Origin of the sequence: Saccharopolyspora thermophila, from assembly GCF_014646075.1 — a bacterium.
GTDB classification, from domain to species: domain Bacteria; phylum Actinomycetota; class Actinomycetes; order Mycobacteriales; family Pseudonocardiaceae; genus Saccharopolyspora; species Saccharopolyspora thermophila.
On record NZ_BMMT01000014.1, the window covers coordinates 56,624 to 113,292 of the forward strand.

Genomic DNA, 56,669 nt, shown 5'->3' on the forward strand with positions numbered 1-56,669 from the left:
AGGAACAGCACCGGACGCACCACGCCGTCGGCGAGGGCGTCGGAGTAACCGTAGGAGTGGTCCGGGCGGCTGCGCAGCGCGCCGTCGGCGTCGGGTTCGTAGTTGATGAACGGAATGGGCGAGTCGTCGCTGCGGAACGGCGTACCGGTCAGCGCCAGCCGCCGCACCGCCGGGGTGAACGCCTCGCGGATCGCGTCCCCCCAGGACTTCGTGTCACCCGCGTGGTGCACCTCGTCGAGGATCACCAGCGTCTTGCGTCGCTCGGTGCGCACCCGGTGCAGCGCCGGGTGCGCGGCCACCTGCGCGTAGGTCACCACGACGCCGCGGTAGTCGCTGGAGGTGATGCCGTCGCTGTTGCGGAAGTTCGAGTCCAGCGGGATGCCCGCGCCACCGGCGGCCAGTGCCCACTGGTGCTTGAGGTGCTCGGTCGGCGCGACCACCGTCACCGCCTCGACGGTGCGGTCGGCCAGTAGTTCGGCCGCCACCCGCAGGCCGAAGGTGGTCTTGCCCGCGCCGGGCGTCGCGACCGCCAGGAAGTCCTGCGGCTTCGTCGACAGGTACTTGGTGAGGGCTCGCCGCTGCCAGGCGCGCAGTGGTCGGGAAGGGGCCTGTGAGGGGTCGCTGAGCACGGAAACGGACTGGTCGAGTTGCGCTTCGGACACGCCGGCTCGCCGCTCCTTCCTCTGTCTCCCCTACCGGACGATGAGGGCGCCCCATTGCACAGCCCTGTGACTGCCCGCGCGCACATGTCGATCGACTCGGCTGCGGGCCGCCGTGCAGCTTACCTCCGCGCCGCAATCAATCCGGGTTCGGCCGGAGCAGAGCCGACCGACACTCCGGTTTTCCCGGGCCGACGCTCACCGGAGCAGCCGATGCAGCATCCTTATGGGTGTCATGGGTTCGCCGAGTCCGCCAGAACGCCGGGGGCACAGTGCAACCGCCGCACCACGGGACGCACCGGTGCGACGAGGACCACTGCGCCTGATCCTGCGCACGCTGGACAAGGCATGGTGGGACAACATTTTTTCGGAGTCGGCCGCGGCCGCGTTCTGGCAGACGCTGTCCATGCCGCCGCTGCTGCTCGGGCTGCTGGGCAGCGTGGGCTTCCTCGGCGACTGGTTCGGTCCCGAGGTCGTCGACGCGGTGCACGACAAGATCCTGGCGTTCTCGCGGACCGTGTTCACCGCCAACGTGGTGGACCAGATCATCGGGCCGACCGTGGCCGACATCCTCACCAGGGGGCGCAGCGAGATCGTCTCGCTCGGTTTCCTGCTGTCGCTGTGGGCGGGCTCGTCGGCGCTGGCGTCGCTGGTGGACTCGATCACCCTGGCCTACAACCAGTACCTGGTGCGCAACAGCGTGTGGCAGCGGATCTTCGCACTGCTGCTGTACCTGGTGTGTCTGGTGCTCGCGGTGGTCGGGCTGCCGATCATCGCAATCGGCCCGGACTGGCTGGTTTCGTTCTTCCCGCGGGACTACCAGGACGACATCGCCTGGCTGATCCAGGCGTTCTACTACCCGGCGGCGGCGATCGGGCTGGTGCTGGCGCTGGCCACGCTGTACAAGGTGTCGCTGCCGCGGAAGCTGCCATGGCACCGTGGCCTACCCGGGGCGCTGCTGGCGATGGTGATCTTCCTGTGCGCCAGCATCGGCCTGCGCGTCTACCTGACGTGGGTGACCAGCACCGGCTACACCTACGGCGCGCTGGCCACGCCGATCTGGTTCCTGCTGTTTGCGTTCTTCATCGGGCTGGCGATCATCATGGGGGCGCAGTTCAACAACGCCATCCAGGAGATGTACCCGGCCAAGATGACCCGCCGGGAGCGGCGCCGGTGGCGACGGCTGGAGATGAAGCGCCTGGCCCAGCGGATGCACACCGAGGAGGGCTACCGGGCGTGGCGCAACGGCCAGGTCCAGGACACGCCGAAGGAGGCCCCCCGTGCACCGAACGGCACGCCGCTACCGGAGCGGGTGGACGAACAAGCCGAACAGCGCGGAAGCTGAGCTCCCGCGCTGGTGCGTCGCCGGTCGTCAGTCCTGGCCGGGCGGCAGGGAGTCGAAGATCTCCTTGCACTCCGGGCACACCGGGGAGCCGGGCTTCGGCGCCCTGGTGACGGGGAACACCTCACCGCACAGGGCCACCACGTACGTTCCCATGACCGCGCTCTCGGCGACCTTGTCCTTCTGCACGTAGTGGAACAGCTCCGGACGGTTGTCACTGGTCTGGTCAGTGGTCTCGTTCCGGGTGTCGGTCTCCGGCAGCGTCATCGTGCTCATGCCCCCATGATGCCGCACCACTCATGCGCACGTCCGCAACCGTCGACGTGCCAACCGCGGGCCTCGGATTCAGGCACCCTCGATGACCTGGTGGTTGCGGGCTTCCAGGGCCCGGTGCGACCGGCGGAACCAGTGCACCTTCTCGCGCTTGCGGGCGGGGCGGTCGTTCGCGATGAGCACGGCCATCCAGGGCAGCGGGATGGAGATCGCCAGAATGACCAGTGACAACCACCACAACTGCCACACCTGGAACACCACCGCCGCAGCCACCAGGCACGGGACCCGGCTGGCCATCATGATCGCGTACCTGCGGCGACGCATCGCCTGCTGATCGTCCAATGACGGCTGGGCCTCGGTGATCAGAACCGGGGTGTCGTCACGATGTGAGCTGTCCACGACGCTACCTCCACCTGCCATGCTCCCACCCGGACGGCGTCGGCGACACCCTGGGCCCGGGTCGCCGCACCCGGGGCGACCCGGTCGACGCGAAGGAACCACAGGGGTGACCGCCGGGACGCACGCGCGAAACGCGGCCGGGTTAGATTCGTCCGGGATCGACGGTTCGGGAGGGTGAATGCTGTACCAGGTGAGCAAACGGGTCGTGGGGGCGCTGGCTCGGACCGTCTACCGGCCGACCGTGGTCGGGGCCGAGAAGGTGCCGGCGACCGGTCCGGTGATCCTGGCCCCGAACCACCTCGCGGTGCTCGACAGCTTCATCGTCCCGCTGGTACTGCCGCGGCCGGTGGCCTTCCTCGCCAAGGCCGAGTACTTCCAGGGCACCGGGGCCAAGGGCGCGTTCACCAGGTGGCTGTTCGGCTCGCTCGGTGCGATCCCGGTGGAGCGCGGGCGCGGGCGCGCCGCGAAGGAGGCGCTGGACAGCGCCGAGAAGGTGCTGCGCGAAGGCGGCGCCTTCGGCATCCACCCCGAGGGCACCCGCTCCCCCGACGGCCGGTTGTACCGGGGCCGCACCGGCGTCGCGCGGCTGGCGCTGAGCACCGGTGCGCCCGTGGTGCCGGTGGGCCTGATCGGCACCGACAAGCTGCAGCCGCGTGGTACGAAGATCCCCCGACTGCACCCGGTGACGGTGCGCTTCGGCGATCCCCTGGACTTTTCCCGCTACGCGGGGATGGAAAGTTCGCTGCCGGTGCTGCGGTCGATCACCGACGAGATCATGTACGCCATCGCCGAGCTGTCCAACCAGGAGTACGTCGACCGCTACCAGAGCCCCGGCGCCGCCGCCGCGGCCTGAGACCATCCGCTTCCCGGTGAAGGGCGCGGTCGTGTGGCGGTGCTCTCGTGTTCAGCTCCTCTCTTGGAAGCGGCCGGGCTGGCGTGTCGGGGGGCACACCAGCCCGGCCGCACGACTCGATGCCGGGTATTGCGGCAAGAGGGGCTCCGGCATCGAGCCGGGTCTGCATCACCGTCCGGGGATACCGCACACAGCAGATGAATTTGTCTGTCCTGGACCACTGGAACCCGATGAATCCTGCTTTCCCAGAGCAGTCGGCAATCTGGGTGAGGCTCCACCAGGCTGCCATCAGGCCACCGATGCTGAAGTTCAGGCATTCCGTGCCTTGAGAGTCTCGTTACATTCGAGACAGTTGGATACGTGATCCACTCTGTCTCGCTGCGTCGGACAGTTTCACTGGTTTTCCGCAGACCGAGGTGTGGTCCGGCAAGCCGTCCCATCTGCGCCCGTCAAACGCGTGTCGAATTCCTGTGCTCTCGTACGGGATCCGGTTGGCCGCCAGTAGTGCCGCTGTCTCGTTTCTGTTTCCATAAGTCTACGCTGGCGATATGCGGCTACAGGATGACGCGACGGTTGGTGAACGCATCGCGTACTACCGCCGAAGGCGGGGCTATAGCCAAGCAGTCCTGTCGGGGCTGCTTGGCAAGAGCGAGGAATGGCTGTCTCAGATCGAGCGCGGGTCGAGAGACCTCGATCGGCTCTCCACGATCATCGAAGTCGCTGACGCTCTGCGGATCGAGCCGCAGCGCCTCCTGCCAGGGCCGTTCCAGCAGCATCAAGCGGGACCTGCGAACTCTTTCGGACTTCGTAGGCGTTGCCGGATGACCTCTGACCTGCCAGGGAAACAACCCGCAACGTGTCTTTAGGACGAAGCGATTGAAGCCGAGGTGGCCGAAAACGCCGCCGCCTTAGACGTGTCGCTCCACCTGCGCATCAGCCGGTTCCTCGACGCCGATTTGCGGCGTCAGGCAGCCGCCGAGCACATTCCCACCTCCGCACTCGTTCGACGGCTTCTCACTCAGGCGGTGCACAGGAATGACTCCAGGAGCATCACGCCGGCTGAGGTCGAAGAAATCGCCCGCCGCGTGGCTCGCGAGGAACTACAACGCAGCTGAGCCCCGCACCGAGAATGACGTCTACGTTGAGCACCGCGCCGTGGACAGGGCGGAGGGTTCCGTGCGCTGCCGTGCGCCCTGAGGTGCGGTCCGCGGGCGCTGCTCGAACAGCGGTCTGTGAGGATCGGAGGTGTGATTCCAGATCTGTCCCATGACCGCATCGACCGACTTCGCGAGGCGTTCGAGGCCGCCGGGTACGACGCCGACGGCGTCGTCGACCTGCTCGGCCCCGCGGCGCATGGCGCGCTCGGGCGCGGCGAGCCCGTCCCGGCGCTGCGCGCGACCGCCGACGCGGGCGCCCTCGGCACTCTCGTCCGGCTGTTCCTGCTGGGTCTGACCGAGCCGCGCAGCGCCGTCGAAGCCGCGCTGGCTCCCCTGCCGCTGGCCGAGGCACTCGACGCCGGGCTGGTCGTGCCCGATGGTGACCAGCTGCGCGCCGGGCTCGACGTGCGTCCGCACGGTGTGGGGGACCAGTCGTGGTGGGTGGTCTCCGACCTGGACTCGGAGTTGCGCGGCGGGCGCCCGGTCGCCACCGACCACGTGCTCGGCGTCGGCCACGCCTCGCTGAGCCTCGTCCGGGCAACCTCGCGGCGCCCGGTGGGTTCGGTGCTCGACCTGGGCACCGGATGCGGTGTGCAGGCCCTGCACGCAAGCACCCACGCGCAACGCATCACCGCGACCGACGTCTCCAAGCGCGCGCTGGCCCTGGCCGAGGCGACGTTCCGGCTCAACCGCGTGGACGTGGAGCTGGCCGAGGGCGAGTGGTTCGATCCGGTGCGGGGCCGCCGGTTCGACCTGGTGGTGTGCAACCCGCCGTTCGTGGTCGGCCCGCCCCGCACCGACTTCGTGTACCGCGACTCCGGCCTGGCCGGGGACGACGCCAGCGCGCTCGTCGTGCGCCAGCTGCCCGCGTTCCTCAATGATGGCGGCACCGGCCAGCTGCTGGCCTCCTGGGTGCACCGTGACGGCGAGGACTGGCAGGACCGGGTCAGCGGGTGGTTGCCGCCGGGCGTGGGCGTCGACGCCTGGTTCGTGCAGCGCGACGTGGCCGACCCCGAGCTCTACGTGGGTACCTGGCTGCGCGACGCCGGCTACGACCCGCGGTCCGAGATCGGAATGCGCAAGGCCACCGAGTGGTTGGACTGGTTCGAGGCCAACGACGTGATCGGTATCGGCTTCGGGTTCGTCACGTTGCGCCGCACCGACGCCCGTGGCGAAGTGGTCTGCGAGGACCTGCGGCACGCCTACGATGACCCGCTGGGACCGGAGTCCGACCAGTGGCTGCGCCGGGTGGACTGGCTGCGCGCGCACGGCTCCGCCGAGGCGCTGCTGCGCGCCCGCCTTGTGACGGCCGACAGCACGGTACTGGAGGAGGTCTCCGCCCCCGGGGACGAGGGCTGGAGCCCGGTGGTGCACCGGCTGCACCGCACCGACGGGCCCGGCTGGCAGCACGAGGTCGACGAGCTCGGCGTCCGCCTACTCGCCGGGTTCCGGGGCGCGCTGCCGCTGGGCGAACTCCTGGAACTGCTCGCCGTGGGGTACGGGGAAAACGTCGAGGAGTTGTCCGCGGCCGCCATCCCGGTGGTGCGCGAACTGATCCGGCACGGAATGGTCGTTCCGGCGGAATGGACCGGTGAGGCCCGATGAGAGCAATCGTCACCAGGGTCACTCGGGCCTCAGTAACTGTCGACGGCGTCGTGGTCGGCAAGATCGAAGAGCCCGGCCTGTTGGTGCTGTTGGGTGTGACGCATTCCGACGGTCCGGCCGAAGTCGCCAAAATGGCCCGGAAACTTCACGAGATCCGGGCGCTTCGCGACGAGGAGTCCTGCGCCACCACGGGGGCTCCGCTGCTGGTGGTCAGTCAGTTCACGCTCTACGGCTCGACCCGCAAGGGCCGCCGCCCGTCGTTTACCGAGGCGGCCCGCCCCGAGCAGGCGGAACCGCTGGTCGACGCGGTGGTGGACGCGCTGCGTGAGCGCGGCGCGCGGGTGGCCACCGGGGTCTTCGGCGCGATGATGGCGGTGGAGAGCGTCAACGACGGACCATTCACACTTTTGGTGGAGGTTTGAATGTAACGGGTGCTCTCAGCGAATTCTCAGGCTTGGCGGCGCAACAGGTGTGACGGCCGCGACGTCTCCCATCGAGAAACCCGGGAACGAATTCGGCGCGCCGGTCGTTTTCCGGGTAACGAAGCTTCGACAGGCATGCCGACAGCGGCCGTGACCCCCGAGTCGCGGCGGTGGCGACATCGCCCAAGGAGTCGGCGACGTGCCGCTCGTACCACCGAGCGTACGCGTCCTGCACACCACGCAACGGCGCGCAGTGTGAATTCGCGCCCGCCAAGCCAGCCCGCCAGGGAGGGAGCTCAATGACCGTCCCGCAGACCACCAAGCCAGACGCCCCCATCGCCGAGGAGCTCGACACCCAGGGCCCATCGGCGGACCTGGTTCGCGTCTATCTCAACGGCATCGGGCGCACCGCGCTGCTCACCGCTCAGGAGGAGGTCGACCTCGCCAAACGCATCGAGGCCGGGGTCTTCGCCAAGCACCTGCTGGAGACCAGCGAGGACCTCTCCCCGGAGCGGCGCGCGGACCTCAACGCCGTGGTCCGGGACGGCCGCGAGGCCAAAAACCACCTGATGGAGGCCAACCTTCGCCTGGTGGTCAGCCTCGCCAAGCGCTACACCGGCCGCGGCATGCCGCTGCTGGACCTCATCCAGGAGGGCAACCTCGGCCTGATCCGCGCGGTGGAGAAGTTCGACTACACCAAGGGCTTCAAGTTCTCCACTTACGCCACCTGGTGGATCCGCCAGGCCATCACCCGCGGCATGGCCGACCAGAGCCGGACCATCCGCCTGCCCGTCCACCTCGTCGAGCAGGTCAACAAGCTGGCCCGGATCAAGCGTGACCTGCACCAGAAGCTGGGCCGGGAGGCCACCGACGAGGAGCTGTCCGAGGAGGCCGGCATCCCGGTGGAGAAGATCCTCGACCTGATGGACCACTCCCGCGACCCGGTCAGCCTGGACATGCCGGTCGGCGCCGAGGAGGACGCCCCGCTCGGCGACTTCATCGAGGACGCCGAATCCGCCGACGCCGAGAACGCGGTGATCTCCGGGTTCCTGCAGGACGACCTGCGCCGGGTGCTGGCCACCCTCGAGGAGCGGGAGCAGGCGGTGATCCGCATGCGCTACGGCCTCGACGACGGCCAGCCGCGCACGCTGGACCAGATCGGTAAGGCGTTCGGCCTGTCCCGCGAGCGGGTTCGGCAGATCGAGCGCGAGGTCATGTCCAAGCTCCGGCACGGCGATCGCGCCGACCGCCTGCGCGCCTACGCGAGCTGAGCGGGCGGCTGCGCGGGTCGATGGTTTTCCACCCGGTTGGCTCGTTGACCCTGCGCGCTGCTGGAGTCAGCCTTTCTGGTCCCGGGGTTGGTGCTTCGCGGTGTTCGCACCGCGTTCTCCGGGAGGCCGGGGTCGTCGTCCGGACGGGTCCGGCCTCTCGACCCAGCTCGGTGTTCCAGCCGACCCGGTAGATCCCATCAGGGTTCTTCGGTGAACCTCCGGCGCCAGCGGGTCAGCTCGTCCTCCGTCACGCCATGGGCCCGCAGCCAGCCCGCCGCTCCGCCCTCGTGGGCCTCGAAGGTGCTCAGGACGCTTTCGATCGCTTCCGTGGGCGTGGACATGAGCCCCTCCACCATGTCCTCGTCCACGCCCGGCGGGAGAGCCGGGGCCACTTCCAGGCGCTGCAGCACCCGGTACATGTTGCGGTCCGTGCGAACGTAGTCCGCCACGATCGCGTCCCGGCACACCCCGACCGCACCCAGCAGCAGCGCCGACGTCACCCCGGTGCGGTCCTTGCCGGCCGCGCAGTGGATGAGCACCGGCCCGTCCGCGTCCAGCACCAGCCGGAACACCTCGACCAGCTTCTTCGGTGCGCCCTGCAGGATCGACTGGTAGAGCTGGGTCAGCTCGTGCGCGTCCTCGTCGACGTCCAGGTCGGCCTGGTCGATGTCCTCCAGCAGCGGCACCCGCTGCACCTCCGTGACCGTCGCCAGGGGATGCTCCTGGTCACCGACCTCCGCCGTGTCACGCAGGTCCACCACGAGCCTCGGTGGCCACTGCGGCACGCCGTCCGGGGACCGGTCGCCAGCACGCGGCGCATCGCTGCGGTATACCACGCCCGCCCTGGTCCACGCGCCGTCTCCGGTGGGCTGGCCGCCCAGGTCGCGAAGGTTGGCCAGGCGGCCCAGCGCCTTGCTGCGATCTGCCATCGCCACGGTGACCTCCGTCACTCGGCTCCTCGGGTGTCGGTTCGCCAGCCTCGCAGGTGCGGCTCCGCTCGGCCAGCACCTGCCCGGATCGGTGCTCGTCACATCTGGCCCACCCCCATGAACGTGCTGATCCACCACGCGGTTTCATGGGGCATCGCGTACCCGAACGCGCGCAAAGGAGCCGCGACGTGACCACCACGTTCGATTTCACCGAGGTGCTCCCCCTCGGCCCCGACAACACCGACTACCGCCTGGTGACCACCGAAGGAATCCGGGTCATCGAGGCAGCCGGGCGGAGATTCCTCGAAGTCGAGCCGACCACGCTGACCGCACTGGCCACCGAGGCGATCAAGGACATTCAGCACCTGCTGCGGCCGTCCCACCTGGCGCAGCTGCGCGCGATCATCGACGACCCGGAGGCCAGCCCGAACGACCGGTTCGTGGCCACCGATCTGTTGCGCAACGCGTGCGTGTCCGCCGGCGGTGTGCTGCCGATGTGCCAGGACACCGGCACCGCGATCATCATCGGCAAGCGCACCGAAACGGTGCTCACCGGAGGCCGCGACGAGGAGGCGCTGGCGCGTGGTGTGTTCGACGCATACCAGGAACTCAACCTGCGGTACTCGCAGATGGCGCCGCTGACCTTCTGGGACGAGCGCAACACCGGCACCAACCTCCCGGCGCAGATCGAGCTCTACAACAAGGCCGGCACCGATCCGCACTACGAGTTCCTGTTCCTGGCCAAGGGCGGCGGCAGCGCCAACAAGACCTTCCTGTACCAGGAGACCAAGGCGCTGCTGAACCCGACGCGGCTCGCGCGGTTCCTGGAGGAGAAGCTGCGGTCGCTGGGCACCGCGGCCTGCCCGCCCTACCACCTGGCGATCGTGGTCGGTGGCATGTCCGCCGAGTTCAACCTCAAGGTCGCCAAGCTGGCCTCCGCCCGCTACCTCGACGAGCTGCCGCGCGCGGGCTCACCGTCCGGGCACGCGCTGCGTGATGTCGAGATGGAGCAGCAGGTGCTGGCGATGACCCGCCAGTTCGGCATCGGCGCGCAGTTCGGCGGCAAGTACTTCTGCCACGACGTGCGGGTGATCCGGCTGCCACGGCACGGCGCGTCGCTCCCGGTCGGGGTCGCGGTGTCCTGCTCCGCCGACCGGCAGGCCAAGGCCAAGATCACCCCGGAGGGCGTGTTCCTGGAGCAGCTGGAGCGCGACCCGGCCCGCTACCTGCCGGACGTGGTCGACGAGCAGCTCTCCGACGAGGTCGTCAAGATCGACCTGAACCAGCCGATGGACGAGATCCGCGCCGAGCTGTCCAAGCTGCCGGTCAAGACCCGGGTGTCGCTGACCGGCCCGCTGGTGGTGGCGCGCGACATCGCGCACGCCAAGATCGCCGAGCGGCTCGACGCCGGCGAACCGATGCCCGACTACCTGCGCAACCACCCGGTGTACTACGCGGGGCCGGCCAAGACCCCGGAGGGCTACGCCTCCGGATCCTTCGGCCCCACCACCGCCGGCCGCATGGACGCCTACGTCGAGCAGTTCCAGGCCGCAGGCGGCTCGCTGGTCATGCTGGCCAAGGGCAACCGCTCCGCCAAGGTGACCGAGTCGTGCCGCACCCACGGCGGGTTCTACCTCGGTTCCATCGGCGGGCCCGCCGCCCGGCTGGCCCAGGACTGCATCCGCAAGGTCGAGGTGCTGGAGTACCCCGAGCTGGGCATGGAGGCCGTCTGGCGCATCGAGGTCGAGGACTTCCCGGCCTTCGTCGTCGTCGACGACAAGGGCAACGACTTCTTCGCCGACGCCACCAAACCCACGCTGCAGATCACGTTCGCCCGGTGACATGCCTGAACTCCCGCAGGAGCCCCACCTCCTGCGGGAGCACGGCGTGGTGACGCATCCGCGGACCCGTCGGGTCCGCGCGACGCGATTGTCGGCGGTATCGACAACAGCTCGTGGTTACCGGGTTTCCTCAGCGATCAGCAGTGCCGCGGTGCGCACTCAGCGCGGAACCTTGACGTCCCGCTGTTCCAGCACGACCTTGCGCGCGTCCAGCGGCGCGTCGAGCCGCACGGCCACCGGCGGGTAGCGCAGGTCCATGGTGCAGATGCCCGGCGGCTCCGGGGTTTCCTCGACGAACACGACCTTGACGTGGTCGACGGTCTGCTCGGCCACCTCGGCGCGAACCTTGCTGCAGCCTCCTTCCTGGCCGGTGGCCACGACGACGGTGCCGCCGTCCTGCGTCCAGACCTTCTTTGGATAGCCCTTCGGCAGTCGCGACGTGTCCAGCGCCGACTCGGCGACCGGGGTGCGTTCCTGTTCGGGTTTCGGTTGGACCGGTCCCGGGGGTGCGGGGGGCTGGCCACCGAAACCGACGTCATCACTGGCTGGCTGGGCGCAGGCGGACAGGGCGAGGAGCAGAGCCGCTGCGCCCACTGTGGTGTGTAGGCGTCTCATGCCCTCTGGACGGAGCTGCCGCGCTGAGTGGTTGCGCAGAACCCGCCGCCGAAGCATCCACACCTTTCCCACAATTCGGAACCGCTGGCGACCTGCGCGGGTTGCGTGGTTCGTCGGGCTGCTGCCCCGTGCGATGGAGTTGCCGAGGAATGTCGACAACCGTCCCGTCCACACCGCAGACCACGGCCGTCCCGGACGCACCGCAGGGCCGGCCGCAGTGGGTGCCGCTCGCCGTCGGCGAGTGCGCGCGCACCTGCTGATGCTCGCCGCGCGGATCGGCGCTGCCCTGCATCTTCCAATGTGGACGGCGAACGCGATGACGCTCGGTTCCTTCTCCCTCGTTGGGGACACCGGCCTCGGCTACTTCGGCGCGCTGGTCGTCCAGCTGGCGGCGTTGGGCGCGATCGCGGCGATCCAGTCCCGGATCCAGCGGGACAGCTCGCCGCCGTTGCGCACCCAGCTGAAGTGCCCGAGGCTGGCCGCCCCGGCAGCCGACCGGGAGTAGTGCCGGGCGGTCCGCGGCGCGAGTTCCGCCTTGCCCGCCAGGTGATCCACTGAGGACCGCGGGGCCAGCTTGTCGCCGGAGACGCTGACGGTCAGCAGCGGCTGCCGCACCGTCCGCAGCGCGGCCTCGTAGTCGGTCGCCGATCCGTTCAACCGGTAGCGACCGGTGCGGGCCTGGCGGGCCCAGTCCTGCATCAGGTCGACGGCCTGGCGGCCGCCGAAGCCGAGCCGGTGTCCCGGCCAGTAGCCGAACAGCGTGGACAGCGCGGCCACCAGTTGCGTGCCGAGCAGTATCCGCAGCCGGTGCACACCGGTGAAGCTGCGGAACCACACCGAACCGGATGCCACCAGGACGATGCCCTGCACCCGCCCCGGGTGGCTGGCCGCGTGCAGCAGCGCGATCTGCCCGCCGAGGCTGTGGCCGAGCAGGAAGCGCGGCGCCTGCGGGTGCAACGACGCCACGAGGTCGAGGACGGCGTCCACGTCGTCGATGAGGCTCTGGTAGCCGTACCGCACGCCCCGCGCCGCCGGTGGGGTGCTCTCGCCCTGGCCGCGCATGTCGAAGGTCACCACCGACAACCCCTGCGCGTGCAGGTCGGCGACGAACGGGCGGTAGTAACGGGCGGGCACGCCCATCGCCGGGAGCAGGACGACCACCGGGCTGGCCGGGTCTTCTTGCGCCGCGGCGCGCACCTTGATGCGGTGCGGTCCCGCGGCCACCAGGCCGAGGACGGTCGAGCGCGGCTCGGTTGCGGGTCGGTCGGCTGCGTCGTGGGCCACGGCGCAAGATTAACGAAACGATGCAGTTTCAGGACAGCCCGAGGTCAACGCAACCGGCGTGGCCCCGCGTCCAGCGCCGCCGGGGACGCCCCGATCGCCACCCTGGCACCGGTGACGCTGGCGCCCGTCGGCGAGGCGAGCACCGGCTGCAGCGCGAGCTCGCGCACCTCCGGCAGGTCCTCGGCCAGCGTCGCCACCCGCAGCACCAAGTCCTCCAGGGCAGCGAGGTTCGCCGGCTCCGCACCGCGGTACCCGGTCAGCAGCGGCGCGGCCCGCGGCGCGCGCACCAGCGCCGACACGTCCACATCGGACAGCGGCAGTGCCCGGTATGCCTTGTCCCCCAGCAGTTCGCTCGCCACCCCGGACAGCCCGAACGAGACCAGCGTGCCGAACGACGGGTCGTCGGTCAGGTCGATGACGCACGAGGTGCCCGGCGGAGCCATGCGCTGCACGTAGACCGCATCGAGCCCGGAGACACGACGCATGTCGGCGTACGCCGCCCGCACCGCGTCCTCGGTGCCCAGCCCCAGCCGGACGCCCACCAGGTCGCTGCGGTGCCGCAACGTGTCGCTCACCGCCTTCAACGCCACCGGGTAGCCCAGCTCCACGGCCGCGGCCACGGCCTGCTCCACCCCGTCGACCTGCCGGAACGGCACCACCGAGATGCCGTAGCAGCCGAGCAGCTCCACGGCCTGGTCGTCGGTGAGCCCGGTGACGTCCGCCGCCAGCCAGTTTTCGACCAGGGACCTCGCGCGATCCGCGTCGACCCCCTGCGGGCGCACGAAGTGGCCCTTCGGCGCGGCACGCCACTGTGCGTACCGGGTCACGCGGGCCAGCGCCAGCACCGCCCGCTCGGGGCTCGGGTACGACGGCACCGAGCCCTTGCCTGCGGTGCCGTCCGGACCGGGCACCACGAGCTCGTCGGGCACGCCTTCCGCGGCCAGGAACGTGGTCACCACCGGCTTCGAGCGGGCGACGTCGGCCTCCTGCAGGGCTTCGCGCATCGCACGCGCGTACGCGGCGCCGGGAACGGCAACCGGGGGCGCGAACACGGTCACCAGCGCGTCGACGTCCTCGCGCAGCGCCGCGTCGCGCACTGCGGCCGCGAACTCCTCCGGCCCCGCGGACGCCCCCACGTCCACCGGGTCACCGGCCAGCTTGAGCGACTGCGCCTGCGCGACGTCCGCGGCGATCATGCCCAGTGCCGAGGAGTTGCCCACGATCGCCACCCGTTCGCCCGGTGGCAGCGGCTGGTGCGCCAGCAGCAACGCGGTGTCGAACATCTGCGCCACCGACTCGACGCGGATCACGCCGGACTGTTCGAACAAAGCCTGCACGCTGGTTTCGTCGATCTGGACCGACGTCGCCGCCAGGCCGGGCCGCACCGCGTTGCGGCCCGACTTCACCACCACGATCGGCTTCGTGCGGGCCAGCCGCCGGGCCAGCCGTGCGAACTTGCGCGGGTTGCCGAACGACTCCAGGTACAGCAGCACCACGTCGGTGGCCGGGTCGGTCTGCCAGTACTGCAGCAGGTCGTTGCCGGACACATCGGCCCGGTTGCCCGCCGAGACGAACGTCGACAGCCCCAGCCCCCGCTGGGTGGCGGTCTCCAGGATCGCCACACCCAGCGCACCGGACTGGCAGAAGAACCCGGTGCGGCCCCGGCCGGGCAGGTGCGGCGCGAGGCTGGCGTTGAGCCGGAACTCCGGGTCGGTGTTGACCACGCCGAGCGCGTTCGGACCGACCACGCGCATCCCGTGCGCCCGCGCCGCCCGGACCATCTCGCGCTCCACCTCGCGGCCCGCCGGCCCGGTCTCGCTGAACCCGGAGCTGACGATCACCAGCGTCTTGACGCCCTTGGCCAGGCACGCGTCGAGCACCTCGGTCACCCCGGCGGCGGGGATGGCCACCACCGCCAGGTCGACCTCGTCCGGGATGTCCAGCACGGAGGCGTAGGCTCGCACGCCGCGCACCGAGCGGTGCTCCGGGTTGACCGGGTAGACGGGGCCGGTGAAGTCGGCGGTGAGCAGGTTCGTCAGCACCGCGTGGCCGATCTTCGCGCGGTCCGTGGACGCGCCGATCACCGCCACCGAACGCGGCCGCAGCAGGTTGTACACGCTGCGGGCCTCGGCGGCCTGCTCCCGGGCACGGGCCACCGCCACCGACTCCTCGGTGGGGTCGATGTCGAACTCCAGGTGCACGACGCCTTCCTCCATGGCCCGGCTCACCTGGTAGCCGGCGTCCAGGAACACCCGCACCATCTTCGAGTTCTCGGCCAGCACCTCCGCCACGAACCGCCGCAGCCCGCGCTCCCGCGCCGCGGCCGCCAGGTGCTCCAGCAGGATCGAGCCCAGGCCCCTGCCCTGGTGCTGGTCCTCCACCACGAACGCGACCTCGGCCGACTTCTGCTCGCCCAGCCGGTCATAGCGGCCCACCGCCACGATGTCGTCGCCGAGCAGTGCGACCAGCGCCACGCGGTTGACGTAGTCGACGTGCGTGAAGCGGTCCACGTCGCGTTTCGGCATCCGCGGGTACGGACCGAAGTAGCGGTAGTACCGGGTCCGGTCGCTGAGCCTGCCGTGGAAGGCGACCAGCTTCTCGGCGTCGTCGGGCGTGATCGGCCGCAGGTGCATGGTGCCCCCGTCGGAGAGCACCACGTCGGCCTCCCACTGCCGCGGGTAGTCCGCCTGCGCCTGCTCCGGCTCCTGCGCAATACCGTCCACTTCGGACTCCTCAGTCGCGGGCGTCGACCGGGTCGAGACCGTGTAACGGGAACACGGCGTGCCGTGCTTTGCGAATCGACGTGTCCACCTCGGCGGTGGTCACCCCGGCCCACTGCTCGAACGCCGGGTCGGCACCGTCGGTCATCGAGGTCGGCAGCGGCACGTTGTGCGCGACCCGCACGGCGTGCGACATCCACTCCTGCGGGATGGTCGTCGCCGGGTCGATGTCGCGGTCCAGCACCGTGCCCAGCAGGTGCGTCCACGCCCGCGGCACGACGCGGAACAGCGAGTAGCCACCGCCGCCCAGGGCCAGCCACTTGCCACCCGCGCACCGCTCCGCCAGCTCCCGCAGGTCCTGGTACGTGGCGCGCTGCCCGTCGACGGTCATCGACAGGTCGGCCAGCGGGTCCTCCCGGTGGGCGTCCGCCCCGCACTGGGTCACCAACACCTGCGGCCGGAACGACTCCAGCACCGAGGGCACCACCGCGTGGAAGGCGCGCCGCCACCCGGCGTCCCCGGTGCCCGGCGGCAGCGGGATGTTGACCGCGGTGCCGTCCGCACCGTCGGCGCCGACCTCGGTGGCGTAGCCGGTCCCCGGCCACAGCGTGAGCGGGTGCTGGTGCAGCGAGATGGTCAGCACGCGCGGGTCGTCGTAGAACGCCGCCTGTACCCCGTCGCCGTGGTGCACGTCGACGTCGAGGTAGGCGATGCGCTCCACCCCCTGCGCCAGCATCCACGCGATGGCCACCGCGCAGTCGTTGTAGATGCAGAACCCGGCCGCGTGGTCGGCCATGGCGTGGTGCAGGCCGCCTGCGATGTTGACCGCCCGGTCGACCCGGCCCGACACGATCTGCTCCGCCGCCTGGATCGACGCCCCCGCGATGAGCGCGGCCGCTTCGTGCATCCGGTCGAAGATCGGGTTGTCGTCGGTGCCCAGGCCGTGGCCGACCTCCGACCCCGCCAGCGGGGCGGAACGCACCGCCGCCAGGTATTCGGGACGGTGCACCCGCTCCAGGTCCGCGTCGGAGGCTGGCTCGGGTGCGAGGACCTCAACCCCATCGAGGACACCGAGCGAGCGGGCCAACCGCATGGTCAGCTCCAGGCGGACGGGATGCAGCGGATGGTTACCGCCGAGGTCGTAGTCGAGCACCGACTCGTCCCACACCACAGCGCACTGAGAACCCATGCCCCGGACGCTACCTGGCCTGTGTCCCCGAACACAGTGCCTGGAGCACGTGCCTGGTCGGCGTCACCTCCTCATCCGGCCTCCGGTCCGGTCGCGGCCGGCCGGTCCGGGTCCGCCGACCAGTTCGACCACGACCCGGCGTAGAGCGCTGCCGGGCGGTCCGGCCCGGTCAGCCCGGCGTGCTCCAACGCCAGCAGCACCGAACAGGCGGTGACCCCTGAGCCGCAGTAAGCGCCGACCGGTCCCGAGCCGCCCACCCCGAGGTCGGCGAAGTGCCTCGCCAGGTCCTCCGGCGAGCGCCACCGGCCGTCGGCCGCCACGTGCGCGGCGAACGGGGCGTTCACCGCGCCCGGGATGTGCCCAGCCCGCGGGTCAAGGGGTTCGACGTCGCCCCGGTAGCGCTCCGGCGCGCGGGCGTCCAGCAGCGTGCCCTCCCGGGCCAGCCGCGCGGCCTCGTCCGCGTCGATCACCGGCATCGAGCCCGGGCGGACCCGGAAGTCGCCCTCCCGCGGTGTCGGCTGCTCGGTCGTGGTGGGCCGCCCCTCGGCGGTCCAGGCCGCGTAGCCGCCGTCGAGGACGGCCACCGACTCGTGCCCGGCCCAGCGCAGCAACCACCAGGCGCGGGCGGCGGCCGAACCGTTGTCGGCGTCGTAGACCACCACGGGCCGACCGCGGTCCACGCCGGCCCGCCGCAGGACACCCTCCAGGGCCGCCGGATCCGGCAGCGGATGCCGCCCCGCCGGTCCCGGTGGGGCGGCCAGTTCGGCGTCGAGGTCCACGAACACCGCTCCCGGCAGGTGGCCCGCCTCGTAGTCCTGCCGACCCGGCGGTCCGAGCAGCGACCAACGGATGTCGAGCAGCGTCGGGTGCGGCTCCTGGCGCAGTGCGGCCATGAGATCATCAGCACTGATCAAAGGATGCATGACGGCCTTTCGTAGCCCGGCGACGAGGTCTGTCGGAAATCCTGGAAGTCAACTCCCCGACCACTGACTGCTGTCGCCGGGGACGACTAGCATCGTGGTTGGGACTGAATGGGGAGCCGACGTGAACGATCTCATCGATACCACTGAGATGTACCTCCGCACCATCTACGACCTTGAAGAAGAGGGCGTAGTGCCGCTCCGGGCCCGGATCGCCGAGCGTCTGGAGCAAAGCGGCCCCACGGTGAGCCAGACCGTCGCGCGCATGGAACGCGACGGGCTGCTGACCGTCGCCGAAGATCGCCACCTCGAACTCACCAAGGCCGGCCGTGCCCGCGCCATCAGCGTGATGCGCAAGCACCGCCTCGCCGAGCGGCTTCTCGTCGACGTGATCGGTCTCGAATGGGAGCACGTCCACAATGAAGCGTGCCGCTGGGAGCACGTGATGAGCGAAGCCGTCGAGCGCAAGCTCGTCAAGCTGCTCGGTGGCCCCACCACCTCGCCCTACGGCAACCCGATCCCGGGTCTGGACGAACTCGGCGTGGACCACGTCGAGCCGCCGGCCGACGGCGACCTGCAGCGGGTCGACGAGATCGCCCGCAACGGCGGTGGGCGCGCGATCATCTGCCGCATCGCCGAGCACGTCCAGCTCGACCCCGACCTGATGTGTGAGCTCAAGGACGTCGGTGTCGTGCCGGGCGCCGAGGTGGAGATCGTCTCGGTAGTGGGACCGAACAAGCCGATCGAGGTTCGCGGCGCCAACGGCAGCACCGAGCTGCCGGTCGGCATCGCGCACGCGGTCATGGTGCGCCCGAAGTGACTCCGGCGGACCGCGCGGCGGCACTGTTCGCCGAGGAACACGGCTGCGCGCCGAGCGCAGTCTGGTCCGCCCCCGGGCGGGTCAATCTGATCGGTGAGCACACCGACTACAACGACGGGTTCGTGCTCCCCTTCGCACTCCCGCAGCGCACCGCCGTCGCCGTCCGCCCCCGCGACGACGGGCGGTTGTCCGTCGCCACGCTCGGCAACGACGGGCAACTGCACCGCGGCACCGTCGCCTCCGTCCACGAGCTGCGGCCAGGTGACCCGACCGGCTGGCTCGCCTACCCCGCGGGCGTCGCGTGGGCGCTCCGCGACGCGGGGTATCCGGTTGGCGGCGCAGATCTGATGATCGTCGGCGAGGTGCCGACGGGCGCCGGGCTGTCGTCCTCGCACGCCCTGGAATGCGCGGTGGCGCTGGCACTGCTGGACACGGTGCAGCGCGCTCCGGGCACGCCGGCCGCTCCGGGCCTGGAGGAGATCGCGCGGCTGGTGCAGCGGGCGGAGAACGACTTCGCCGGTGCCCCCACCGGTCTGCTCGACCAGACCGCGTCCCTGTCCTGCACCGCGGCGCACGTGCTGTTCTTCGACGTGCGCTCCGGTGCGGGCGAGCAGATCCCCTTCGACCCCCGCCGCGCCGGCCTCGAGGTGCTGGTGATCAACACCCGCGCGAAGCACTCGCACAACGAATCGGGCTACGGAGAACGGCGGCGGGGCTGCGAGCGCGCGGCGGAGCTGCTGGAGGTCAAGGCGCTGCGCGACGTGGCGGGGCAGGAACTGTCGGCGGCGCTGCCGAAGCTTCCGGAAGAACTCCGTCCGCTCGTCCGGCACGTGGTCACCGAAAACGACCGGGTTCTGACCACAGTGGACGAGTTGCGGCGCGGCCGCTACGCCGAGATCGGCCCCCTGCTCACGGCCTCGCACGTCAGCCTCCGCGACGACTACCGGGTCTCTTGCCGGGAACTGGATCTCGCGGTGGACAGCGCGCTGGCGGCTGGTGCGCTCGGCGCCCGGATGATCGGCGGCGGTTTCGGCGGTTCCGCGATCGCCCTGGTCCCGACCGCGCAGCGGCCCGAGATCGAGCGCGCCGTCCAGGCCGCGTTCGCCCGGGAGCACCTCGCGGCGCCCCGGCTGTTCACGGCGGTACCCTCCGCGGGTGCGGGGCGGGACCGGTGACCACCGGTTGACCGCCGCCGCTCGCCGGGGCACGGCGACTGAAGCAGATCTCCCACGGAAGGCAGTACGCAGGTGAAGCTCCTCGTCACAGGCGGTGCAGGCTACGTCGGCAGCGTGTGTGCGGCACGCCTGGTGGAAGCTGGCCACGAGGTCGTCGTGGTCGACGACCTGTCCACCGGGCACGCCGACGCTGTGCCGGACGGCTGCAAGTTCGTCGAGGCCGACATCGCGACCGCGGCGAGCAGCCTGCTGGCGGAGTCGTTCGACGGCGTGTTGCACTTCGCGGCCAAGTCGCTGGTCGGCGAATCCATGGAGAACCCGCAGAAGTACTGGCACGGCAACGTGGTCACGTCGCTGCGATTGCTGGACGCGATGCGCGAGCACGGCACCCCGCGGCTGGTGTTCTCCTCCACCGCGGCCACCTACGGCGAGCCGGAGGTCACGCCAATCACCGAGGACCTCGCCACCCGTCCGACCAATACCTACGGTGCCACCAAGCTGGCCATCGACCACGCGATCACCTCCTACGCCACCGCGTACGGCATCGGTGCGGTGAGCCTGCGGTACTTCAACGTCGCCGGCGCCCACGGCGCCTTCGGCGAACGGCACGCGGTCGAGACGCACCTCATCCCGATCGTGCTCCAGGTCGCGCTGGGCCAGCGGGCGAAGGTGCAGATCTTCGGCGAGGACTGGCCCACCGCGGACGGGACCTGCATCCGCGACTACATCCACGTCACCGACCTGGCCGACGCCCATCTGCTCGCTCTGGAGCACGCCACCGCCGGCCAACACCGGATCTACAACCTGGGCAACGGCACCGGTTTCTCGGTGAAGCAGGTGATCGACACCTGCCGCGAGGTCACCGGTCACCCGATCCCGGCGGAGGTCGCGCCGCGCCGCGCCGGTGACCCGGCGACGCTCGTGGCGTCGAGCCAGCGCGCGCGGGACGAGCTGGGCTGGCGGCCGGAGCGGACCGATCTCACCGTGATCGTCCGGGACGCCTGGGAGTTCACCCGCGCCAGCCAGGGCGCGTGAGCACCACCGCGCCACCGCGGTCGGTGTGTTGAGCCGCATCACCACGCACCGTCCTCTTCGATCATGAGTTGGGCGTCCTCGGCCGCGTCGCGGGCGATCACCGCGAGCTCCGCGGGTGGGATGCCGACGTCCAGGGCTCGCCGGAGCAGGGTGCCGAGCCGGTGGTCGGGGCTGGTCCGCTCGATGCGTTCCAGCGCGACACCGGCCAGGGCTCCGTCTCCACGCAGGTAGGCGGAAAAGGCCAGCAGCGCCGCAACCTCGGCCAGTTCGGGTTCGGGCGCCTTGCGGACCAGGGTCAGCCACAGCTCCTCAGCGGCGCGGGCTGCGCCGCCGAGCGTGCTGCCCAGCACGAGGTCGCGCACCCTGGTGTCGGACACCGCGAGCAGCACGCGCACGTGGTCGTCCTCGGTCAGCGCGGCTCCGCTGGCGGTGCGCTCGATCGCCCCGAGTACGGTCCGCAGGCTCTCGGCCACCCGCTGCTGGTCGGACCCCTCGATGAGGTCCTCGGTCAGCGCGTCGAGCTTGGCGGAGACGCGCGCCACCGCCTCGGGCGACTCCGGGGCGACGAGCGCCCGCAGTTCGTCCCGGCTGTCGAAGGTCACCGCACCGGCGGCGGCCATCGCCGCCGCGAGCGCCGAGCTGCGCGGGTCGGGGATCGCACCGGTGCATTCCGGGTCGTGGTAGCAGCACCATTCCGCACCGGCCCGGATCTCCGGCGTCCACAGGGCATGCGCGAGTCCGATGCCGTCCCGCCGGAAGGTCTCCCGAATCTCCTCCACGAGCCCGGCGTACGGCGGTCCTCCACCGGAGAGCGGTTCCACAGCGGATGGTTCCGGTGCCGGTGAGCATGTTCCCGCGCAGACATCGCCGCACGTCTCGACGTGCGGCCGGTGCCCCACCACGACGAGCAGCGCCGCCTCGAGGCGTGTTCGCCGTAGCGGTCCGGTGAGCAGGCGCTCGCCGAAGCCCCGGATGTGTTGCGGGCACGGCAGGTCGATGCGCAACGTCGCGCCGAGGCGGGACACGGCCTGCAGACCCCGCAGCGTGACGACCACGAGCGAGTCGGTCGGGTGGAAACCCAGCAGGTGCGGCACCGCGGCCAGCAGTTCGGCGGGATCGGTCAGCGAAATCGTGGTGTTGAGTCGCGTCGTCATGCGGCACACGATCGACCCTCCACCACCGACCAGGAAAGGGCCTTTTTCGATTCTGTGGACTAACGGGTCCCCTGTGGACAACTCAACGGGAAAACGCAGAAAACGCCACGTTTGAGCGACATTCGTCCGCGTAATACCGATCCCCCGATAGGAGATCACGCTGGTTTCCCACCCCCGAACGGCAAATCCGTCGCGATCTTCCGCCGACCCGGTTAACCGACCGACCCGACCACCGGCAGATGGATCCGGGTGCGCGCGAGGTCCAGCGCGAGCCCGGTGCCCGGCTTCGGCCGCAACGTGAAGTCGTGGTCGCTGGAGAGTACGACGATCCCGAGCCGGTGCCCTGCCGCGAACACGTAGTCGTCGGGCTGCATCGTCACGGTGATCGAGTAGTTCTTGCCCGGCTCGATCGGCGAGGTGCGGTCGAGCGCGTTCCGGTTCTGCGGGTCCGCCCAGCCGCGGGTGACGACCGAGACGGAGCCGTCCGGGGCCTGGTCCACCAGCAGCGCGGTGACATTGGCGGCCGGCTTGTCGAAGGTCAACGCCAACTCGGCGCGCACCGCACCGCTGACGCGGGCGGAACCGGGCAGCGGATTGGTCAGGTAGACCAGCCGGTTCGGGGAACTCGGTGCCGCGGCAAGGTCTTCCGCGAGCTGCCCGGCGTCGTCGCGCAGTTCCTCGACGGCACGGACCGAAACGCGCTGCGCGGTCAGCCCGCCCCGCCCGGTGCCACCCGGCGTGGGCTGCAGGGTGACCTCGCGCGCCCCCAACGCGGGCCACTCCGGTTCCTCCACCCAGCTGCCGTCCTCGCGCTGCACGGTGGCCCGCGGCTCGTACTCGACACCGTTGGGCACGTCGTAGAGGTAGCGCGTGAACCAGCGGTTCACCGTGCGCAGCCACTCCTCCCTGCGGAGCTGGATCGGGTCGGTGTGCCCGGACTGGTGCCACCAGATCTTGTGCGGCACGCCGCGGTCCCGCAGGGCGGCGTACCACTGCGCCGCCTGCCGGGTCTTGACATTCCAGTCGTTGAGCCCGTGCACCGCCAGCACCGCGGCCCGCACCCGGTCGACGTTGTTGAGGTAGTTGCGCTCGTCCCAGAACGGGCTGTAGTCACCGGTGATCCGGTCCTGGTTGGCGGTGAGCTCGTCAATCACCACGCGGCAGGGCTCGCGGTCGACGCGGGTGTGCACGTACTTCGCCAGCACGTCCGCGTCCTCGCCCTGGTACCCACCGGGTGCCACGACCGCGCCGTCGGCGCGGTAGTAGTCGTACCAGTTCGAGATCGCGCCGATCGGCACGATCGCCTCCAGCCCTGCCACGCCGGTGCTCGCCACCGCATTGGGCAGCGTTCCGTTGTAGGAGACGCCCATCATGGCGACCTTCCCGGTCGCCCACGACGCCTCGACCGGCGCCCCTGCGGTGTCGTGGCCCGGGGCACGGGAGTTGAGCCAGTCGACGACCGACTTCGCGCCGATGGTCTCGTTCACCGCACCCGTGGTGGGGCAGCCGGTCGACTGCCCGGTGCCGAGCGACTCCGCGTAGACCACGGCGAAACCCCTGGCCAGCAGGTACTGCTCGTAGGCCCAGGTGATGTCACCGGCTGCCGCCATCCGCTCGTCACCGGCGGCGCTGAGCATCCGCGCGCCGGGGCGATCGGGCACGTACAGCTCGGTGTCCACGTTGTGGTTCGCGACGTCGTTCCCACCGGAGAAGTACGGGCTCACCTGGTAGACGACGGGGACCCGCAGGCCCTGCGCGGTTTCGGCCGGGCGGACGACCTGGACGTGCACGCGGTCGTGCTGCCCGTCGCGGTCGCTGTCGACCGGGGCCGTCACGAACAGGTCCTCGCGGATGGCCCGGGCCGGGTCGAACACCGGCTGCGCCTCCCCGTCCTGGAAGACCGGTCTCCGTGGGGGATCGGCCACCGCAGGTGATCCGATGAGCGGTAGCGCCAGCACCGTCGCCAGCAAAGCCGTCCGAACGCACCGCATGCAGTCCTCCGGGCAGGAGTGGATTCCGACACCGGCACCCTTCTTAGCGCGCGACGCCGAGTCAAACACCGGTCCGGCGGGTTTGCGCCAGAACCACCCCGCCGGGGCCGCAGTAGAGTCGGTCCAGGACCTCGAGGATCCAAGGAGAAGGCATGAGTATCCCGTCCAGCCTGCTGACCTCGGCCGGACTGATCGGTGGTTTCGCGGTCGCCCGCGCCACCAGCCACCGGCACTGGGGCGGAGTGGTGGCCGCCGGCGCGGGGCTCGGCGCTATGGAGGCGTGCCGCCGGCGGGCCGGTGTGGTACCGGCACTCGTTCTGGGCGCCACCTACGCCGCCGCGCTGACTGGTTCGCACCCGCTGGCCAAGAAGATCGGGGCCTGGCCGTCGGTATTCACCGCCACCGCGGTGACGGCCGCCGCGGCCCACCTGCTGGCCCGGCCGCGGCACGGCTGATCGGCAGCGGCACGGCCGGGATCTCGAGGTCACGACGACCCAGCCCTGATCTGAACAGTCCCCGCATCCGTCACCGCCCGGCCAGGAACTCGTCGAAGGTAATCCGGCCCACCGCCCGGCCCGGGATGAGGTGACCGCCACTGCGGTAGCCGGCGAAGGTCGCGCCGGGCAGGCGCAGCGGCAGCAGCAGGCGGCGGCGTCCGGTGGCGCGCAGGACGGCCCGCGCCAGGTCACGGTGGCTGCGAATCTCGGGGCCGCCCATGTCCGGTACGCGGCCCGCTGGTGCGCCGAGCGCCAGTTCGGCCAACCGGTCGGCGACCTCGCGGACGTCGATCGGCTGGAAGCTCACCCCGGCCAGCACCGCGATCACGGGCGAGAAGCGCTGCACCTCGGTCATCTTCGCGACCAGGTCGTGGAACTGCGTGGTGCGCAGGATCGTCCAGGGCAGGCCCGAGTCCACCACGACCCGCTCGGCTTCGAGCTTGCTGCGGTAGTAGGGCAGCGGCACCTGTTCGATGCCCGCGATGGAGATGTAGACCAGGTGCGGGGTTCCGTGCCGGAGAGCCGCCTCAGCGAGGCGTCGGGTCACCACCACGTCCTTGCGTCCCAACGTGGTGGCGCAGTGCACGATGGTGTCCACTCCGGACACTGCTGCGTCGGTGCCCGCGCCCGTGCGCAGGTCCCCCGTCACCCATTCGTGCGGTAGGTGTGACGCCGGTCGCGGGCGGCGACTCAACACCCGCACCTCTCGTCCTGCATCGAGCAACCGCTGGACCACGACCCTGCCCAGGGTGCCCGTCCCGCCGGTCACCAAGATCGTCTTTCGCACTGATCCGCTCCTTCCGCGACTGCGATCAACCCCGATCTGTCCACCGGGGTGACGGGATGGGGCGGCTAGACGTGACAGCCGATCCCCGGCGCGAGCCGCCACAGGGATGTGATCTCTGACGCACGTGCCGAGTGCGGCGGGTCGGAGCTGTCCGCGATCCGCGGGTGCCGTGGCCGGATGTCCGACCGGTCGAGAACGGTGAGCCCGGCGCGGTCGATCGCGTCGAGCAGTTCGGCTCGGGTGCGCAGGCCGAGCCGCTCGGCGAGGTCGGACAGCACGAGCCAGGTCTCGCCCGCTGGTCGCAGGTGCTGCGCCACGCCGGCGAGGAACGCCCCGAGCATCCGGCCGCCGGGGTCGTAGACGGCGTGGTCCAGCAGCGAGTGGGGCTCGGCGGGCAACCACGGCGGATTGCACACGACCAGATCCGCTCGCCCCTTCGGGAACAGATCGGTGTGCAACACCTCGACACGTCCGGCCAGCCCCAGCCGTCGCATGGTGTCCTGCGCGCAGCGAACGGCTCGTGCGACGTTGTCGGTGGCGACGATCCGCTCGACGCCGCGCCGTGCCAGGACGGCAGCCAGCACACCCGTTCCGGTTCCGATGTCGAAGGCCAGTCCGGTGCCCGGCAGCGGTGCTGCCGCGACCAGGTCGACGTACTCGCTCCGGGTCGGCGCGAAAACCCCGTAGTGCGGGTGGATCCGCGCCCCGAGCGCGGGAACCCAGACACCTTTCCGGCGCCATTCGGCCGCACTGATGACGCCGAGCAGTTCCCGCAGGGAAAGCACGCCAGGGGTGACGAGGGGGCCGTAAACGTCCTGGCACGCGTGCCGGACGTCGGGCGCGCGGCGCAGCGGCACCACGTGGCCGGGGTCAATCGGTACGAGGACCAGCGCGAGGACGCGTGCCTGCCGCGACTGGTCGTGCCGCTGCCGCCGGAACTCCTGGACCGGTGTCCTGGCCGGTCGTCGCCTGCTTCGCACCCGGCGGGAGACCGCGTTGAGAAGTTGGCGCGCGTTGTGGAAATCCCCGCGCCACAACAAACCCGTACCGCTCTTGGCCAACCGCAATGCCTCGTTCGCGGTCACCCGGTCGTCGACTTCGACCACGTGGGCTGGTGCTGGGGAACCGCTGGCCGACAGCCAGCGGTAGGACTGTGCCGACACCACGAGCTGGCCGGCGAAATCGATCTCGGGACGAACCATGTGCTCCGCTCCTGCTGGTGCGGCCTGGCGCGGAGCGCCGCGCGGGCCGGAGGACGGTGATGAACTGCGCGGCCCCGACGCCCGGCGCGGACCGCCGTGGCGGCACAGCGGTGCGGCCGGTCGCTGAACAGGGGCTGGAGCTCGGAACTAACCGACTACGGCAGCATGAGCGGGTACCGTCACGTCAAGCAGCTTAGCGGCCCGGACACGCCGATCCCCCACTGCAGGCAGTGATGATGTGGGTGGTGATCGTTCGGGGCGGTAGCCGCCGAGGGCCAGGAGGGCGAGGGATGAGCCCGAGAACAGCGGGGTGGGCACCAGCTACCGAGCCGGTGCCCACCCCTGACGTGCGCGTCTTTCACTATTCGAGCTGGATCACGCTCAGCGCCCGCAGTCAGCTGCAGCCGGAGGTCGAGCCGCAGCCCTCGCAGACGTAGCAGGAACCCGACGGTCGCATCTTCGTGCCGCAGGTCATGCAGAGCGGGGCGTCCGCCGCCTTGCCCAGCCGCAGCTCCAGCAGCTCCGTGGAGCTGCCCACGCGCCGTTCCTCTTCCCGCGGATCAGACTTCGGGTAGTCCACGGTGGAGCGCAGGGTGTCCAGGTCCACGTCGCTGTCCTGCGGCGGCGCCGAATCCGTGCCGTTGACCTGGGCTTCCCGCTCCTCGGCCGTGAAGATGCCCAGCTGGGCGCGCTTCTCGTAGGGCAGGTAGTCCAGCGCGAGGCGGCGGAACAGGTAGTCCAGCACGCTGCTGGCCATCCGGATGTCCGGGTCGTCGGTCATACCGGCCGGCTCGAAGCGCAGGTTCTGGAACTTCGAGACGTAGAACTCCAGCGGGATGCCGTACTGCAGACCCACCGAGATCGACATCGAGAAGGCGTCCATCACGCCGGCCAGCGTGGACCCCTGCTTGCCGAGCTTGACGAAGATCTCGCCCAGCCCGTCGTCCGGGTACGAACCGGCGTGCAGGTAGCCCTCGGCACCGCCGACGGTGAACGACACCGTCTGGCTCGGGCGCTTCTTCGGCAGGCGCTTGCGAACCGGGCGGTACTCGATCTGCTTCTCGACCTGCTGCTTCTGGCCCTTGTCACCCTTGCCCGCCGACAACGGCTGACCCACCTTGCAGTTGTCGCGGTAGATCGCCAGCGCCTTCAGGCCCATCTTCCAGCCCTCGAAGTAGAGCTGCTCGACGTCCTCGACGGTCGCCGACTCCGGCATGTTGACCGTCTTGGAGATCGCGCCGGACAGGAACGGCTGCACCGCGGCCATCATCCGCACGTGGCCCATCGGGGCGATCGAGCGCTCGCCCATCGCGCAGTCGAAGACCTCGTAGTGCTCCGGTCGCAGACCCGGCGCGTCGACCACGTGGCCGTGCTCGGCGATGTACTCGACGATGGCCTCGATCTGCTCTTCCTGGTAGCCCAGCGCCTGCAGCGCGCGCGGCACCGTCTGGTTGACGATCTGCATCGAGCCGCCGCCGACCAGCTTCTTGAACTTCACGAGCGCCAGATCCGGCTCGATGCCGGTGGTGTCGCAGTCCATCATCAGGCCGATGGTCCCGGTCGGGGCCAGCACCGATGCCTGCGCGTTGCGCCAGCCGTTGCGGGCACCGATCTCCAGGCACTCCTGCCACACCTTGGTGGCCAGCTTGTGCACCGCGGCGTCGTTGTGGTGGTAGGTACGCACCAGGTCGTTGGCCGCCGCGTGCTTGCGCATCACCCGCTGGTGGGCCTCGGCGTTGCGGGCGTAGCCCTCGTACGGGCCGACCACACCGGCCAGCTCGGCCGACCGCTTGTAGGCGGTACCGGTCATCAGCGAGGTGATCGCCGCCGCCAGCGCCCGCCCGCCGTCGGAGTCGTAGGCGTGGCCGGTGGCCATCAGCAGCGCGCCGAGGTTGGCGTAGCCGATGCCCAGCTGGCGGAACTTGCGGGTGGTGTCGCCGATCGCCTCGGTCGGGAAGTCCGCGAAGCAGATCGAGATGTCCATCGCGGTGATGACGAACTCGACCGTCTTCTCGAACAGTTCGGCGTCGAAGGTCAGGTCCTCACGCAGAAACTTCAGCAGGTTCAGCGACGCCAGGTTGCAGCTGGAGTTGTCCAGGTGCATGTACTCCGAACACGGGTTGGAGGCGGTGATACGGCCCGACTCCGGCGAGGTGTGCCAGTCGTTGATCGTGTCGTCGTACTGGATGCCCGGGTCGGCGCACTCCCAGGCCGCCTGCGCCATCTTGCGGAACAGGTCCCGGGCCTTGACGGTCTCCAGCACCTCACCGGTGGTGCGGGCGCGCAGGCCGAACTGGCCGTCGTTCTCCACGGCGCGCATGAACTCGTCGGAGACCCGCACCGAGTTGTTGGCGTTCTGGTACTGCACCGAGCTCGCGTCGGCACCGCCGAGGTCCATGTCGAACCCGGCGTCGCGCAGCGCCCGGATCTTGTGCTCCTCGCGCGCCTTGGTTTCGATGAACTCCTCGATGTCCGGGTGGTCGACGTCCAGCACGACCATCTTCGCCGCGCGGCGGGTCGCGCCACCGGACTTGATGGTGCCCGCCGAGGCGTCCGCACCCCGCATGAACGACACCGGGCCGGACGCGGTGCCGCCCGAGGACAGCAGCTCGCGGGACGAGCGGATGCGGGACAGGTTCAACCCTGCGCCGGAGCCACCCTTGAAGATCAGGCCCTCTTCCTTGTACCAGTCGAGGATCGACTCCATCGTGTCGTCGACCGACAGGATGAAGCAGGCCGACACCTGCTGCCGGGAGCTGGTGCCGACGTTGAACCACACCGGGGAGTTGAAGCTGAACACCTGGTGCAGCAGCATCCAGATCAGCTCGTGCTCGAAGATCTCGGCGTCTTTCTCGGTGGCGAAGTAGCCGTGCTCGACACCCGCGGCCACGTAGGTCTTCACCACGCGGTCGATGAGTTGGCGCAGGCTGTGCTCGCGCTCCTCGGTGCCCACCGCGCCGCGGAAGTACTTGCTGGTGACGATATTGACGGCGTTCAGCGACCAGAAGTCGGGGAACTCCACACCACGCTGTTCGAAGTTGACCGAACCGTCCCGCCAGTTGGTCATCACCACGTCGCGGCGCTCCCACTTGACCTCGTCGTAGGGATGCACCCCCTCCGTGGTGTAGACGCGCTGCACCCGGATGCCCGCCGGGCGGACACCTGCTTCCGGCTCCCCCGATGCGCCGGCCGGGCTACCGACGGTCTCTGTCATGACCTGACCCTCTTCCTTGTCACTCGCTCGTCGTGCTTCGGCCCCGTCCGGGCTCCCCGTCCGGTTCGGTCGTGACTGTTCATCCAGCGACGTCCCGGGCGGGGACGTCGGCTGACGTCTCGTGCCGCCGGCCCCGCGGCGGGCCGCTCGTCGCCGCTGCCTACTCATCGCCGCTCTCCGCGTCCTCGTCCGCGCCGCGCCGGGCGGCCCGCAGGTCGGCGATCTCCTTCTCGAAGTCCTCCACCGAGGAGAAGGCTCGGTACACGCTCGCAAACCGCAGGTAGGCGACCTCGTCCAGCTCCCGCAGCGGTCCGAGGATGGCCAGGCCCACCTCGTGGCTGGGCAGCTCGGAGACGCCGAGGGACCGCACGGTCTCCTCCACCTGGTGCGCGAGTTGCTGCAGCGCGTCCTCCTGGACCGGGCGCCCCTGGCAGGCGCGCCGCACACCGCGGACCACCTTCTCGCGGCTGAAGGGCTCGGTGACGCCGGAGCGCTTGACCACGGACAGCACGAGCTCCTCGATGGTCGTGAACCGACGACCGCACGTCGAGCACGACCGCCTGCGCCGGATCGCCTGGCCTTCCTCGACCTCGCGCGAGTCGACTACGCGGGAGTCCTCGCCGCGGCAGAACGGGCACCGCACCGGCATTCACCCCCCTCCCCAGAGTCTCGTCGCGGTCGCCTGCCAACGACCTGCGACCTTCACCCACCGTGGGTGCGCGAACACCCTACAAGCCCAACTTGTGGACGAAATACATGGGCGTAACTACTAGATGTTGTGGTTGACTCTAATCCTCGCCCGACCTCGACGCAAACTCGGCACCCCCCGCGCGTCGCGAACGACGCGGCCCGCCGACGCGCGACCGAACCACCCTGACCGCACCCGCCGGAAGGACCGCCTCAGCGGTCCGCACCGACGGCCGCGAAGAACCCGACCAGCATGACAATCAGGCACGTGAAGATCGCCACCGAGGTCAACCACGGCCACTCGTCGCCGCGGCGCACCCGGTCGCACCCCGCCGCCACGCGCGCAGCGATCCGTGGGAGCGCGCACCGGGATGACCGGCGGCCACCACGACGTGGTCGACGCGGCGCGGCCGCCCCGGCTTCACCCGGTCGAGCGGCGGTCGCCCACTCGGCCGCGCGCCTCCGACCCACATCGATGAACGTGGTCATGACGCCTCCCGCACGGTAAACAAGATCGAAAAGATGTTCGATCGAACCTGCGTGCGATTGTGTACCAAGAGTGCACCGCAAGGCGAGACCGGGGCGAGAAATTAACTCGAACAGGTGTTTGATCTCTGCGTTTGACCCGTCTACTGTGGAAAGCGGGCGGACCCAACGCCCCCGCGATCAGCACCGCAGTTCACAACGGACAGGAGGCAGCGGTGGCGAGTAATGCGACTGGCTCGATCAAGGGCCGCGTACAGGACGTCAAGGACTCCCAGGCCGACGTGCACTCCCTGCCGGAGCAGGCCAGCGGGGCCGAGGAGCTCAGCGACCGCCAGCTCAAGGTGCTGGAGGCCATTCGGACGTGGATGCGTGAGCACGGCTACCCGCCGAGCGTCCGGGAGATCGGCGACGCCGTCGGGCTGACCTCCACCTCGTCGGTGGCGTACCAGTTGCGGGTGCTGGAGCGGAAGGGCTACCTGCGCCGAGATCCGCACCGACCACGCACCGTGGGTGTGCTCGTCGGCGGCGAGGAGGAGGGGGAACTGCCCGGGCAGGCCAAGCCCGCCTACGTGCCGGTGGTCGGCCGCATCGCCGCCGGTGGCCCGATCCTCGCCGAGGAGTCGATCGAGGACGTGTTCCCGCTGCCGAAGGAGATCGTCGGCGACGGCACGCTGTTCCTGCTCAAGGTGGTCGGAGACTCGATGATCGACCTCGCCATCACCGACGGCGACTGGGTCGCGGTCCGGCAGCAGCCCGATGCCGAGAACGGCGACGTGGTGGCGGCCATGATCGACGGTGAGGCCACCGTGAAGACGTTCAAGCGGACGGAGGACCACGTGTGGCTGATGCCGCACAACTCGGCCTACGAACCCATCCTCGGCGACGACGCGACCATCCTGGGCAAGGTGGTCGCCGTGCTGCGACGGCTCTGACCGAACACCTGCTTGTGGCGACTGCGCTGTTAGCCGTTCCGGCGGCGTAGTCGTCCGGCCACGGCGATCAGCAGCGCGGCCACCGCACCGGCCAGCAACAGCGACTGCCCGGTGCTCAGTTCATGCTGCCCGCTCGACGGCTGCGCCTGGTCCGCGTCACCACCCGGTGCGGGGCGTGTCGCCGCGCCGTCCGTCGTTGCGGATTCCAGGGCCCTGGCCGCCTCCGCCACCCCCGGGATCCGGCGCACCGGCTGCTTGCCCTCGGACGCGGACAACAGCGAGCCGTCGGGTTCCCACGCGATCGCTTCGCCCTGCTGCTCGTTCGGCAGCGGGATCCGCAGCGGCGGGCGTGTGAGCGCGGCGACCACGTCGCCGTCCGGGGCGTTGTAGACGTACGCCTCGGTGTAGGTGCGGACGGCAACCGCCGTCCCGTCCCGACTCACCGACCCGCCGGTCACCAGGATCGAGCCCAAAGCCCCATTCAGCGGACCCCCCGGGGTCTGGGTGGACCGCAGTGAGAGCGAGCCGACGCGTTCCATCGCAACGGTGCGGTCGGCGGCCAGCGGCCCGGTGGGGCGATACACCCCAGCCGGGCCGATGGGCTCCTTGGTGACGATGTGGGGAACCCTGTTGCGGTCCAGCAGCAGCGCCTCGGCGTCGTGCGCGCCGTCCGGGTAGGACAGCCGGTACAGCGTGGCACCGCCGCCGGGGCGCATCACGTGCAGTGCGACGTCCTCGCGCCGCCGCCGGTTGTCGCCGGTGTCCGCCAGCCACAACGAGCCATCGGCCGCCAGGGCGAGGTCCTCCACGTCGTAGGGGTTGATCGACGCCGTCCGGACGTCGCGCACCGAACAGTCGGCCGGATCGAGCACCAGAACCCGCAGCGAACTGCCGCCGTCGCTGACGGCGTACCAGTGCGTGCCGTCCGACGCCAGGCCGGAGAGCTCCGCGAGCCGGTCGTCCCCCAGCCGACACTGCTCCACCGGTGCGGGGAGCTGCGTCGCAGCGGCAGCCGGCGGCGACGGGAGTGCTCCCGACGCCACCGACAGCAACAGGGCCGCTGCGACCACACCCCCGGCACCGGCAGGCGTCACGCGATTCCCACGAACGGCCGGAGCGCGCTGGCCAGGTCGGGCCGCACCTTGGCACGCACCCGGGTTCCCTCGGGGGTGTGCTCCTCGTCGACCACTTCGCCCTCGGAGTGCACCCGTGCCACCAGCTCACCCCGGGTGTACGGGACCAACGCGTCGATGAAGACATCCGGCCGCGGCAGCCGATCGGCGATCGCTTCGCGCAGCGCCTCGATGCCCTGACCGCTGTGTGCGGAGACGAACACCGCGCCCGGCAGCAGTCGGCGCAGCTCGGCCATGCGGGTGGTGCCCACCGAGTCGATCTTGTTGACGACCAGCAGTTCCGGCGGCATGTCTGTCTTGTGCTCGGCGGCGATCTCGTTCAGCACCTCGCGCACCGCGGCGACCTGCTCGTGCGGCGCCGGTTCGGAGCCGTCCACGACGTGGACCAGCAGGTCCGCGCCGGTGACCTCCTCCAACGTCGAGCGGAACGCCTCGACCAGCTGGTGCGGCAGGTGCCGGACGAACCCGACCGTGTCGGTCAGCGTGTACCCGCGGCCGTCCGGGGTCGTCGCCCGCCGGGTGGTCGGGTCCAGGGTGGCGAACAGCGCGTCCTCCACCAGCACGCCTGCCCCGGTGAGGGCGTTGAGCAGACTGGACTTGCCGGCGTTGGTGTAACCCGCGATGGCCACCCCGGGCACCGCGTTGGCCTCCCGGCGACCGCGCTTGGTGCCGCGGACCGTGCGCATCGCGGCCAGGTCCTTGCGGAGCCTGCTGATCCGCTTGTGGATGCGCCGCCGGTCGGTTTCGAGCTTGGTCTCACCGGGACCGCGGGTGCCGACGCCGCCGTTCACACCGGCCCGGCCACCGGCCTGCCGGGACATCGCCTCACCCCAACCACGCAGCCGCGGCAGGAGGTACTGGAGCTGGGCGAGTTCGACCTGCGCCTTGCCCTCCTTGGATCGGGCGTGCTGGGCGAAGATGTCCAGGATCAGGGCGGTCCGGTCGACCACCTTGACCTTGAGCTTGTCCTCCAGCTGCCGCAGCTGGCCAGGCGACAGCTCACCGTCGCAGATGACGGTGTCCGCGCCGGTGGCCGTGACGATGTCGCGCAGCTCGCGGACCTTGCCGGAACCGATGTAGGTGGCCGGGTCCGGGCGGTCGCGGCGCTGGATGAGACCTTCCAGCACCTGCGAGCCGGCGGTCTCGGCGAGCCGGGCGAGCTCAGCCAGCGACGCCTCGGCGTGCGCGGCGTCCCCGTCGGTCCAGACACCGACCAGCACGACGCGCTCCAAGCGGAGCTGCCGGTACTCGACCTCGGTGATGTCCGCAAGCTCGGTGGACAGCCCGGCGATCCGCCGCAGCGACGCGCGGTCTGCGAGTTCCATCTCGCCCGTGGACGGTTCGGGAGTGAGGATGGGTTCGTATTCGTCGCCTTCGACCACGGGGCGGTCGAGGTCGGCGGACCAGGTCAAAGATTTCTTCATATCAGGGCCATTGTCCCACGGTCCGCGACCGATTTTCACCTGTCGCGCCCGCGTTGACCCGTTCGCACTGGTCCGACAGCGGATTGGCGCAGCCGTCAGGCGTGCTGCCACCACATCCGGTCGAGATGCCCGCGCGCCACCAGCACCGCCGGACCGGTCAGGGTGGAACCGGAGGTGGTGATCTCCACCTCGACGGTGCCGCCCGGGATGTGCACCACCCGCCGCCCGGTGTCGGTCCCGGCCGCCTGCAGCGCCGCGACGGTCGCGGCCACCGTGCCCGTGCCGCACGACCGGGTCTCACCCACGCCGCGCTCGTGCACCCGCATCTGCACCTCGTCGCCGCCGAGCGGCCGGACGAACTCGACGTTCACGCCGTGCGGGAACAGGTGCTCGTCGTGCGGCGGCGCGGTGGCCAGGTCCAGCACGGCGAGGTCGATGTCGCTCACGCACGCCAGGTGCGGGTTGCCGACGTCGACGGCCACCCCGGTGAAGGACCGGCCGGAGACGGTGGTAGTGGATTCGCCGAAGATCTTCGCCGACCCCATGTCGACAGTGACCCGGCCGTCGTCGTGGGTGCGCACCAGTCGCACACCAGCCCGGGTGCCGACCAGCAGGTCACCTGGCTCGGCCAGGCCGGCGTCGACGAGGTAGCGGGCGAAGACCCGCACCCCGTTGCCGCACATCTCCGCGATCGAACCGTCGGCGTTCCGGTAGTCCATGAACCACACGTCCGCGGGCACGTCGGCCGGGGAGTCCGGGAGCGCACCCGCGCGGACCACCCGCAGCACGCCGTCCGCGCCGAGGCCGCGTTGCCGGTCGCACAGCGCCTGCACGCGCCGTTCGGTCAGCTCCAACCGGCCTTCGGGGTCGGGCAGGATGACGAAGTCGTTCTGGGTGCCGTGCCCCTTGACGAACTCGGGGCCGTGGGTGGAGCGCACGCAGCCAGTCTACGCAGTCACCAGCGTCCGGACGTCGGAGACCAGGTCGGGGTCAGCCGCGTCGAGCCAGCGGATCCGGTGGTCGCGGCGGAACCAGGAGCGCTGCCGGCGGACGAAGCGGCGCGTGAGCCTGGCCGTCTCGGCCGCCGCCGCGGCCATGTCCCCGCCGCCATCCAGCTCGGCGAGCACCTGCTGGTAGCCCAGCGCGCGGCTGGCGGTGCGGCCGTGCCGCAGCCCCGATGCCTCCAACCGCCGCACCTCGTCGACCAGCCCGGCGTCGAACATGCGGGTCACCCGCTGGTCGACGCGGTCGTCGAGGTCGTTGCGGTCCAGGCCAACCAGCACCGCACCGTAGCGGGGCGGACCGGGTTCGGGCAGGTTCGCGGAGAACGGGCGACCGGTGATCTCGATCACCTCCAACGCCCGGACGATGCGCCGCCCGTTGCTGCTCAGGATCGCCGTCGCCGCTTTCGGGTCGAGCTCGCCGAGGCGGCGGTGCAGCTCGGCCGGTCCCACCGCGGCGAGCTGCTCCTCGTACTTCCGGCGGACCTGCGGGTCGGTCCCCGGGAAGGACAGCTCGTCGACGACCGCCTGCACGTAGAGGCCGGAGCCGCCGACCAGGACGGGGGTCCGGCCGCGGGCGAGGATGTCCTCCACGGCCCTGCGCGCCTGGCGCTGGTAGGCGGCGACCGAGGCGGTCTCGGTGACGTCGAGGACGTCAAGGAGATGGTGTGGGACGCCGCGCCGCTCGGCCAGGGTCAGCTTGGCCGTGCCGATGTCCATGCCCCGGTAGAGCTGCATGGCGTCGGCGTTGACCACCTCCCCGTCCAGCTGGACGGCGAGCTCGACGGCGAGATCGGACTTGCCGGTGGCCGTGGGCCCGACGATCACCACCAGATGCGGGAGGGACTGCACGCTTCGACTGTAGAAGCGCTGCCGGGCGCGGCGACGGCGGTCAGGGTGTCCGGGTCCACACGGCGGCGTGGTAGGTCACGCCGAACGGGGTGGCCGAGTACAGCAGCTCGCTGCGCCAGGTCCCGCTGGTGGCCTCGACGACACCGGGGATCACCTGCAGGGCCGCGCGGCCCGCCACCCCGAGTTCGGCGCACAGCTGCGGGTCCAGGTCCCGCAGCGCGGCCGCGTCGGCTTCGCCCAGCGCGGTGCGGAGGCGTTCGTCGAGCGCACCGGCGCGGGCGTCCGGCGGATACGGGGAACACTCATCGACGCGGTTGGTGCCGTCAGCCAGCACGAGCAGCCCCACCGGTTCCGCCGCCAGCCGGGCGCCGAGGTCCCGGCACTCCGCGACGGGGGTGTCCGGGTCCAGCAGGTGGACCGTCACCGACCGAGCCCCGGCCTGCTCGCGCAGCCACCCCGCGATGAGCGCCGGCAGCGGTAGCAGCGGGTCGGGTTCGGCCGTCGGTTCACCGCCCAAATTCACCCGAACGTCGACACCGAATCCTGCGAATGTGCCTGAGGTGCTCGGCCCGAGCGCCACCGGGCCGGATCGATGTACGCCAACGGCCACCCATTCGGCGGCAGAGTCAGTCAGACTGGACACGGCGCGCGAACAGGCGCTCCGCACGAGTTCGGTCTCCTCGTCGGCCTGCACGGTCAGCGCGGGGACCAGCAACGGCGGGTAGGGCACCACAGCGACACGGGTGATCACACCTGTGCACGGTAGAGGTCACGGGCGAGTTGGTTGGAGCAGGGAGCCGCGGCGGACGGGCGCAGCAGGCGTCGCGACCCGGTCGCCCCCTGCCCGCTGCGTCCGAGAACCTGCCTGATGACAATGAGGCCGTGCAGATCACAGGTCTGGTTCGAGCGCCCCACTCGGGCGCTCGGCTGCTCACCGGCGCGCCGATCCCGCAACGGAGTACCGGTTCGCGCCCTGACCTGTTTGAATGCGCCAGCGGAAGCCGGACCACCCCACGGTTCGGGTCGACGCTTGCTGGGCCCCGCCGATGCGGGGCGCCCGTGCGCGGCACGGGCATCGGAGCGGGCACGCAAGGAGGAAGCCGGCCATGACGCACCAGGACACGACCCCCGAGGCGGTTGCCAACAAGGCGACCGCGGACTCGACCACCAGTGCCACCGGGTCACCCAAGGCTGCGCCGGCGGTACCGGCTGCTTCCGCTGATCCGGCCAGGTGGGGCCGGGTGGATGCCGACGGCACGGTGTACGTCCGCACCTCGGAAGGCGAGCGGGCGATCGGCTCCTGGCAGGCCGGTGACGCGGCCGAGGGTCTGGCGCTGTACGCGCGCAAGTTCGACGACCTGCTCACCGAGGTGGAGCTGCTGGAGACCCGGCTGACCACGCACGCCGGGGACCCGAAGCACACCCTGACCAGCGCCCGCCACCTGCACGAGTCGCTGGCCGACGCCGCGGTGGTGGGCGACCTGGCGGCGTTGACCGCCCGGGTGGAACACCTGCTGGCGCGGGCCGAGCAGGCCGTCGAGGACGCCAAGCACGAGAAGGAGCGGGCCCGCGCCGAGGCCGTGGCGCGCAAGGAGGCCCTGGTCGCCGAGGCCGAGCAGATCGCGCACGAGTCCACACAGTGGAAGTCCGCAGGTGACCGGCTGCGGGAGATGCTCGAGGAGTGGAAGAAGATCCGCGGGGTCGACCGCAGGACCGACGAGCAGCTGTGGCGTCGGTTCTCCAAGGCCCGCGACGCGTTCAGCCGCCGCCGCGGCTCGCACTTCGCCGAGCTGGACCGGCAGCGCGCGGCCGCGAAGGCCCGTAAGCAGGAGCTCGTCGAGGAGGCGGAGTCGCTCACCGAGTCCACCGACTGGGGCGAGACGGCCAACCGCTACAAGCAGCTGATGGCGGAGTGGAAGGCCGCCGGGCGGGCGCCGAAGGACAGCGACGAGGCGTTGTGGCAGCGGTTCCGGGCCGCGCAGGACCGGTTCTTCAGTCGCCGCTCGGAGGCTTTCTCCGAGCGCGACGCCGAGTTCGCGGCGAACGCCAAGCTGAAGGAGGAGCTGCTCGCCGAGGCCGAACAGATCGATCCGTCCGCCGACCTCAAGGCTGCGCAGGCGCAGCTGCAGCGCGTCCAGGAGCGGTGGGACGAGATCGGCAAGGTGCCGCGGGAGCGCATGCGGGAGCTGGAGGGCCGGTTGCGCGCGATCGCCGACCGGGTGCGGGCGGCCGCCGACGCGCAGTGGCGGCGCACCGACCCGGAGGCGCAGGCCCGGGTCGACCAGTTCCGGGACCGCGTGGAGCAGTTCGAGACGCAGGCCGAGAAGGCGCGCGCGGCCGGCGACGAGCGGCGGGCGAAGCAGGCCGAGGCGCAGGCCGCGCAGTGGCGCGAGTGGCTGGCGGCTGCGGAGCGGGCGGTCGCCGACCGCTGAGCAACGGGCTGCTCGCGCCGCGCCGTCAGTTCGGCGCGAGCAGCCACGCCCACAGGGCGTCGAGGTGCTCCCAGCCCGCCGCGGTGCCGAACGTGGTCGGCACCGTCCCAGGTGAGATCGCGCGACATGCTCGTGGGACGCGCGAGGTGATCACGCGGGTTCGATCGCGGTCAGGGCCTGGACCAGACGATGCGCATCCACTGCACGGCGAGCACCACCATGCACAGCACCGCGAGGACGAGGCCGATCCCCGGGCCCGCCTGACCACTGGTCTGCCGGGACCAGATCGCGATCATGCCCTCGAAGGCCACCACGACCGCGGCCAACCCGGCCAGGAACGCGACCACCCAGCGCCGGGTGATCAGCGCCAGCGCGCCGAGGCCGAGACCCGCGATGGTCGAGTTGATGGCGAACAGCCGCGGCAGCAGCCCGATCTTCAGCCCCGGGTCGGCCTGCCCGGTGAGCACGTGCCAGCCCGCCGCGTCACCCACCCACGGCAGCAGCGAGCACACCACCAGCACCAGCATCACCACGGCGATCACCAGGGCCCGCGCGCCGGGATCGATCCGGCGCAGCACCTCCCGCTCGCGGCGGTCTTCGTACGCCTCGCTCAACATGCACACCCCTGCTGCACGGCCGGTTGCTGCGGCGGCGCCCCAAAGGCCGGCAGCCCAAGGCTGACGCCGGACGTCTTGGGACGCACGCCCTCCTCCCAGTGGTCACCCGCCCGGGTACGGCGGTGACCGGTGATGTCGGTGTCGGCGACGAGGTGGTGCGGGGCGGCGCGGGTGATCGTGGTGTGGACGACGTCACCGGGCCGGATCTCGCGGTCCACCGCGCCCGTCGGCGTGAAGTGCACCAGCCGGCCGTCGCGGGCCCGCCCGGACAGCCGGTGCGTCTCGGCGTCCTTGCGCCCCTCCCCCTCAGCGACCAGCAACTCCACCTCGCTGCCGACCAGCTTCTTGTTCTCCTCCCAGGAGATCTCGTTCTGCAGCGCGACCAGCCGGTCGTAGCGCTGCTGGACGACCTCCTTGGGCAGCTGGTCGGGCATGTCCGCGGCGGGCGTGCCCGGCCGCTTGGAGTACTGGAAGGTGAAGGCGCTGGCGAACCGGGCCTGCCGCACCACCTCGAGGGTCGCCTCGAAGTCCTCCTCGGTCTCGCCGGGGAAGCCGACGATGATGTCGGTGGTGATGGCCGCGTGCGGCATCGCCTCGCGGACCTTGCGCAGGATGTTCAGATACCGCTCGGAGCGGTAGGAGCGGCGCATCGCCTTGAGCACGCGGTCCGAACCGGACTGCAGCGGCATGTGCAGCTGAGGGCACACGTTCGGCGTCTGCGCCATGGCTTCGATGACGTCGTCGGTGAAGTCCCGCGGGTGCGGGGAGGTGAAGCGCACCCGCTCCAGCCCCTCGATCTGCCCGCAGGAGCGCAGCAGCTTGCCGAACGCGAAGCGGTCGCCGAACTCCACGCCGTAGGCGTTGACGTTCTGGCCGAGCAGCGTCACCTCGAGCACGCCCTCGGCCACCAGGGCCTGCACCTCGGCGAGGATCTCGCCCGGCCGCCGGTCCTTCTCCCTGCCGCGCAGCGCGGGCACGATGCAGAAGGTGCAGGTGTTGTTGCAACCGACCGACACCGACACCCAGCCGGAGTAGGCCGATTCGCGGCGGGCGGGCAGCGTGGACGGGAAGACCTCGAGCGACTCGCGGATCTCGACCGCGGCCTCGTTGTTGTGCCGGGCGCGCTCCAGCAGCGCTGGCAGCGACCCGAGGTTGTGGGTGCCGAACACGACGTCCACCCACGGGGCCCGCTTGACGATCGTGTCGCGGTCCTTCTGCGCCAGGCATCCGCCGACGGCGATCTGCATGTCCGGGTTGCGGTCCTTCGCGGGGCGCATGTGGCCGAGGGTGCCGTAGAGGCGGTTGTCCGCGTTCTCGCGGACCGCGCAGGTGTTGAACACGACCACATCGGCGACGTCCGACTCGGCGCGCACGTACCCGGCGTCCTCCAGCAGGCCCGCGAGGCGCTCGGAGTCGTGCACGTTCATCTGGCAGCCGTACGTGCGGATCTGGTACGTCCTCGTGCTCACCGTTCCACGGTAGCCGCTGGTCAGTTCGCACCTGTCACCGCCCGGACGAGTCAGCCCGACCTGATCGGCACAGGCGGCGGCTCCGCTGCGTAACCGACTTGCAACCTGTCTTCGTCCGTTCCGTCTGGACTATCCCCCGTCCCGGGCTTAAGTTTCGGCCAACGAATCCGAATTCAGGCTCAGGAGAACGAATGGCCGCAGCTCCCACGGACGTGCCGATGATCCGGATGTCCGCGGTCGACAAGTACTTCGGCTCGTTGCACGTACTGCGTGCGATCGAACTCGAGGTGCCCCGAGGCCAGGTCGTGGTGGTGCTCGGCCCCTCGGGCTCCGGCAAGTCGACCCTGTGCCGCGCGATCAACCGACTGGAACCGATCGACTCCGGCCGTATCGAGATCGACGGGGTGCCGCTGCCCGCGGAGGGCCGCGCGCTGGCCGAGCTGCGCGCCGACGTCGGCATGGTCTTCCAGCAGTTCAACCTGTTCGCGCACAAGACGATCCTGGAGAACGTCACCCTCGGGCCGATCAAGGTGCGCAAGCAGAGCAGGAACGAGGCGCGCGAGGCGGCGATGGCCCTGCTGGAGCGGGTCGGCATCGCCGACCAGGCCGAGAAGTACCCGGCACAGCTCTCCGGCGGCCAGCAGCAGCGCGCCGCGATCGCCCGCGCGCTGGCGATGAAGCCGAAGGTGATGCTCTTCGACGAGCCGACCTCGGCACTGGACCCCGAGATGGTCAACGAGGTGCTCGAGGTCATGACGGACCTCGCGGCCGAGGGCATGACCATGCTGGTCGTCACCCACGAGATGGGGTTCGCGCGGCGGGCCGCGCACCGCGTGCTCTTCATGGCCGACGGCGAGGTGGTCGAGGACGCCGCGCCGGAGGAGTTCTTCGGCGCGCCGAAGAGCGACCGCGCCAAGGACTTCCTCGGCAAGATCCTCACCCACTGAACGACCCACTGCAGAGAGGGGCAAGGCGAGATGCGAGGCAAGAGGATTCGGCTGGTCACCGGCCTGGCCACGGCGCTGGCACTGGCGCTGACCGGCTGCGGCGGCGGTGGGGGCGACCAGCTCGGCGGCGGGGGCACCGAGGTCACCGTCGACCAGAACGCGCAGTTCGAGCCGGGCACCACGATGGCCAACCTCAAGCAGCAGGGCACCATCCGGATCGGCACCAAGTTCGACCAGCCACTGTTCGGGCTCAAGGGCCTCGACGGCAAGCCGCAGGGCTTCGACGTGGAGATCGGCAAGATCATCGCGGGCAGGCTGGGGATCGCGCCGGACCGGATCGAATGGGTTGAGGCGCCCAGCAAGACCCGCGAGGAGATCATCGAGCAGGGCCGGGTGGACATGGTGGTGGCGACCTACACCATCAACGACGCCCGCAAGCAGCGGATCAGCTTCGCCGGGCCGTACTACGAGGCCGGCCAGGACATCATGGTCAGGTCCGACGACAACCGGATCACCGGTCCCGAGTCGCTGCGGCCGACCGGCGCGAAGGTGTGCTCGGTGACCGGGTCCACCCCCGCCGAGGAGATCAAGAAGTACGTCGACGAGGCCAACCTCGTGCTGTTCGACGTGTACTCCAAGTGCGCGGATGCGCTGCGAACCGGTCAGGTGCAGGCGGTGACCACCGACAACGTGATCCTGCTGGGTCTGGTGGAGCAGAGCGGCGGCCAGTTCAAGCTGGTCGAGAAGCCGTTCACCAGCGAGCCCTACGGAATCGGCATCAAGAAGGGCGATGTGAAGTTCTGCGAGTTCATCAACCAGGCCCTCACACAGGCCAGCCAGGACGGCAGCTACGCGAAGGCATGGCAGGCGACAGCGGGCAAGGTGGCCAAGCAGACGCCGCCGCTGCCGCAACTGGACCCGTGCAGCTGACCTGATCCGATCGAGGGTGCCGCATCAGCTCGGCACCCTCGTCGCTCGGCCGGAGTGAACCGTGCAAGTCATCATCGACAACCTCCCGCTGTACCTCAGCGGCCTCGTGCGCACGCTGAGCATCTGCCTGTACTCGGGCGTGCTGGCGCTGGTCATCGGGACCATCGCCGCCGGGTTCCGGGTCTCGCCGTTGCCGCCGCTGCGGGCGGCCGGGACGACCTGGGTCACCGTACTGCGCAACTGCCCGCTGACCGTGGTGCTGTTCTTCATGGCCTTCGGCCTGCCGGAGCTGGGCGTCAACGGCTCCTACTTCTGGTTCGGGACCATCGGGCTCGCGCTGTACACCTCGGCGTTCGTGTGCGAGGCGATCCGCAGCGGCATCAACGCGGTACCGACGGGCCAGTCCGAGGCCGCCCGCGCGGTGGGGCTGACCTTCAGCCAGACGCTGTCGCTGATCGTGCTGCCGCAGGCGATGCGCACGGTCGTGCCTCCGCTGGGCAACGTCTTCATCGCGATGATCAAGAACTCGGCGATCGTCGGCGCGTTCGGCGTCGGCGGTGACCTGTTCGCCGTCGGTGACACGCTGACCTCGGCTCGCGGGTTGTCCGCGCTGCCGGTGCTGACCGGCGTGGTCCTCGGTTATCTGGTGATCACCATCCCGGCCGGGCTGCTGCTCGGGGTGGTCGAGCGGAGGGTGGCGATCGCCCGATGACGACGTCGGTGCTCTACGAGACCCCAGGGCCGGTGGCCAGGCGCCGCTCCCTGCTGGCCAGCGTCGTGGTCGGCGCGCTGCTGCTGGCCGTGGTGGCGTGGGTGCTGTGGCAGCTGGGTCTGCAGGGCCAGTTGACCGCGGAGAAGTGGGGACCGCTGATCGACCCCACCAACGACACCTTCGCCGCGCTGTGGAACCTGATGGGCCAGGGGCTGGTCAACACGCTGGTCGCGGCGGCGTTGTCCATGGTGTTCTCCCTGGTCATCGGGACGTTGCTGGCGATCACCCGGCTGGTGAGCGCGCCGTGGTACCGGTGGTTCGTCGTGGGCGTGATCGAGTTGTTGCGCGGCGTTCCGGTGGTCATCGCGGTGTTCTTCGCCGCCCGGGTGCTCCCGTCGTTCGGGCTGAACCTGCCCACCCTGTGGTTCCTGGTCATCGGGTTGACCGCGTACAACTCGGTGATCATCGCCGAGATCGTGCGGGCGGGCATCCTCGCGCTGCCCAAGGGACAGAGCGAGGCGGCCTACGCCATCGGGTTGCGGCGCGGCCAGGTGATGGCCTCCGTGCTGCTGCCGCAGGCGTTCCGGGCCATGCTGCCCGCGCTGATCAGCCAGCTGGTGGTGATCCTCAAGGACACCTCGCTGGGGTTCATCATCGCCTACGTCGACGTGGTGCGGCAGGCGCAGGTGATCATCCAGAACCTCAACAACCCGATCCAGACGTACTTCGTGGTGGCCGTGCTGTTCATCGTGATCAACTACGCGCTGAGCAGGCTGGCGACCTACACCGAGCGGCGCCTCAGCCGGGCCCGCCGGGGCAAGGTCGCGGCGGCGGCCGACCTGCAGCAGGCAGGCGCCGCGGGCGACTAGCGCTTTCCGCGATGGCGCGACGCGAGGGGCACCCCGTTGTGGTTGAAGTGGTCGGGCGTGCCCCTCGCTTCGCTCAGGGATTCAGCAGTTCGTCCAGGACCACCGCTGGTGCGGCCGGGTCGGTGCCTCGCCAGGCGACCACGTCGTCGGGGCGGAGCAGGAGGGCTTCGCCCGGGGCGAGGAAGTCCGCGTCCAGACGGTGGGCCGGGAGGCCGTTACGCTGCCAGCGCTGCGGGTCGTCGGATACCAGCAGCGCCCAACCGGGGCCGCCGAGGTCCACTGTGGAAACAGTGCGGTCGGGGTCGAGCCAGCGGTGCGGGACCCGGGCGCCCACGCGGCCGACCGGGGCGAAGTCCGTCACCGGTTCCACCTCGCCGCCCTCGTCCGGGCCGCCCGCGAACGCACCTGCCGGATACTGGAAGCCATCGGCCGCCAGCACGAACGGGTGCGCGAGGGTCGGGTCGGGCTCGCCGCCGAAGGACTGCGATCGCCTGCTGGACTGGTCGGCGGCGAACCAGCCGGCCGCGCGGCGTTCGACGTCGTAGCTGTCCAGCAGGGCGGGCGTGGCCGCGCCGGACAGCACCGCGGCGAGTTTCCAGCCGAGGTTGTGTGCGTCGGTGATGCCCGTGTTCGCGCCGGCTGCCGCGAACGGCGGCATCACGTGCGCCGCGTCGCCCGCGAGGTGCACGCGCCCGGCCGAATACCGGTCCGCCACAAGCATCTCCGCCTGCCAGGGCAGCACGCTGAGCACTTCCAGGTCCGGTGCGGGCACCCCGAGCGCGGTGCGCAGCAGCGCGGGCCAGTCGCGGTCGACCTCCCCGCCGGGAGCCATGAACACCCACCGGTACCGACCGTCCACCAAGGCCAGCGCCCCCGGTGACTCAGGGTGCCGGATCTGGCAGAGGTTGAACTCCCGGCCCCGGACCACGTCCGCCAGGTCCGCGCGGAAGTAGACGTTGACGTTCGGGTCGCCGATCGCCCCACGGCCGGACCGCTCGATGCCGAGCGCCGCGCGCACCGGGCTGCGGGCCCCGTCCGCGGCCACCAGGTAGGCCGCGCGCACCCGGCTGCGCCGGTCCGCCGCCAGGTCGTGCAGGTCGGCCAGCACACCGTCGGCGTCCTGCTCGAACCCGGTCAGCGCGGTCCGGAACCGGACGTCGGCACCCGTGTCCTCGGCCGCTCGGCGCAGCACCGGTTCGAGGACGTCCTGCGCGATCAGGCATGGCCGTTCCGGGCTGATCTCCATCGGGGCGCCCCCGCCCGGCCGCCACAGCGGCAGCTGCTCGGATTCCGCGAGGGTGCGCCCGGACGCCATGTGGTCGTGGTGGGCGAGGTCGCGGGCGGCTTCGTGGACGGTCGCGGCCAACCCCATCTCGCGGAAGACCTCCAGGCTGCGCATGTCGAACCGACGCGCCTTGGGCTGCGGTGACGTGGTGGCCCGCTTCTCAACGAGCGCCACGTCGATCCCGTGGTGGCGCAGCACCAGCGCGGTCGTCAGGCCCACCAGACCGCCGCCGACCACCAGCACCTCGACGTTCTGTGTACGTTGTACATTCATGGTGTACGTTGTACACGATCGCTAGGATCAGGTCACATGAGTTCCACTCCGAAACCGCCGGGCGGGCTGGTCTGGTTCGACGAACCACCGCCCCCGCAGGCCACCGACCAGCTCAGCCGCGAGCGGATCGTCGCCGCCGCCATCGCCCTCGCCGACGAGGACGCGCGCGGCGAGATCACCATGCGGGCCGTCGCCGCCAGGCTCGGCTCGCGCAGCCCGATGGCGCTGTACCGCTACGTCGGCAGCAAGGACGGGCTGACCGATCTCATGGTCGACGAGGTGTACGGCGAGATCACCGTGCCAACGCCCGGCGACTGGCGGACCTGCCTGCGTGAGCTGGGCACCTCGGCCTGGGCGGCGGTGCGGCGCCACCCGTGGTTCGCGCGGCTGGCGTTCAGCCGCCCGCCGTTCGGCCCCCGCGCGCTGGCCGTGTACGACGCCGCCCTGGCCGCCGTGGACGAACTGCACCTGGACGCGGCCACCAGGATCGGTTTCGTCAACACCGTTCTCGGGCAGGTGCTCGCCTCGGGCCTGGCGATGCTCGAGGAACGCGCCACACGCGAACGCTCCGGCCTGCACACCGAGGAGGCGCTGGCCGAGGCGGCCCGCCCCTACCTGGCGCGCATCGCCGCGGACGGCCGCTACCCGCACTACGCCAAGTGGCTCGCCGACCGGAACCCGGGCCGCGACCCGGAGGTGCCGACCTTCGAGCAACTGCTGGAGTGGCAGCTCGACGGCCTGGCGAAACTCGCGGCCACCTCACGAGGGCGCTGAGCGAAGGGTGCCATCGTGCGACCGGTCAGGCCGGGGTCGCGGGTCAGGAGCCCGGGCGGGCCTGGATGCCGGCGGGGCGGAGGGTCGTCTCGTAGGCGCGTTGCCAGGACCCGTCGGCCACCGATTCCGCCACCAGCGCGCGCAGTTCCTCCGCGAACAGCCGGTCGTCGGACCTGATCACCAGGTAGCGCTCGGCGTCGGTGACCACGTACGGGCCGACCGCGATCAGCTGCGGCGTGTCGGCGGTGCCGCCCAGCAGCACGTCCACGTTGCCCGTCGCGACCGCGTCCACCAGCAGCGTCGGCGGCAGCCGCCGGAACTGGACCTGGCCGGCGTCCAGGCCGATGCGCCGCGCCAGATCGCGGGCGATCTCCGCGTCGAATCCCTGGTACTCCCCCGCCGCATCGCGGGTGACGAACTGCGGCGTGTCCGCGCGCACCCCCACCCGCAGCATCCGGCGCTGCCTGATGGCGGCGAGCGTCGGCGAGACGTCGAGTTCGACGGAGTCGCCCGCCAACGGGACCGGGGCGGGCGGCGGAGTGGACGGGGCGGGCAGCGGCTGCGGCGGGATCGCGTTCGACGCGGACCCGGCATCCACCCCGCAGCTCGACACCACCGCGACCGCGGCGACCGCCGCGAGCACGCGCATCCGCATGGTCCCCTCCTCACCGTCGACCACGCCCATGATCGCGCACATCCGCGGCGGCGGTCTCGCGGTTCCGGCGGAAACCCCGGCCCTCGCCAGGACGGATCTCGGTGTTACGCCGCGCGCATCAACGCTGTGCGGTTTTCGTTCATGGGCTGGATCGATTGTGTTTTCCAGGACACACCTATTAGTGTGACTGCCGTCATGAGGCGCCAACGACGTCGCCCGAACATCCAGCGTTCTCGGAGGCGATCAATGGCGCCGCCCATGCAGCACGTCGTCGAACAGGTCACCCAGCGCATCGCGGAGCGCAGCGCGGCCTCGCGCGCCGCCTACCTCGAGCGCATCCGCGCCGCCGCGTCCAGTGCCCCGGCCCGCACCGAGCTGCCGTGTAGCAACCTGGCCCACGGCTTCGCCGCGTGTAGCGGCACGGACCGCCTTGCGCTTCGTGGCGCCGCCAAGCCGGGTGTCGCCATCGTGTCCGCGTACAACGACATGCTCTCGGCGCACCAGCCCTACGCCGAGTTCCCGGCCTGGATCAAGGAAGCCGTCCGCGAGGCGGGCGGGGTCGCACAGTTCGCCGGTGGCGTGCCGGCCATGTGCGACGGGATCACCCAGGGCCGCACCGGCATGGAGCTGTCGCTGTTCTCCCGGGACGTCATCGCCATGGCCACCGGCGTCGCGCTGTCCCACGAGATGTTCGACGGCGCGCTGCTGCTCGGCGTGTGCGACAAGATCGTGCCCGGGTTGCTGATCGGCGGACTGTCGTTCGGCCACCTGCCGACCGTCCTGGTGCCCGCCGGGCCGATGCCCTCCGGGCTGCCGAACAAGGAGAAGAGCCGCATCCGGCAGCTGTTCGCCGAGGGCAAGGCCAGCCGCGAGGACCTGCTGGAAGCCGAGTCCGCCTCCTACCACTCGCCCGGCACCTGCACGTTCTACGGCACCGCCAACTCCAACCAGCTCGTCGTCGAGGTGATGGGCCTGCACCTGCCGGGCGCGAGCTTCGTGCCGCCGGGCACCCCGCTGCGCAGGGCGCTCACCGAGGAAGCGGCCCGGCGGGTGCTGCAGCTCGGACGCGGCGGGGACTACACGCCCATCGGTGAGATCGTCGACGAGCGGGCGATCGTCAACGGCGTGGTCGCGCTGCTGGCCACCGGCGGCTCCACCAATCACACGCTGCATCTGGTGGCCATCGCCGCTGCCGCCGGCATCGAGCTGACCTGGGACGACTTCGCCGACCTGTCGGCGGTGGTGCCGTCGCTGGCCCGCGTGTACCCGAACGGGTCGGCCGACATCAACCACTTCGCGGCCGCCGGGGGCGTGCCGACGCTGGTCGGCGAGCTGCTCGACGCCGGGCTGCTGCACCGCGACGTGCGCACCGTCGCCGGACCCGGGCTCGACCGCTACCGGCAGCAACCGTTCCTGGAGGACGGTCGGCTGGTGTGGCGGGACGCGCCGAAGCGGAGCCTGGACCCGGACGTGCTGCGCGGTGTCGACGACCCGTTCGCGCCCGACGGCGGGTTGCGCGTGCTGGACGGCAACCTCGGCCGCTCGGTGATCAAGGTGTCCGCCGTGCGCCCCGAGCACCGCACCGTCACCGCCCCCGCGCGGGTCTTCGACGACCAGCACGAGTTCACCGCCGCGTTCCAGGCGGGCGAGCTTGACCACGACGTGGTCGTGGTGATCCGCAACCAGGGACCACAGGCCAACGGCATGCCGGAGCTGCACGGGCTCACCCCCGCCCTCGGCGTGCTGATGGACCGCGGACACCAGGTCGCGCTGGTCACCGACGGCCGGATGTCCGGCGCGTCGGGCAAGATCCCGGCCGCCATCCAGCTCACCCCGGAAGCCAGCGCGGGTGGACCGCTGGCCCGCGTGCGCGACGGGGACGTGATCCGGCTGGACGCCGACCGCGGCACGCTGGAGGTGCTGGTGCCCGACGCCGAACTCGCGGCCCGCGAACCCGCGCCCCCGGCGAGCAGCGTGCAGTTCGGCACCGGCCGCGAGCTGTTCACCGCGTTCCGGCAGGCCGTGGGCCGGGCGGACCGCGGGGCCAGCGTGTTCGCCGCTGCGCACCTGCCGGGCTCCCGCGTTGACCTGCGATGATGTCCCGGGCCTCGCAGATGAACGAACGGATGAACAACCCCATGAACACTGCAGCTGACGTGCTGGATCTCGCTCCGGTGGTGCCGGTCGTGGCGCTCGACGACGTGGCGCACGCGGTGCCGCTGGCGGAGGCGCTGCTGCGCGGCGGCATCGGCACCATCGAGGTCACCCTGCGCACCCCGGCGGGGCTGCCCGCGATCGAGCGGATCGCCGCCGAGGTGCCGGACATGGTCGCCGGGGCGGGCACCATCACCGAGCCGGGGCAGGCCAAGCGGGCCGTTGACGCCGGGGCCCGCTACCTGGTCACGCCCGGTGCCACCGACCGGCTGCTGGACGACCTCGACGGTGTCGGCGCGCCGTACCTGGCCGGGGCGGCCACCGCGTCGGAGGCGATGCGCCTGGCCGAGCGCGGGGCCACCGCGATGAAGTTCTTCCCCGCCGAGCCGAGCGGTGGCGTGGCGTATCTGAAGGCGATCGCCGGACCGCTGCCGCACCTGCGGTTCTGCCCGACCGGCGGGATCAGCCCGGAGACGGCGCCCGCCTACCTCGCGCTGCCCAACGTGGGCTGCGTCGGCGGGTCCTGGCTGGCCCCGAAGGACGTGCTCGCCGCCGGCGACTGGACGAAGGTCGAGCAGCTCGCCCGCGAAGCCGCCGCGCTCCGCTGAGGCACGGGATGGCGCTGGTGGGCTGGCGGCGGCCGCGCGCCCACCAGCGCCTCCGCAGAACGCGGTAGGCGCCACCCCGCACGAGCGGGTCCCACGCTCGGCCGGGCGTTCGTAGCGTTGCCCTGGTCAGACCCGATCGACTGATGGCGGTTCTGCCATGGACGGCGTGCGCCCGACCCGCGCGAGCACGCTGCTCGCCCTCGCCGCAGCCGGCCTGCTCGCCGTGCTGCTGATGGCACCGGCCGGGCATGCGAGGCCCGCCGCCCCGCGCACCGTCGTCACCTTCACCGTCGACGACGGCAGCGTCTCGCAGACCGTCGGCGCGCGGATCCTCAGCAAGTACCGGATGCGCGGCACCTTCTATGTCTCCTCCGGGGCCATCGGCACGCCCGGCTACCTCAGCATGGACGATCTGCGCGCGATCGCCGCCGCCGGGCACGAGATCGGCGGGCACACCGTCAACCACCCTGACCTGGCCACCGTGTCGATCCAGGAGGCCCGCCGCGAGATCTGCCAGGACCGGGCGAACCTCACTGCCCTGGGCTTGCGGCCGACCTCCTTCGCCTACCCGTTCGGCAGCTTCACCCCGGCCGCACAGCAGGCCGTGCGGGACTGCGGCTACAACAGCGCCCGCGTCACCGGCAGCATCCGCACCGCGCACGGCTGCGCGAACTGCGCTCCCGCCGAGTCGATACCCCCGGCCGACCCGATGCTGGTCCGCGGCACCGACATGGTCACGCCCAGCTGGACGCTGGAGGAGCTGCAGCGGGTGGTGCTGGACGCGGAAGCCTCCGGCGGCGGTTGGGTCCCGCTGGTGCTGCACCAGATCTGCGACTTCTGCGGCCCGTTGGCGGTCAACCCGGTCGTGCTGGACGAGTTCGCGTTCTGGCTGTCCGCGCGCGCGTCCCGCGGCACGGTGGTGCGCACCGTCGACGAGGTGGTCGGCGGCGGTGCTCGGCCGCTGGTCGCCGCACCGCCGCCGGAAGCGCGGGAGGGACTGGTCAACGCATCGCTGGAGGAACCCGGCCCTCGGGGCTGGGTGACCAGCAGTTGGGGCCGCAACACCCCGCGGTGGACGCGCACCGAGGACGCCCACACCGGCCGGTGGGCGCAACGCCTGGACATGACCGCATACACCGACGGCGACGCGAAGCTGATGTCCCGCTTCGACCTTGGCGAGGTGGCGCCGACCGCCCGGCCGGACAACACCTACACGCTGGGTGCCTGGTACAAGTCGACCGCCCCGGTGCAGCTGGCCGTCCACCGCCGCGACCGGGCCGGGATCTGGCGGTACTGGACGACCAGCCCATGGTTCGCGCCCGCCGGGGAGTGGACCAACGCGACGTGGACCACCCCGCCGGCGCCGCCGGACACCACCGGGCTGAGCTTCGGGCTGGCGCTGGCCGCGCCCGGCTCGCTCACCACCGACGACTACCACCTGCGGGAGAACCCGGCGTGGCACCGCACCGGAATCTGCGAGCGCGTGCCGTGGGGATTGCTGATCAGGTGGTTCTGCTGATCCCGGATCTGCCACGGACCGGTTCACGACGCGAGACCTGGACCGGGATCGTCACCACGCGCTCAAGCGGGCAGCTCAGGCTGCCAGGTCGTCGTCGAGGACCGCCAGCGCCTCGGGGATCGAGTCGACGACCGGGAACCCGGACCGCTCCAGCGCTGACCGGCTCATCACGCCGGTGGTCAGCAGCACGCACCGGGTGCCGGCCTGCTCCGCGGCGTGGGCGTCGTCGAGTACGTCACCGATGAGCACCACGTCGCGCGCGTCGAGTTGCTGTGCCTCGAGGTGGCGCACCAGATGCTCGGCCTTGGAGCCGCCGCCGACGTCGTCGCGTAGCCCGTCGATGCGGTCGAACAGCTCGTGCAGTCCCAGCTCGGTCACCAGCGGCACCAGTTCGTCGTGGAACCACATCGACAGCAGCGACTGGCTGCGGCCCGCGGCCACCCAGTCCCGCAGCACGTCCGGCACCCCGGTGGCCAGGCCGCAGGTGTGCAGCAGATTCCGGTACGCCTCGTGGTACAGCACGTCGATGCGCGCCCAGTCCTCGGCGCTCAGCGAGCGCCTCAGGAGCCGTTCGTAGCACTGCAGCAGCGGGCGGCTGAACATCGAGCGCCACTCGTCGAGGTCGATGTGGTCCCGGTCGAACGCCGTGCACACGGCGTTCACCGCCGCGACCACGGCGTCGTTGTCATCGAGGAGCGTTCCGTTCCAGTCCCAGACGATGTGTCGCGGAGTCTGCGCATTGGTCACGATCCGCGACTCTAGGAGTTCACCCCGACGATCCGGTACCCGCGTCCCCATCTGAGAGACGGCCCACAGTCGCGAACTTCCTGTCCCGTCACGGTGTTTCGAGGTCGGGGTCCGGGCCGGGATCGCCGGATCGCTCGATCTCCTCGCGGGCCACGCGGAAGGCCAAGCCCTCGGAGTAGCCCTTGCGGGCCAGCATCCCTACCAGGCGGCGCATCTTCGCCGTGTGGTCCAGCGCGCCCATCGTCCGCAGCTTGCGCCGCACCAGTTCCCGCGCCTGCTCAACCTCCGCATCGTCATCCACTGTGGACAGCACTGTTTCCACCACGTGCTCGTCGACGCCCTTGCGGCGCAGCTCGAAACCCAGCGCCTTGCGGCCGAGCCCCTGGTGCCGCCGCCGGGAGTGCACCCACTCCTCGGCGAACGCGGCATCGTCCACCAGCCCGGCGGCGACGAACTTCTGCAGCACACCGTCGGCGACGTCCTCGTCGATCCCCTTGCGCAGCAACGCCTGCCGCACCTCCGCCCGGCTACGCGCGCGGGCCGCCAGCAGCCGGTACACCGTGTCGCGCGCCTGTTGCTCGGGGTCGTCGGGCCGCTTCGGGCGCTGCTCGCCCTCCGTGGTCTGGCCGGCCAGCCGGGTGTCGTCGGGGGAACGGTCCCGTGACCCGCTCCCCCGACGTGTGCCGTCGCCGTTCATCCGCACCAACGTCCAGGCTCAGAAGTCGACCGGGGCCGGCTCCGCGCCCTCCGCGTCCAGCGTCGCGCCGATGCCGAGCTTCTCCTTGATCTTCTTCTCGATCTCGTTGGCCACGTCGGGGTTCTCCCGCATGAACTTGCGGGCGTTCTCCTTGCCCTGGCCCAGCTGGTCGCCCTCATAGGTGTACCAGGCACCGGACTTGCGGATGATGCCCTGCTCGACACCCATGTCGATCAGCGAACCCTCGCGGCTGATGCCGACGCCGTAGATGATGTCGAACTCCGCCTGCTTGAACGGTGGGGCGACCTTGTTCTTGACCACCTTGACCCGGGTGCGGTTGCCGACCGCCTCCGAGCCGTCCTTGAGCGTCTCGATCCGCCGCACGTCCAGCCGCACCGAGGCGTAGAACTTCAGCGCCTTGCCACCGGTGGTGGTCTCCGGCGAGCCGAACATCACGCCGACCTTCTCGCGGAGCTGGTTGATGAAGATCGCGGTGGTCTTGGCGTTGTACAGCGCCGAGGTCAGCTTGCGCAGCGCCTGGCTCATCAGGCGGGCCTGCAGACCCACGTGGCTGTCGCCCATCTCGCCTTCGATCTCGGCGCGCGGCACCAGCGCCGCCACCGAGTCGATGACGATGATGTCCAGCGCGCCGGAGCGGATCAGCATGTCCGCGATTTCCAGCGCCTGCTCACCGGTGTCGGGCTGGGACACCAGCAGCGCGTCGGTGTCCACACCGATCGCCTTGGCGTACTCCGGGTCCAGGGCGTGCTCGGCGTCGATGAACGCCGCGGTGCCGCCCTGCTTCTGGGCGTTGGCCACGGCGTGCAGGGCCACCGACGTCTTACCGCTGCTCTCCGGGCCGTAGATCTCCACGATGCGGCCCCGCGGCAGACCCCCGATCCCCAGGGCGACGTCCAGCGAGATGGACCCGGTCGGGATGACCTCGATCGGCGCGCGCGACTCTTCGCCGAGCCGCATGACCGACCCTTTGCCGAACTGCTTGTCGATCTGGGCGAGCGCCAGCTCCAGCGCCTTGCCCTTATCCGGTGTCGCTGCCATCGGGGGTCCACCTCGGTCAAGTTGAACTTCGTCGTGTCAGGTCCGACGCTACGGCCAGGGACCGACAATCCGGTCGCGGGGTTGACCTCCACCGACCTCGATCCCACCGCCACCATCTTAAGCGAACGGGTGTTCGATCATCATGTCGACACGCCAGGGGTATCACCCGACTGTGTAGCAGTGCGACCCGCACGAACGGCGCGACACTCGAACGAGGGAACCACGGTTCCGAGGAGGTGCCGACATGCGCATGGACCGATACCTGCCTCCGGACCACCCGCTGAGCCGGTTCTACCGGGTTGCGGCCGCCATCTTCGGCGCGTGTCTGATCGTCTTCGGCGCGCTGGGCCTGGCCAACCGCGTGCCGCTGTTCACCACCAGCGGCATCGACATCCTCGGCCTGTCCAGCAACGGACTGCTCGCGGTCGTCTCCGTGGTCGTCGGCGCGGTCCTCATCGGTGCCGCCGCCTGGGGTGGCGCGGTCTCCTCCTCCACCACCGCCGCGGTCGGCGTGCTGTTCTTCCTGTCCGGGCTGATCAACCTGGGACTGCTGAACACCCCGTGGAACGTGTTCGCGTTCAAGCTGCAGAACGTGGTGTTCAGCCTGGTCGCCGGCCTGGTGCTGATGTTCTTCGGGTTCTACGGACGGGTCAGCGGCGGGCTGCCCGCCGACAACCCGTACGTGCGCTACCGGCACCACGAGCCACCGGCCGAGGAGAACGACGAGGACATCCTGGCCGACCAGCGGCGCCTCGCCGAGATCGAGCCGCTCTGCGAGGCCGAGCACGCGGTCGCCGAGGGCCACCCCACCCCGGAGCAGGAACGGCTGGTCCGGGCCGAGACCTGGCGGCAGATGCAGGAGGAACGGCGCCGCGCCTACCAGCACTACCGCGAGCTGCACCGCACTGCAGAGCAGCAGATCAGCGCGCAGAACCTGTGGGCGGACTTCGAGGTCCCGCCGCGCCGGGAGGGCCGCGAGGAGCGCACCGAGAACGGCTAGCGGCGCTCCAGCGGAATCTCGAACGCCTCGCAGACGGCCTGCCAGACCTCCTTGGTGGACATCCCCGCCTCCAGGGCCTGGTCGACGGTGCGTCCGCCGAGCGACGACAACACGTGGTCCTGGGCGAGCATCTCGGCTCGGACCCGCCCGAACTCCTCGGCCATGCGTTGACGGAAAGTTGTGTGGCGCATCGCCGCCAGCCTACGCGGCGCCCCCGGCCCTACTCTGGTGGTGTGCTGATGCTGGCGCAGGGCGATCCGACGGGGCTGTCCACCCCGCTGGGCCAGGCGGTGATCGCCGCGACGCTGCTGGTGGTCGTGGTGCTCGCCGTCCGGTTCCTCTGGGAGCACCGCAACCGCAAGTGATCAGGTGCCCGGCTGGATGCTGCGCTCGAACTCGTCGGCCATCTTGTCCGGGTTCAGCTGGCGGTTCTCGTTGGGCTTGAGAACCATGCCGACCAGCGGGCGATCGTCGACGGTGAACACCAGGGTGCCGAAGGTGTCGCTGGTGACCGCCCGGTACGTGCCGGACAGACCGTTGCCGCTCCACTCGGCCTCGACCATGTCGCTGGTCACCCCGTTGAACGTCAGCAGCAGGTCGGCCCGCTGCGCGGCCTCCTCCTGCGAGGCCAGCTGGGTGTAGACGATCTGGGTGCCCTCGTTGGGGTTGCCGATCGAGCAGGACACCACGGTACCGCTGAGCGCCCGCACTCCCGGCATGATGCGTTGCCAGCCGGGCGTGCAGTTGGCGTGCTCCGGTACCGTCCCGGCGAGGTGGCGCAGGCACGGGGTGAAGCCCTTGCTGTCCTTGGTCCCGACCTGCTGGCACTCCGCCGCGCTGGGCGCCCCGCCCCCGCTGGGGGCGCGCACGACGATGGCCACGACCGCGACGATCACCGCGATGGCGGCCACCGCGCCCAACACGATCAGCAGGTTGCGGTGTGAGTCGGGCTTGGCCGCCGGAGCGGGCTGCGGGGTCGGCCGTGGGAAGGGCTGCGGCGGCGCGACCGGATAGGTGCGCACCGTGTCGGGCTCCTGGTAGCCGGTGGGCGGGCCCGCCTGCGGCAGGTCGGCGACCGGACCGGACGGCGTCCGCAGGTCCTGGGTCCACACCGCGGCACCGTCGCGGGACACGTGGTGCGCGCCGAGCGCCACCGCGGTCTCCGGCTGGTCCAGCGTGGTCGGCACGATCCGCAGCTGCTCGCTGATCAGGCTCGCCACCAGCGGTAACCGGCTGGAACCGCCGACCAGATACACGCCGGCCAGGTTCTCGGGAGCCATGCCGTTGGAGCGCAGCACCGAGGCCAGCAGCTCGACGCTGCGCAGCATGCTCGGGCGCACCAGCGCCTCCAGCTCGGCGCGGGTGACCAGCACGTCCTCAAATGGCTCGGGCATCGGCACCTCGGTCTGCGGGTGCCGGGAGAGGGCTTCCTTGGCGGCCTTGACGTCCTCGCGCAGCGCGCGCTGCGCCCGCCGGTCGGCGGTGGACTCCGGGCGCAGCAGGCGCTGCCAGCGCTGCGGGTCCTTGTTCGAGACCTGGCGACCGACGTGCTCCAGCAGCGCCTGGTCCACGTCCAGCCCGCCCAGGTCCGCCAGGCCGTCCTCGGCCAGCACCGCGAAACCGCTCTGGGTGGCGCCCACGATGGCGCAGTCGAAGGTGCCCGCGCCCAGGTCGTAGACCGCCAGGGCCTGCCCCGGGTTCAGGGTGCGGTCGGGGAACGACGCGAAGTGCGCGGCGGCGGCCACCGGTTCGGGCACCAGCACGAGTTTGCAGGTGAATCCGGCCAGGCGGGCCGCCGAGAGCAGCACGTTGCGCCGGACCGTGCCCCACTGCGCGGGGTGGGTCAGCCGGACCTCGTCGGGCAGGGAACCGCCGAGCTGCCGGGTGGTCTCCTCCGCCACCCGGTGCAGGACCGCGGCGAGCGCGTCGGTGACGGTGATGATGTTGTCGCCCAGCAGCAGCGTGCCCTCGTCGACGCGGCGCTTCGGGTTCGGCTCGAACCGCGACGGGTCGAGCCTGGCCCGGCGTTCCGCGTCGCGGCCGACGATGATCG

54 protein-coding genes (2 of these 54 running past the window's edge) are annotated in these 56,669 nt (G+C 70.8%); 24 read left to right on the forward strand and 30 right to left on the reverse strand.

Annotated elements, in window-relative coordinates:
- A protein-coding gene (locus IEY17_RS18670) for a DEAD/DEAH box helicase (protein WP_188989523.1) crosses the window boundary here: on the reverse strand, positions 1-662 show its 5' end (the start). 1,105 nt of this gene lie to the left of the window's left edge; 662 of the gene's 1,767 nt are visible here — the first part of the coding sequence; the start codon lies at positions 660-662; its stop codon lies off the left edge, out of view.
- Between the two features lie 298 nt (positions 663-960).
- Between IEY17_RS18670 and IEY17_RS18675 the strand changes: the two genes are divergently transcribed.
- Positions 961-2,004, forward strand: a complete 1,044-nt coding sequence (locus IEY17_RS18675) for a YihY/virulence factor BrkB family protein (protein ID WP_229680293.1) — start codon at positions 961-963, stop codon at positions 2,002-2,004.
- 27 nt (positions 2,005-2,031) lie between these two features.
- Here IEY17_RS18675 and IEY17_RS18680 read toward each other — a convergent pair whose 3' ends face one another.
- Entirely contained in the window at positions 2,032-2,277 is a 246-nt protein-coding gene (locus IEY17_RS18680) for a DUF3039 domain-containing protein (protein WP_188989527.1), read from the reverse strand.
- A 69-nt stretch (positions 2,278-2,346) separates the two neighbouring features.
- The gene (locus IEY17_RS18685; protein ID WP_188989529.1) at positions 2,347-2,694 is read right to left on the reverse strand and encodes a DUF3099 domain-containing protein; all 348 of its coding nucleotides are present in this window, start codon (positions 2,692-2,694) and stop codon (positions 2,347-2,349) included.
- Positions 2,695-2,851: 157 nt separating this feature from the next.
- Here IEY17_RS18685 and IEY17_RS18690 point away from each other — a divergent pair, with 157 nt between their 5' ends.
- The 6 genes from IEY17_RS18690 to IEY17_RS18715 all read left to right on the forward strand — a co-directional run bounded on the left by IEY17_RS18690 (position 2,852) and on the right by IEY17_RS18715 (position 7,981).
- Complete coding sequence (locus IEY17_RS18690) at positions 2,852-3,526, forward strand: lysophospholipid acyltransferase family protein (protein WP_188989531.1); 675 nt, start codon at positions 2,852-2,854, stop codon at positions 3,524-3,526.
- A 548-nt stretch (positions 3,527-4,074) separates the two neighbouring features.
- A complete protein-coding gene (locus IEY17_RS18695; RefSeq protein ID WP_188989533.1) occupies positions 4,075-4,392 on the forward strand; it encodes a helix-turn-helix domain-containing protein in 318 nt (105 codons plus the stop codon).
- A 21-nt stretch (positions 4,393-4,413) separates the two neighbouring features.
- A complete protein-coding gene (locus IEY17_RS18700) occupies positions 4,414-4,641 on the forward strand; it encodes a hypothetical protein (RefSeq protein WP_188989535.1) in 228 nt (75 codons plus the stop codon).
- Between the two features lie 132 nt (positions 4,642-4,773).
- Positions 4,774-6,288, forward strand: a complete 1,515-nt coding sequence (locus IEY17_RS18705; protein ID WP_188989537.1) for a N5-glutamine methyltransferase family protein — start codon at positions 4,774-4,776, stop codon at positions 6,286-6,288.
- Positions 6,285-6,710 carry a D-aminoacyl-tRNA deacylase gene (gene dtd / locus IEY17_RS18710; protein ID WP_188989539.1) on the forward strand — a complete coding sequence of 142 codons (426 nt, stop codon included), beginning with the start codon at positions 6,285-6,287 and terminating at the stop codon, positions 6,708-6,710. The genes IEY17_RS18705 and dtd overlap by 4 nt, the downstream gene beginning before the upstream one ends.
- A 299-nt stretch (positions 6,711-7,009) precedes the next feature.
- Complete coding sequence (locus IEY17_RS18715; protein ID WP_188989541.1) at positions 7,010-7,981, forward strand: sigma-70 family RNA polymerase sigma factor; 972 nt, start codon at positions 7,010-7,012, stop codon at positions 7,979-7,981.
- 197 nt (positions 7,982-8,178) lie between these two features.
- On the opposite strand, the gene IEY17_RS18720 is transcribed toward IEY17_RS18715, so the two are convergent.
- Positions 8,179-8,931 (reverse strand): tyrosine-protein phosphatase, encoded by a 753-nt coding sequence (locus IEY17_RS18720; protein WP_229680294.1) that lies wholly within the window; start codon positions 8,929-8,931, stop codon positions 8,179-8,181.
- Positions 8,932-9,056: 125 nt separating this feature from the next.
- Between IEY17_RS18720 and IEY17_RS18725 the strand changes: the two genes are divergently transcribed.
- Positions 9,057-10,751 carry a fumarate hydratase gene (locus IEY17_RS18725; RefSeq protein WP_229680295.1) on the forward strand — a complete coding sequence of 565 codons (1,695 nt, stop codon included), beginning with the start codon at positions 9,057-9,059 and terminating at the stop codon, positions 10,749-10,751.
- 159 nt (positions 10,752-10,910) lie between these two features.
- Here IEY17_RS18725 and IEY17_RS18730 read toward each other — a convergent pair whose 3' ends face one another.
- From IEY17_RS18730 to IEY17_RS18750, 5 genes are all read right to left on the reverse strand, one after another.
- Positions 10,911-11,366, reverse strand: coding sequence for a hypothetical protein (locus IEY17_RS18730; RefSeq protein WP_229680296.1), 456 nt, complete (start codon positions 11,364-11,366; stop codon positions 10,911-10,913).
- A gap of 360 nt (positions 11,367-11,726) precedes the next feature.
- Positions 11,727-12,650 (reverse strand): alpha/beta hydrolase family protein, encoded by a 924-nt coding sequence (locus tag IEY17_RS18735; protein WP_188989545.1) that lies wholly within the window; start codon positions 12,648-12,650, stop codon positions 11,727-11,729.
- 44 nt (positions 12,651-12,694) lie between these two features.
- A complete protein-coding gene (locus tag IEY17_RS18740; protein ID WP_229680297.1) occupies positions 12,695-15,373 on the reverse strand; it encodes a bifunctional acetate--CoA ligase family protein/GNAT family N-acetyltransferase in 2,679 nt (892 codons plus the stop codon).
- A gap of 10 nt (positions 15,374-15,383) precedes the next feature.
- Complete coding sequence (locus IEY17_RS18745) at positions 15,384-16,559, reverse strand: acetoin utilization protein AcuC (RefSeq protein ID WP_188989547.1); 1,176 nt, start codon at positions 16,557-16,559, stop codon at positions 15,384-15,386.
- Between the two features lie 71 nt (positions 16,560-16,630).
- On the reverse strand, positions 16,631-17,482 hold the full coding sequence (locus IEY17_RS18750) for a sulfurtransferase (RefSeq protein ID WP_188989549.1): 852 nt from the start codon (positions 17,480-17,482) through the stop codon (positions 16,631-16,633).
- A gap of 121 nt (positions 17,483-17,603) precedes the next feature.
- On the opposite strand from IEY17_RS18750, the gene IEY17_RS18755 reads away from it, so the two are divergent.
- The 3 genes from IEY17_RS18755 to galE all read left to right on the forward strand — a co-directional run bounded on the left by IEY17_RS18755 (position 17,604) and on the right by galE (position 20,509).
- Positions 17,604-18,299, forward strand: a complete 696-nt coding sequence (locus tag IEY17_RS18755; RefSeq protein WP_188989551.1) for an iron-dependent transcriptional repressor DtxR — start codon at positions 17,604-17,606, stop codon at positions 18,297-18,299.
- Positions 18,296-19,474: a galactokinase gene (gene galK, locus IEY17_RS18760; RefSeq protein ID WP_188989553.1), complete on the forward strand. Its 1,179-nt coding sequence runs from the start codon at positions 18,296-18,298 to the stop codon at positions 19,472-19,474. Before IEY17_RS18755 ends, galK begins: the two co-directional genes overlap by 4 nt.
- A 72-nt stretch (positions 19,475-19,546) precedes the next feature.
- Complete coding sequence (galE, locus tag IEY17_RS18765) at positions 19,547-20,509, forward strand: UDP-glucose 4-epimerase GalE (protein ID WP_188989555.1); 963 nt, start codon at positions 19,547-19,549, stop codon at positions 20,507-20,509.
- A 38-nt stretch (positions 20,510-20,547) separates the two neighbouring features.
- Here the strand turns inward: galE and IEY17_RS18770 are convergent, their stop codons facing one another.
- The gene (locus tag IEY17_RS18770; RefSeq protein WP_188989557.1) at positions 20,548-21,663 is read right to left on the reverse strand and encodes a DUF4192 domain-containing protein; all 1,116 of its coding nucleotides are present in this window, start codon (positions 21,661-21,663) and stop codon (positions 20,548-20,550) included.
- Between the two features lie 212 nt (positions 21,664-21,875).
- Positions 21,876-23,654 (reverse strand): Xaa-Pro dipeptidyl-peptidase, encoded by a 1,779-nt coding sequence (locus IEY17_RS18775; protein ID WP_188989559.1) that lies wholly within the window; start codon positions 23,652-23,654, stop codon positions 21,876-21,878.
- Between the two features lie 152 nt (positions 23,655-23,806).
- Between IEY17_RS18775 and IEY17_RS18780 the strand changes: the two genes are divergently transcribed.
- Positions 23,807-24,109 carry a hypothetical protein gene (locus IEY17_RS18780; protein ID WP_188989561.1) on the forward strand — a complete coding sequence of 101 codons (303 nt, stop codon included), beginning with the start codon at positions 23,807-23,809 and terminating at the stop codon, positions 24,107-24,109.
- A gap of 70 nt (positions 24,110-24,179) precedes the next feature.
- Here the strand turns inward: IEY17_RS18780 and IEY17_RS18785 are convergent, their stop codons facing one another.
- The 5 genes from IEY17_RS18785 to IEY17_RS25865 all read right to left on the reverse strand — a co-directional run bounded on the left by IEY17_RS18785 (position 24,180) and on the right by IEY17_RS25865 (position 30,380).
- Positions 24,180-24,938 (reverse strand): SDR family oxidoreductase, encoded by a 759-nt coding sequence (locus tag IEY17_RS18785; protein ID WP_188989563.1) that lies wholly within the window; start codon positions 24,936-24,938, stop codon positions 24,180-24,182.
- A gap of 65 nt (positions 24,939-25,003) precedes the next feature.
- Positions 25,004-26,140: a methyltransferase gene (locus tag IEY17_RS18790; protein ID WP_188989565.1), complete on the reverse strand. Its 1,137-nt coding sequence runs from the start codon at positions 26,138-26,140 to the stop codon at positions 25,004-25,006.
- A 394-nt stretch (positions 26,141-26,534) separates the two neighbouring features.
- A complete protein-coding gene (locus tag IEY17_RS18795) occupies positions 26,535-29,354 on the reverse strand; it encodes a vitamin B12-dependent ribonucleotide reductase (RefSeq protein ID WP_188989568.1) in 2,820 nt (939 codons plus the stop codon).
- Between the two features lie 160 nt (positions 29,355-29,514).
- On the reverse strand, positions 29,515-29,997 hold the full coding sequence (gene nrdR, locus IEY17_RS18800) for a transcriptional regulator NrdR (RefSeq protein WP_188989679.1): 483 nt from the start codon (positions 29,995-29,997) through the stop codon (positions 29,515-29,517).
- A 257-nt stretch (positions 29,998-30,254) separates the two neighbouring features.
- A complete protein-coding gene (locus IEY17_RS25865) occupies positions 30,255-30,380 on the reverse strand; it encodes a hypothetical protein (RefSeq protein ID WP_268240370.1) in 126 nt (41 codons plus the stop codon).
- Positions 30,381-30,742: 362 nt separating this feature from the next.
- Between IEY17_RS25865 and lexA the strand changes: the two genes are divergently transcribed.
- Entirely contained in the window at positions 30,743-31,459 is a 717-nt protein-coding gene (gene lexA, locus IEY17_RS18805) for a transcriptional repressor LexA (protein WP_229680298.1), read from the forward strand.
- A gap of 29 nt (positions 31,460-31,488) precedes the next feature.
- Here the strand turns inward: lexA and IEY17_RS18810 are convergent, their stop codons facing one another.
- The 5 genes from IEY17_RS18810 to IEY17_RS18830 form a co-directional block, all read right to left on the reverse strand.
- Complete coding sequence (locus tag IEY17_RS18810; RefSeq protein ID WP_188989570.1) at positions 31,489-32,553, reverse strand: SdiA-regulated/phytase-like domain-containing protein; 1,065 nt, start codon at positions 32,551-32,553, stop codon at positions 31,489-31,491.
- Entirely contained in the window at positions 32,550-34,016 is a 1,467-nt protein-coding gene (hflX, locus tag IEY17_RS18815; protein WP_188989571.1) for a GTPase HflX, read from the reverse strand. Before hflX ends, IEY17_RS18810 begins: the two co-directional genes overlap by 4 nt.
- A gap of 95 nt (positions 34,017-34,111) precedes the next feature.
- Positions 34,112-34,954: a diaminopimelate epimerase gene (dapF, locus tag IEY17_RS18820; protein ID WP_188989574.1), complete on the reverse strand. Its 843-nt coding sequence runs from the start codon at positions 34,952-34,954 to the stop codon at positions 34,112-34,114.
- 9 nt (positions 34,955-34,963) lie between these two features.
- Positions 34,964-35,869 (reverse strand): tRNA (adenosine(37)-N6)-dimethylallyltransferase MiaA, encoded by a 906-nt coding sequence (gene miaA / locus IEY17_RS18825; protein WP_188989576.1) that lies wholly within the window; start codon positions 35,867-35,869, stop codon positions 34,964-34,966.
- Positions 35,870-35,909: 40 nt separating this feature from the next.
- Positions 35,910-36,392, reverse strand: a complete 483-nt coding sequence (locus IEY17_RS18830; protein ID WP_308424005.1) for a class III extradiol ring-cleavage dioxygenase family protein — start codon at positions 36,390-36,392, stop codon at positions 35,910-35,912.
- Positions 36,393-36,975: 583 nt separating this feature from the next.
- Here IEY17_RS18830 and IEY17_RS18835 point away from each other — a divergent pair.
- Positions 36,976-38,301 (forward strand): DUF349 domain-containing protein, encoded by a 1,326-nt coding sequence (locus IEY17_RS18835; protein ID WP_188989580.1) that lies wholly within the window; start codon positions 36,976-36,978, stop codon positions 38,299-38,301.
- Positions 38,302-38,471: 170 nt separating this feature from the next.
- Here IEY17_RS18835 and IEY17_RS18840 read toward each other — a convergent pair whose 3' ends face one another.
- Together IEY17_RS18840 and miaB are read right to left on the reverse strand one after the other, a co-directional pair.
- The gene (locus IEY17_RS18840; RefSeq protein ID WP_188989582.1) at positions 38,472-38,918 is read right to left on the reverse strand and encodes an Rv2732c family membrane protein; all 447 of its coding nucleotides are present in this window, start codon (positions 38,916-38,918) and stop codon (positions 38,472-38,474) included.
- Positions 38,912-40,387: a tRNA (N6-isopentenyl adenosine(37)-C2)-methylthiotransferase MiaB gene (gene miaB / locus IEY17_RS18845; protein ID WP_188989584.1), complete on the reverse strand. Its 1,476-nt coding sequence runs from the start codon at positions 40,385-40,387 to the stop codon at positions 38,912-38,914. The genes IEY17_RS18840 and miaB overlap by 7 nt, the downstream gene beginning before the upstream one ends.
- A gap of 218 nt (positions 40,388-40,605) precedes the next feature.
- Between miaB and IEY17_RS18850 the strand changes: the two genes are divergently transcribed.
- The 4 genes from IEY17_RS18850 (at position 40,606) to IEY17_RS18865 (ending at position 43,845) form a co-directional block, all read left to right on the forward strand.
- On the forward strand, positions 40,606-41,334 hold the full coding sequence (locus IEY17_RS18850; protein ID WP_188989683.1) for an amino acid ABC transporter ATP-binding protein: 729 nt from the start codon (positions 40,606-40,608) through the stop codon (positions 41,332-41,334).
- A 30-nt stretch (positions 41,335-41,364) separates the two neighbouring features.
- Positions 41,365-42,264, forward strand: a complete 900-nt coding sequence (locus IEY17_RS18855; RefSeq protein ID WP_188989586.1) for a glutamate ABC transporter substrate-binding protein — start codon at positions 41,365-41,367, stop codon at positions 42,262-42,264.
- Between the two features lie 61 nt (positions 42,265-42,325).
- Complete coding sequence (locus IEY17_RS18860) at positions 42,326-42,976, forward strand: amino acid ABC transporter permease (protein ID WP_188989588.1); 651 nt, start codon at positions 42,326-42,328, stop codon at positions 42,974-42,976.
- The gene (locus tag IEY17_RS18865) at positions 42,973-43,845 is read left to right on the forward strand and encodes an amino acid ABC transporter permease (protein WP_188989590.1); all 873 of its coding nucleotides are present in this window, start codon (positions 42,973-42,975) and stop codon (positions 43,843-43,845) included. Before IEY17_RS18860 ends, IEY17_RS18865 begins: the two co-directional genes overlap by 4 nt.
- Positions 43,846-43,918: 73 nt before the next feature.
- On the opposite strand, the gene IEY17_RS18870 is transcribed toward IEY17_RS18865, so the two are convergent.
- Entirely contained in the window at positions 43,919-45,403 is a 1,485-nt protein-coding gene (locus IEY17_RS18870) for an FAD-dependent oxidoreductase (RefSeq protein WP_188989592.1), read from the reverse strand.
- A gap of 36 nt (positions 45,404-45,439) precedes the next feature.
- Here IEY17_RS18870 and IEY17_RS18875 point away from each other — a divergent pair, with 36 nt between their 5' ends.
- Positions 45,440-46,177, forward strand: coding sequence for a TetR/AcrR family transcriptional regulator (locus IEY17_RS18875; RefSeq protein WP_188989594.1), 738 nt, complete (start codon positions 45,440-45,442; stop codon positions 46,175-46,177).
- Positions 46,178-46,220: 43 nt separating this feature from the next.
- Here IEY17_RS18875 and IEY17_RS18880 read toward each other — a convergent pair whose 3' ends face one another.
- Positions 46,221-46,862 (reverse strand): transporter substrate-binding domain-containing protein, encoded by a 642-nt coding sequence (locus IEY17_RS18880; protein WP_229680299.1) that lies wholly within the window; start codon positions 46,860-46,862, stop codon positions 46,221-46,223.
- Between the two features lie 216 nt (positions 46,863-47,078).
- On the opposite strand from IEY17_RS18880, the gene edd reads away from it, so the two are divergent.
- From edd to IEY17_RS18895, 3 genes are all read left to right on the forward strand, one after another.
- Positions 47,079-48,929, forward strand: a complete 1,851-nt coding sequence (gene edd / locus IEY17_RS18885) for a phosphogluconate dehydratase (protein ID WP_188989598.1) — start codon at positions 47,079-47,081, stop codon at positions 48,927-48,929.
- A 41-nt stretch (positions 48,930-48,970) separates the two neighbouring features.
- Entirely contained in the window at positions 48,971-49,594 is a 624-nt protein-coding gene (eda, locus tag IEY17_RS18890) for a bifunctional 4-hydroxy-2-oxoglutarate aldolase/2-dehydro-3-deoxy-phosphogluconate aldolase (RefSeq protein WP_188989600.1), read from the forward strand.
- Between the two features lie 157 nt (positions 49,595-49,751).
- Entirely contained in the window at positions 49,752-51,113 is a 1,362-nt protein-coding gene (locus IEY17_RS18895) for a polysaccharide deacetylase family protein (protein ID WP_188989602.1), read from the forward strand.
- Between the two features lie 75 nt (positions 51,114-51,188).
- On the opposite strand, the gene IEY17_RS18900 is transcribed toward IEY17_RS18895, so the two are convergent.
- From IEY17_RS18900 to recA, 3 genes are all read right to left on the reverse strand, one after another.
- On the reverse strand, positions 51,189-51,860 hold the full coding sequence (locus tag IEY17_RS18900) for an HAD family hydrolase (RefSeq protein ID WP_229680300.1): 672 nt from the start codon (positions 51,858-51,860) through the stop codon (positions 51,189-51,191).
- Positions 51,861-51,948: 88 nt separating this feature from the next.
- Positions 51,949-52,557: a regulatory protein RecX gene (locus IEY17_RS18905; RefSeq protein WP_188989606.1), complete on the reverse strand. Its 609-nt coding sequence runs from the start codon at positions 52,555-52,557 to the stop codon at positions 51,949-51,951.
- An 18-nt stretch (positions 52,558-52,575) separates the two neighbouring features.
- The gene (recA, locus tag IEY17_RS18910; protein WP_188989608.1) at positions 52,576-53,616 is read right to left on the reverse strand and encodes a recombinase RecA; all 1,041 of its coding nucleotides are present in this window, start codon (positions 53,614-53,616) and stop codon (positions 52,576-52,578) included.
- Between the two features lie 244 nt (positions 53,617-53,860).
- On the opposite strand from recA, the gene IEY17_RS18915 reads away from it, so the two are divergent.
- Positions 53,861-54,616, forward strand: a complete 756-nt coding sequence (locus IEY17_RS18915; RefSeq protein WP_188989610.1) for a DUF4383 domain-containing protein — start codon at positions 53,861-53,863, stop codon at positions 54,614-54,616.
- Here the strand turns inward: IEY17_RS18915 and IEY17_RS18920 are convergent.
- Positions 54,613-54,807 carry a DUF3046 domain-containing protein gene (locus IEY17_RS18920; RefSeq protein ID WP_188989612.1) on the reverse strand — a complete coding sequence of 65 codons (195 nt, stop codon included), beginning with the start codon at positions 54,805-54,807 and terminating at the stop codon, positions 54,613-54,615. The two genes, IEY17_RS18915 and IEY17_RS18920, sit on opposite strands and share 4 nt — an antisense overlap.
- Positions 54,808-54,849: 42 nt before the next feature.
- On the opposite strand from IEY17_RS18920, the gene IEY17_RS25870 reads away from it, so the two are divergent.
- The gene (locus tag IEY17_RS25870) at positions 54,850-54,981 is read left to right on the forward strand and encodes a hypothetical protein (RefSeq protein ID WP_268240372.1); all 132 of its coding nucleotides are present in this window, start codon (positions 54,850-54,852) and stop codon (positions 54,979-54,981) included.
- Here the strand turns inward: IEY17_RS25870 and IEY17_RS18925 are convergent, their stop codons facing one another.
- Positions 54,982-56,669 carry the 3' portion of an Hsp70 family protein gene (locus tag IEY17_RS18925; protein WP_188989614.1) on the reverse strand. 136 nt of this gene lie beyond the right edge of the window, so only the last 1,688 of its 1,824 coding nucleotides appear in the window; its start codon lies off the right edge, out of view; its stop codon occupies positions 54,982-54,984.

Bases quoted from the DNA above. Each gene is read 5' to 3' on its own strand.
- IEY17_RS18680 (WP_188989527.1), bottom strand. From the start codon at position 2,277: ATGAGCACGATGACGCTGCCGGAGACCGACACCCGGAACGAGACCACT.
- IEY17_RS18685 (WP_188989529.1), bottom strand. From the start codon at position 2,694: ATGGCAGGTGGAGGTAGCGTCGTGGACAGCTCACATCGTGACGACACC.
- IEY17_RS18690 (WP_188989531.1), top strand. From the start codon at position 2,852: ATGCTGTACCAGGTGAGCAAACGGGTCGTGGGGGCGCTGGCTCGGACC.
- IEY17_RS18695 (WP_188989533.1), top strand. From the start codon at position 4,075: ATGCGGCTACAGGATGACGCGACGGTTGGTGAACGCATCGCGTACTAC.
- dtd (WP_188989539.1), top strand. From the start codon at position 6,285: ATGAGAGCAATCGTCACCAGGGTCACTCGGGCCTCAGTAACTGTCGAC.
- IEY17_RS18715 (WP_188989541.1), top strand. From the start codon at position 7,010: ATGACCGTCCCGCAGACCACCAAGCCAGACGCCCCCATCGCCGAGGAG.
- IEY17_RS18725 (WP_229680295.1), top strand. From the start codon at position 9,057: ATGGGGCATCGCGTACCCGAACGCGCGCAAAGGAGCCGCGACGTGACC.
- IEY17_RS18730 (WP_229680296.1), bottom strand. From the start codon at position 11,366: ATGAGACGCCTACACACCACAGTGGGCGCAGCGGCTCTGCTCCTCGCC.
- IEY17_RS18745 (WP_188989547.1), bottom strand. From the start codon at position 16,559: ATGGGTTCTCAGTGCGCTGTGGTGTGGGACGAGTCGGTGCTCGACTAC.
- IEY17_RS18750 (WP_188989549.1), bottom strand. From the start codon at position 17,482: ATGCATCCTTTGATCAGTGCTGATGATCTCATGGCCGCACTGCGCCAG.
- IEY17_RS18770 (WP_188989557.1), bottom strand. From the start codon at position 21,663: ATGACGACGCGACTCAACACCACGATTTCGCTGACCGATCCCGCCGAA.
- IEY17_RS18775 (WP_188989559.1), bottom strand. From the start codon at position 23,654: ATGCGGTGCGTTCGGACGGCTTTGCTGGCGACGGTGCTGGCGCTACCG.
- IEY17_RS18780 (WP_188989561.1), top strand. From the start codon at position 23,807: ATGAGTATCCCGTCCAGCCTGCTGACCTCGGCCGGACTGATCGGTGGT.
- IEY17_RS18790 (WP_188989565.1), bottom strand. From the start codon at position 26,140: ATGGTTCGTCCCGAGATCGATTTCGCCGGCCAGCTCGTGGTGTCGGCA.
- IEY17_RS18795 (WP_188989568.1), bottom strand. From the start codon at position 29,354: ATGACAGAGACCGTCGGTAGCCCGGCCGGCGCATCGGGGGAGCCGGAA.
- hflX (WP_188989571.1), bottom strand. From the start codon at position 34,016: ATGAAGAAATCTTTGACCTGGTCCGCCGACCTCGACCGCCCCGTGGTC.
- IEY17_RS18835 (WP_188989580.1), top strand. From the start codon at position 36,976: ATGACGCACCAGGACACGACCCCCGAGGCGGTTGCCAACAAGGCGACC.
- IEY17_RS18840 (WP_188989582.1), bottom strand. From the start codon at position 38,918: ATGTTGAGCGAGGCGTACGAAGACCGCCGCGAGCGGGAGGTGCTGCGC.
- IEY17_RS18850 (WP_188989683.1), top strand. From the start codon at position 40,606: ATGATCCGGATGTCCGCGGTCGACAAGTACTTCGGCTCGTTGCACGTA.
- IEY17_RS18855 (WP_188989586.1), top strand. From the start codon at position 41,365: ATGCGAGGCAAGAGGATTCGGCTGGTCACCGGCCTGGCCACGGCGCTG.
- IEY17_RS18865 (WP_188989590.1), top strand. From the start codon at position 42,973: ATGACGACGTCGGTGCTCTACGAGACCCCAGGGCCGGTGGCCAGGCGC.
- IEY17_RS18870 (WP_188989592.1), bottom strand. From the start codon at position 45,403: ATGAATGTACAACGTACACAGAACGTCGAGGTGCTGGTGGTCGGCGGC.
- IEY17_RS18875 (WP_188989594.1), top strand. From the start codon at position 45,440: ATGAGTTCCACTCCGAAACCGCCGGGCGGGCTGGTCTGGTTCGACGAA.
- IEY17_RS18880 (WP_229680299.1), bottom strand. From the start codon at position 46,862: ATGGGCGTGGTCGACGGTGAGGAGGGGACCATGCGGATGCGCGTGCTC.
- edd (WP_188989598.1), top strand. From the start codon at position 47,079: ATGGCGCCGCCCATGCAGCACGTCGTCGAACAGGTCACCCAGCGCATC.
- eda (WP_188989600.1), top strand. From the start codon at position 48,971: ATGAACACTGCAGCTGACGTGCTGGATCTCGCTCCGGTGGTGCCGGTC.
- IEY17_RS18895 (WP_188989602.1), top strand. From the start codon at position 49,752: ATGGACGGCGTGCGCCCGACCCGCGCGAGCACGCTGCTCGCCCTCGCC.
- IEY17_RS18905 (WP_188989606.1), bottom strand. From the start codon at position 52,557: ATGAACGGCGACGGCACACGTCGGGGGAGCGGGTCACGGGACCGTTCC.
- recA (WP_188989608.1), bottom strand. From the start codon at position 53,616: ATGGCAGCGACACCGGATAAGGGCAAGGCGCTGGAGCTGGCGCTCGCC.
- IEY17_RS18915 (WP_188989610.1), top strand. From the start codon at position 53,861: ATGCGCATGGACCGATACCTGCCTCCGGACCACCCGCTGAGCCGGTTC.
- IEY17_RS18920 (WP_188989612.1), bottom strand. From the start codon at position 54,807: ATGCGCCACACAACTTTCCGTCAACGCATGGCCGAGGAGTTCGGGCGG.